Genomic DNA, 57,671 nt, shown 5'->3' on the forward strand with positions numbered 1-57,671 from the left:
AAAAAATCTGGTAATTAGCGAGATATCCAAAATACATTCCCGCATTCTTCCTTACTTCATCCCCTATTACCGGTAGTATCAATAGAATCAAAAGATAAACATAGTAGGCAGGAAAAATCCTTATGGTACGCCGCAAGAGAAAAACAATCATCACTTTGTACTTTGCAACACCTGCTTCAACGCTTTTTTCCTTAGCAGAGAACAATATCCTGGTGATCAGATAACTGCTCAACACAAAGAAAAAATTGATAAATCCACCTAAGAAATCACTGTACTCGAAATGCTCAATAGCCGGAACCCAGTGGTATGTTACCACAAATAATACGGCAAAGAAACGAAGTCCATCTAGCTGAGGATTATATTTTAAAATCTGACTTGAATCTCGATGAGTCGCAGTTACCATAGATTGAGCCAAATTAGAACTTTTGGTTCTACTTAGCAAGTTTCCGGCAGTTTAAAATTAACTACGTATACTATTCCTGCATATCGATGTATGTCAACAAGGAGTCTGAAAGGGCTTTACTAGGACTCTGCTAGGATCAGGTGTCCTAACAGAGTCCTAGCAAACTCCTAGCGGAGTCCTAGCAGAGTCCTAGCAGAGTCCTAGCAGTCCTTAACCGTATACGAACAGTAGTTGGATCCTGATCCGATTGTTACTTGTTTTCGGCCCTGAAAGTATTGGACACCAATTTTCTTGGACGCTTGCTTTTAAACTGCTCAGAACCGCCTGTGTTCTTTTGAACTTCTTCTGTATGAAATCTGTTAGGTTTAAAGGTTCTCGGTTTTTCGGCCCTGTTTTCATCCGCCGGTTTAACCCTAATCTTTCTTCCTCTTAATACCATACCGTTTACAGCAGAGATAGCTCTGTCGGCGCCAGCCTGATCTACCATTTCGATAAATCCGAAACCTTTATGTCGATGGGTAACTTTATCTGTTAATAACTCTACACTATGTAACATCCCATGGATGCTGAAAATCTCAATAAGCTCAGCTTCCTGTATATCCAGTGGATAACCCACCACAAATAATTTAATCATGAATTTCTTTAAAGCCGCAAATTTAAGATTTAATAAATGATTGAAAGTATACTTTTTGCCATATAAGCCCATTCATTTCTGTTCATTTATTCTTTCTTTGTTACTTTCAGATCATCAATTATTAATGTTGATTTACCAATATTCGTAAACTTAATTTTAACAGTTTTCATATAGTTGCCGTATTCCTGACCTGTTCTAAATTCCAGTGTGTGCTGGTTAAAGGTCGGTTTTCCAACATAAATTTGTTTAAAACTGTTTTCAACTTTTCCTTCGACCGGTTTCAGATTCTCTATGCTCAGCTCCATCTTTCCTTCTCCTCTTAACCAGTATTTTAAGACATAGCGTGTAGAATTATTTAGATAAACAGACTGCTCCATACTTTGCCCCGGTTCAAGAGCAAGCCCATAATTGCCATTTCGTTTAACTGTTGCCGACAGTCCCCCTGTACCTTCCCAGGGCAGCAAAGTGGTATTTGCTTCAAAATCAGCATTCGGCAATTCGTTTCCTCCGCGTAAAGGCCACTGATATCCTCTGATATAATCCACCTCCATGTTGACCGATCCGCCTGCTCCATAGCTTCCCAAAAAGACATTCATAAAATGATTTGGTGCATATACCTGGCTTTTGTCATCATAAGATTTAATTAAGGTTCCATCTATGTAATGCTTAATGCTGTTGGGAGTCCAGAGAATTCCGTGGGTTACCCAATTGTCAACGTGTGTATAACCTTCGGCGATATGTGTTGCCAGGTTGTGCACAAATTTACCATGTTTGTCAACATGACCATGTAGTACAAATTGAGCGTCTAAATTTTCAAATACATCTATTTCAAAAACCTGTCCCTTCGGCCGTATTCCTTTGACACCGTCTAATTCAGTTCCTTCCTGCAAATAGTTTTTCAGATCAGGTCCCGGAGAGTCGAACCAAAAAGCAGTATTTACTCCTTTCGGATTGTCTGAGCTACCTCTTTTCACCCTTACTTCAAAATATCCACCACGGCTGTTGTCCAGATAATTCTCATTTGTTCTCCAGTCGTAGGTTTGTATTGAAGATATCTTGCGCCCACTTTCCGGGTAAAAGCTCTTTACCGGGAAAGCCGCGTTTGTAAACAAATCAATACTGCTACCATTGAATGTCATACCAGGTTGGGGAAGACTGTCCTGCAGCATTAATGATAAATTGTCCTTTTTCAGGTAATCAATGTTCGAATAATAATTGGTTGACCACTTGTTTCTGTTCAGTAGTTCATCGTTAAACTCGTCGTTCCAGAACAACTCCATTCCCGATGGCACGGCTTTCGAACTTTCGATACTTAAAGATTTTATTTCATCTGTGTCCAGCGACCAGCTTTTTACCGTTGTAACTGTTGCGGTTAGCGACTTACTTGTACCGTCTTCGTTAAAAGCTTCTATCCATACATGGTACGTTGTTTCAGCTTTTACATCCTGAATATAGAAACGCTGAGCATTAGCTGCAGTTGTAGCACCTGGATTTTCCGGCTTTTTATTTACGGTTGACCAGTAGATTTTAAACCCTTGTTCGTTTGGGCTTTGATCAAGCCATTGCAGTCTGATCCAACTTCTGGTCCCCATCACCTTTAAGTTGCCGGGAACTGCAGGGGGTTGAGCATAGGCCCCCGCAGTAAAAAAAAGAAATACAAATAGATATTTCATGTCTTAATTATATCCAAAGTTTTGTTTGATGATGTTATTGCTCTGGTTGACTACTGTTCTCGGTAGCGGGTACAAAACTCTATAACTATCGGCAGTGGTTGAGCCATCATTTGCCGCGCGCTGCGTATACATATTCCATCTGATCAGATCGTCCCTTCTCCAGCCTTCCGCCCAAAGCTCAAACAAACGCTCATCCTGAATCTTCTCCAGAAACTGGCTTTTATTTAAACCAGGAGCCAATTTCCCAAGACCAGCTCTTTGTCTCACTTCGTACACATAATCATAAGCTTCCTGCGTAGGCCCATTGTTCACTTCGTTGATGCTCTCAGCAAGCATTAACAAAACATCAGCGTAGCGGTATATCGGAAAATCAACACCACTATTTTGTGCGTTTGCTTTTGAAGGATCCGGGGCAAACTTCATTGGTACAGCGCCCAGATCGCCCGCCGCTCTGGCATCTTTATAAAGAACATTTCCATTTGCGTCTTTACCAATAGGATATTTACTCAACAGTCTTTTCAGCCTTTTATCTGTCTGATCAAACTTATCATAAGTTTTCCATGGCATTTTGTAACCACCCCAGGCTGTAAGACTAATATCGGATGGGTCCTTATAATCAGAAGGCAGTGAATGTGCTAACCACATATTTGTGTATTGGTCACCTCCTGTTGGTGTACAAACTATCGCTAAGATAATCTCTGTTGACGCACCGCCTTTATTGGCAACACTAAACAGGTCTTCATAATTACCCTGAATACCGTAGCCCAGTTTTTTTATTTCATTACCAGCTGCTACCGCCTTTGCCCATTCCTTTTCATGCATGTAAAGTTTCATGAGGCCCGTTAATGCGGCTGCTTTTGAAAAGCGACCGTAATCAACACCTGTAAATTTACCGGGCAATACCGCTATTGCATCCTGATAATCTTTCTCAATCTGCGCAACGGTAACACTGCTTGCTGGCCTCGGTAAAATAGGCGCATCCGGATTTGCAGCAATTTTAGCATCAGTAACAATATTCAAAGGTCCATAAGCAAAATACAACAATTGCGAATAATGTGCTCTGAGTGCTTTCAGCTCGGCAATGTATCTTTTCTTGAGATTTTCATCCATTGTTATGCCCTGTACATCATCTATCGTTATGGCAATCCTGGAGATATAAGGCAGATACCGGGTATAATTATGTGTAATCCAGTCGAAATCGGGATTATAATTCAGGTTACGTAAGTTCCCCCAATTGCCGCCCCAGGCACAAACACCTTCATCAGTCGTCATCATTGACTGTGTACGCCATGCATAAGTACCCGAAGTCCAGCCACCCTGCCAATCTCCTCCGCCCGCCAATCCACTGTAGGTGGAACTCACTGCTCCACCCGCTCCTTCAGCTGTTTTCACTACACTATTCAGATCGCCGTAACTTACCTGATCCAATCCCTTTTCACAACTACCAAGTAAAAGTGAACCGCCAAATAAGCAAGTCAAAAATAGAGACTTAGTTAATTTTGTATATCTATAATTTTTCATGATGATTTCTTTAAAGGTTAAAATGATGCGTTAATACCGAAAACATAACTCTTTACCAGCGGATAAAAATTAGCAGGATCCAACTCTGGATCCAAGCCCGGATAATTGGTAATCGTAAACGGGTTTTGGGCATCAAATGAAATTCTTACTTTAGAGAACACCCGTTGTTTAGCAAGTATTTTTTGAGGTATCTCGTATCCCAGGGTAATGTTTCTGCAACGTAAAAATGAAGCATCTACTAACCAGTAGTCAGATTCACTTTGATAACCATTATAAGTGGCGTCATACAGGGAGGTAGGGAAATTGCCATTGGTGTTCTGGAAACTCCAGCGCGTGGCCGATACCGGCATCGCATTAAATCCAAAAGAATCCATCGTTTTCTCGCCAGCTCTACCATCAGCGAGCGGCGACCATTTTTTTTGCCTGATACCTGACATAAAGATATTCAGGTCAAAATTTTTATAACTGAACCTGTTACCAATCCCGAAATTAAACTGTGGATCCTGGTTACCGATATAAGTTTTATCAGCTGCTGTGATTTTTCCGTCAGGTGCAATCAAACTATTCGAAGCATCATAACCATGGATATCTCTGATGATGATCCCGCCAGGAAGCATCCCTGGCATCTGGGCCGGTGCAGTTCCAAATTGCCCTGTAAATAAGCCATCAGACCGATAGCCGAAAAAAGGATTAAATATAGCGTCTTTACCTGTCGCGATTACGTACTTCTCCAGCACTTTTAACGCGGCATCTGACCTTTTAACCCAATAGTTCTTATAATGAGAAAAAGTCAGATTGGTAGACCAGGTGAAGCCATCTCCGGAAGCCGATACAATATTTTTCGTCTGAAGGGAAATGTCGTAACCTGTAGAGCGGGTCTTTCCTGCGTTTGTAAATACTCCATCAATTATAAAGCCAGTCGGATATTGCACATAGGAGATCAAATCTCTGATTGTTTTATTAAAATAATCGAACGAGCCTGTGATTCTATCCTGGAAAAGACCATAGTCCAGTCCGACATTTAACTCTCCGGCAGTTTCCCAGGTAAGATTTGGATTTGCTGCCCGCTCTAGTGATAACCCGGAACTTACAGTATTTGATCCGAAATAAGCCTTTAATCCTGCTCCATATCGCGCAGAAGCATTGCTTCCAAAACTACTATTACCTGTTTCACCATAGCCCGCACGAAGTTTAAGAAACGAAATGGGCTTAACAGATTTCACAAGAGCCTCGTCTGAAAGTACCCAACCCGCTGAAACGGATGGAAAATAACCCCATTTTTTATTTTCAGCAAAGCTTGACGAACCGTCTCTTCTTACAGAGGCTTGCAAAGTGATATTTCCATTGTAAGTATAAATCGCCCTTGCGAAATAAGACGCCCATGTGATCTGGCTTTTACTCGATCCCACTGTAGGTTTATCTGATTGTCCGGACTGTAAGGCATAATACTGACTGATATCTGCTATGAAGTTCTGATTCCCCGCATTAAAACCTTCCCAGTCGGTCTGCTGAAAAGTATATCCAGCTACAGCATTAAAGTTGTGTTTCGCAGCCAATTCTTTATTGTAAGACAGCGTGTACTCAAACAATTTTGATTGCGTGTCTGATTGGGCGATGCTTGCCGCTCCATTTGCCTGTGCACCATATAAAAAGGTTTTAGGGAAGTAAGATGATCTTTTTGAGTTTGACTGATCATAGCTAAAGTTCCCTTTTGCTTTTAAACCTTCTAAAATAGTCCATTCCGCATAAGCTGAAGTTAAGAAACGGTTTGTTTTCGTTTTGTCTGTAACGGTAGCGTACGACAATGGATTAGGAATAGTCGGGTAATACGGACTTAAAGGATAACCACCATCAGGACTTCTTAAGGCTACAGAAGGCGCCCAATAAATTGCGGCGGTTACAATACCTCCGTTTTCATTTTGCCCCTTTGTTATGGTATTGTCTGCGTCCGAATTGGAGGCTATAACGTTTGCTCCTATTTTAATTTTATCAGAAACTACCTGATCAATGTTAATTCTACCATTGTACCTATTGTAATCTGTACCAATGATTACCCCTTTCTGTCCGAAGTAATTCCCTGATACAAAATACGAAGTTTTACCGTTACCACCAGAAAGTGAGAGGTTATGTTGCTGGGTATATCCGGTTCTTGTGATGGCGTCCGTTGCCGTTTTATTATTGGCCAGCGGTCCGTTGATTTGGTCTGCTGTAAACACTGGTACATAAGGAGTAACAGTCCCTGCTGCTACTGTACCATAATAAGGTGCAATTTTATTATCTCTGTACCAGCGTTCCTCACGAAGCAGGTTACGTTGTGTCATGTATTCTTTTTCGCCAAATACCTCATACATCTTATCTGCGTTTTGGGTTCCGTAAGTACCGGTGTATTCCAGTTTAGCTTTACCCTCAGCACCGCGTTTTGTGGTGATCAAAACCACACCTGCACCTGCCCTTGCACCATAAATTGAGGCCGCACTCGCATCTTTCAAAAACTGAATAGATTCAATGTCATTCGGATTAATGAAGTTCAGCGGAGATTTATCCACGCCGTCTTCTGCATATCTTGAACCGCCTACACTACCACCCAGAGCAGGTTGCCCTGCGGCATCATTTACCGGCACACCGTCGATCACATACAAAACGCCGGCATCGGCAAAAGAAGGGTTACTCCTGATTTTAACCGTCACTCCTGCACCAGGCTGCCCGGTAGCCTGGATCACCTGAACACCAGCTGCCTTACCTTGTAAAGTCTGCTGAAAACTGGAAGCAACACTGGAATTCAAATCTGCGCCCTTTACCTGTGTAATCGCTCCGGTAACATTCTTTTGTTTTACGCTTCCATAACCGATCACAACCACTTCGCCAAGTTCATTATTTAATTCTTTCAGTGTAATGTTTAACTCCGGTTGATTATTGTAAACAATCTCTTGTGTTTCAAATCCTATATAACTTAAAACCAGGATATCGCCTTTGGCCAGGTTCAATTGGAATCGCCCCTCCGCATCAGTCGTTGTACCCCTTGAAGCATTTTTGACCTTGATACTTGCACCAATGATCGGAATTCCTTTTTCATCTACTATGCGACCGCGTACATCAACACTGGTAAAGACAGAGATTAAACGATCCAGTATATTTTTCTCTTTTACTTTAATGACAACTACTCTGTTTTTTAACTCATAAGCTAAAGGTTGTCCGGCAAAAACAGCTGCCAGTGTTTCTTCCATCGTAGCATTTTTAAGCTCGATATCAACCGGACGGGCATTTTTAAGATTGTCTTTAATGTAAAAAAAGTCATAACCACTTTGCTGTCTGATTTTAAAAATCACCTTTCGCAGTGTGGTGTTCTTTTCGGACAGGGTGATTCTCTGCGCACGGCTTGCAGCGTTTACCTGCATGAGTATCACAAATAATAAAAATGTTGTAATTCGCATAACGAATAGAATTTTCGAAAGCAGGCCAGGCACAGGCACTACAATCTTGTGAAAAGCATTTAAATTCATACTTTTGTTCTGTTTGGGTTAATACTAGATTCTGTTAGTTTTTTGTCCGGATGCAAATCCAGATAAGGGTGACCCATACATTTAGCGTGGAAGTGGTAAGAACACTTTCACGTTTGTTTTTTCAGATCGCCCTTTGTAAAATTAATGTAGTCGCTGTCGTAGACTTCTTTTCATATTCATTTTGTTTAAGGTTAATATATTTGGTTATTAATTGAAGTACCGAACGATTCCGTTTACGCTTTACTGATGTATATTTTCTTCCCTTCAATTTTAAAAGACAGTATTCCTGTTCTTTCGAGGACATCGAGTATCCGGGATACATTTTGGAACCTCGACATCGTACCTTCCATTTTAGTTAAAGGTATTTGATCCTCATAGATCACTTCCACATCGTACCACCTGGCGACTTTACGCATAATTTCATATACGTTTTCGTCATTAAACTCGAAATTCCCTTTTTTCCAGGCAATCACATCTTCAACATTTACCAGCTTGATCCCGGCTTTTCCTTCCTGGTTAATCGTAAACTGTTCGCCAGGTTTTAAAATATAGTTCGTATTTACTTTTACTGCCCCTTCTAAAAGTGTTGTTTTAACCGTAGGCTCGTCTTTATAAGCGTTGATGTTAAAATGGGTCCCTAAAACTTCAACATCCTGTTGAGCTGAATGTACAATAAACGGTTTCTTTTTATCTTTATAGACCTCAAAATAGGCCTCTCCTATTAACGTCACCTTTCTTTGCGACAAACCGGCAAATGTAAGTGGAAACTTCAAGGAAGTCGCGGCATTTAACCAGACTTTAGTTCCATCCGGCAAAATAATCTGATATTGTTCTCCATTTGCTGTAGAGAGTGTATTGAAATCTGCTTTACCTGTATTTTTCAGGTCTTTAATGCTGTACATGATCTGTCCATCAGCAGTTTTAGACACACTAACACCTGCCTGTTCTGCGATTTTACCGTTAGCAGCGTTATCAAGAATGATCTTTTGTCCGTTTGCCAGGGTCAAGGTTGCATTGTTAATTCCCGGGGTCACATCATTCATCACAGATGCGTTTAAAGACTTTTCTCTGTTTATATTGTTCAAATAAAAAATCAATGATGCACCACAAACCAAAAGAACGGAAGCAGCAATAGCTATACGTGGCCATAATTTGATGGTTTCTTTTGGAACAAGCCCCAGCTCAGATTGTAATTTACGATCTGCCTTTTCAAAATCAGGCACGGCTAAATCACTATCATCCGCATTCCCGCTGGCGCTAAGGTACCAACTCTCTACAATGGCTTTTTCCTCGTCTGTACAGCTACCTTGTGAATACTTCTCTAATAATTTATCAGCACTTTTGTTTTCCATAAAACCGAACAATAATATCCTTCTTTATGTGTAAGACGAACAAGGCTACTGAAAGTGGTAGATTTAAAAAAATAAAAAGTACAAACTCCCTAATTTTATTTTTAAAATCTTAATTGCGTTAGAAATCTGCTTCTTCACAGTACCTTCCGAAATTTCAATTTCATCTGCGATCTGTTTATAAGAAAGGTTTTGTTTCCGGCTCAGTTCGAATATCTGGCGCATCTTTTTGGGAAGCCGGGCAATTTCACTTTCAATCTGATTAGACAGCTCGTGCTCACGAACGGCGTTGTCGGTAATGAACTCGCCTTTATCAATAAATGCCTGTAAAGAAACCAGATAGTTGGTTTTAAGCTTGTTTCTGTTAACCAGATCAATTATTTTATTTCTCGTGGCTGAGTAAAGGTAGGAAGAAAGAGAAACCGTAAATATAAGTTCAGCAGATTTGGACCAGAAAGTAGCAAACACCTCCTGAACAACATCTGTAGCTTCATCATCATCACGAAGCATCTTCCTTGCATGCCGGAATAATACAGGCCAGTATCTATGGTATATTTCGGTATACGCGGCATGGTCACCGGACTTCAACAAGTCAGTCAATTCGGTGTCAGACAAGCCATTATACTTAACCATAGCAATTCATCTTATATACTGTACCGCCAAAAATACATATTGTAAATAGATTTACATATATAAGATTATTCCGGTACTGATGTTAAATCGAATCAGTACCGGAATAATGCAGGTTAAAACAGGGCTAACTAATTCTTACTATATCCCGGATTCTGGTCTCCGATAGTAGGATTGGTTAAAAATTCCTGTGCCGGTATCGGCAAAATGTACTGGACTGTATTTGAAATAGTAGGTTTCAGCATTTTTACGGTTGCCAGTGGAAACCTCAATAAAGCCATCCATTCCTGACCATCTTCCCCAACCAGGTTACGGCTAAGCTCATAAAACAATTGCAGTTGCAGCGTTTCATACGAACTGATCTGATCAATAAAAGCAAGATCGGTAACCCCCGCATGCTGCATCATTAATTTAAGAATCTGCTTTGCATCGTCCATATTACCCATTGAACGGGAGATTGATTCAGCTTTAAGCAGGTAAACTTCCGACAAACGGAAGGCATAAGCAGTTTCAGAAACTACGGTGGGTTTTCCATTTACTACAATGTACTTACTAAAGAAATGTCCTCCGGCAGTATTGTTATCCGGGATCAGATCACCGGTTACCCAGTTCCGACGCGGATCTGTCGCACCAAACAAATCGTACAGTCTTTTGGTTGCATGATGGCTTACGGTAATCTGACCTGTATAATGTGAATATAAGACACTTAGGTTGTAGCTGTTATTTTCCTGGTTTGGCTGCGGCCGGATTCCCAAAATAACCTCATTGCTGCTTAGACCCTTGGTCCTGAAAATATCTTTGGGATCATTTTCTAAACGATAAGGACTATTTTGAATGACCTGATCAGCAAGTTTGATCACCTCAGCGTAATCACCACTCTGCCCTCTGCTCATCAATACCCTCATTTTTAAAGCCATCGCAGCCCATTTGGTAGCATAGTAGTTTGGATTTTGTGAAGGTGCGTTTGTTATCGCGTAATCCAGATCGGCAAGGATAAAATCGTAGCTTTCTTTTACATTACTCCGGGCTTTTGCGATGTTTCCAAGATTAGCCAGTTCTTCACGTATCAAAATGCCATAGCGACTATCGTATTTGAACCATTCTCCATAATAGCTTAGAATTTTAAAATGGCTATATGCCCTTAAAAACCTGGCTTCGCCCAGAATACCTTGTTTTCTGTTGTTGGCGAAAGATGCATCGGGTAAAACATTTAAACGATTGATGATCCCATTTGCTGCGTTAATTGTCGCATAGGACTCATTCCATACCGAACTGATCATAGCACTTTCAGCATATCTGTTTTCTTCTTCCGGGCCATCGGATGCTCCTGCAAGATAACCGGCATAGTAAGCAGGAAGCCATTGATGATTGTCCCAGCAGGTAATATTTGTACCTCGACCAGGGATATTATACAATAAATAGTAAGCACCCCGGAGTGCAACTTCAGCAGTTTTTTGATCCAGGATAGTATTCGCATCTACCTTTGCATTTTCGGGCAATGCATTCAGTGTTTTTTTACAGGCATACTGCAGCAATAAAAGCATGCTGCAAAAAGTATAAGTGAGTATTTTCTTCATTTCTGATAAATTAACATTTGATTAAACTTAAAACCCCAGACGAATACCTAAACTGTATTGCCTTACTGCCGGATAAGCTCCGGCATCCGTATATCCACCTATGATGCTGTATGGATCATCGGTTACTTCAGGATCTAAACCGGGATAGTTTGTAATGGCAAACAGATTTACTCCTGAGGCATACACAGAACATTGGTTAATCTTCAGTTTAGTCAACAATGATTTTGGCAGCTGGTAACTTAGTGTTACCGATTTAAGCTTTATATAAGAGGCGTCATATACATCTGCACTTGAAGGTGTCGAATTTACCAGCGAAACCAGGTATGCCAGCTTTGGCCTGCTAGAATCAGGTGTCTCTGGAGTCCAGCGGTCTAAGATGCGGGTACCTTTATTGGTCAGGTTGGTTACCTGTTTATTCATGGCGTCACGCAGGTATAAAATATCTCCTCCGTAAGAAAAAGTAAAAAGTGAACTCAGGTTGAAGTTTTTGTAAGAAAAGGTGTTGGTATATCCCCCATAAAACTTAGGTTCAGCGCGACCAATGATATCTCTCTTGTTAAATCCCTCTTCATCCAGTTTATACTTAGGGCTTCCAATTGACAGATAAGGATTTGCCCCCCACTGATAAAGCATATCAACAGCTTTGTACGCTTCTAATTCTTCCTTGCTTTTTATGATGTCCAGAAAAGGCACACCATATAACAAGCCTAGTGGTTCTCCAACCTTTAAGACAGCATTTCCGAAGGTATAAACCCCTGGATTGGAAAGATCTGGAGATACATTGGAAAGTTTCAGCACTTTAGACCTGTTCCTGGAAATATTAAGGCCACCTGACCACTGAAATTTTTTATTGTTGATGAACTCCGCATTCAAATCCAATTCCAATCCTCTGTTCTGGATATTAGCCACATTGGCAATCACGTCTCCAAAGCCAGAGCTTCTGCCAACAGGTGTATTGAACAGCACGCCACTGGTATTTTTCTGGTAATAGCCGAAAGTACCAGTTAGTTTTGATTTAAATATACTGAAGTCTATCCCCAGATCTTTCTGTAAAGTAGATTCCCATTTTATGGTATTGTTACCAAGCTGACTAGGGATTAAACCGTTCTCGCCACCAAAAGAAACCGGGTTGTAAAGTGTGTAAAAAAGGTTGTTACCTATATTCTGTGTACCGGTATAGCCTGCACTCGCCCTCAGCTTCAATTCATCAAGCCAGGTGATATTTTTCATAAAATCCTCCTGTGATATCCTCCATGCAGCACCTCCTGAAGGAAAATATCCTACCCTGTTTTCTTTCGGAAATTTAGAAGATGCGTCGGCACGTGCTGTAAAAGTGAGCAGGTATTTATCTTTCCAGGCATAATTTCCCCTTAAATAAAAACTCAGCAGGGCATTTTGTCCGGATGCATTAAAAGGTGGCAGCGGAATGGCGGCCGAGGATAAACCATTTAAAAATTCGTCATCAGGAAACCCTTGTCCACTTGCCGAAAATGAGTTGAAACGATTCTTTTCAAACGATGTTCCGACAAGTAAGTTTAACCTGTTGTCTTCATTAAACTGTTTGTTCCATGTAAACGTGTTTTCAAAAAAGACAACATTATTTTCTGTTTGTCCCTGCGTACCTACTCCCCCGGCTGAACTTCTTACCCCGGTTTGACTTCCCAAAGCCAATATGCTAGGCGCATAATTCAACTGGTGATAATTACTGTGGTTAACAGATACCGTACTTTTGAATTTCAGGTCCTGCAGTAATTCATATTCTAATGATAATGAACCTATCAATGAGGTATTTTTACCCCGGTTAATCGCAGTAAGCAGGGCCAATGGGCTCTGAATGCTGGATAACCTCGAATCAGGAAGAGCGTTCCCCAATTCTGTATTCGTGATGACATGAATACTCCCGTCGGCATTATAAGGTGCAATTGTTGGCGGAGCCATCAATGCCTGAGGATATACACCATTGCTGATGTTGTTTTTTGTAAATCCGTAATCTAAATTAGTGATGATCCTGAATTTCTTGCCCAGTTGATTATCTAAGTTAATTTTCCCTGAAATCCTATCGAAATCTGACCCTTTTACAACACCATTCTGCGAAGTATAAGATAAAGACGTGTAATAACTGGACGCTACTCCACCTCCTCTTACAGAAACATCCGCATTCTGAGTAATTCCATTCCTCAATACCAGATCCAGCCAATCGGTATTGTTAGTTCCGAAAAAATCAGGTTTATTCAGGATGTTGCTTGCGATCGCATTTGGGGCCCTCCCGATTTCAGCCCTGATGTCATTGAAGTTTTTCGCAGCTTCTTTCATAATCATGATATACTGATCTTTATTCAGGAGCTTTTCTTTGATCGGGGAAGCTATTCCGGTATAATAGTTTGCTTCCAGTACTGCCTTCTGATTTACCTTTCCTTTTTTAGTGGTGATGATTACCACGCCATTAGCAGCCTTAGAACCATATATGGCCGTAGCAGAAGCATCTTTCAAAATATCAATACTTTCAATGTCATTGATATTTAATCCGGCAAGACTATTTATCCCCCTGGCGAAAGAGCCTGACACACTGGTACCACTTAAGTTGGCGGCCTCATTAGCCAAGGTAGCCTCAACCGGGTTAATCACTTCCGCAGCGGTATTTAAAAACCTGTTCTGAATGGTAACCGGAACTCCATCAATGATGTAGAGCGGATCATTTCCGCCCAATAAAGACGCCCCACCCCGAATGCGTATTTTTGCTACTCCGCCCGGTGAACCATCTCCCTGTATAACCTGCACACCTGCGGCTTTACCTGCAAGCGCATTATCAAGACTTACAAAAGGTACGTTTTTCACTTCCTGCATGTTCACAGAAGAAACGGAACCTGTAAGGTCCTTACGCCTGGTGCTACCATAGCCAACTACAACCAGGTCATTAAGTCTGTTTAGTTCTGCTTCCATACGCACTACCATACCTTGTTTTACAGGTAGTTCTTTTGCGCCATATCCTACATAAGAAAACAACAAAATTGTTTTTTCGTCAGGGACGGTAATGGTAAACCGACCATCACTATCTGTAACCACAACCTTATCGGTTCCCTTTATGCGTACACTTGTACCTGGCACAGGTGCTTCATTCTCATCCACCACACGGCCATTAATGACAATAGCTGCCAGAAAACTACTCACTTTCTCCAGGAAAGAACGGTCGCGGGGCTTAATGATCACCGTTTTACTTTCAATTGTAAAAGTGAGGCGTTGCCCGTCCAGACATTTCTTCAATGTTTCTTCGAGACTTTCCTGTTTTACCTTTATAGTAACCAGATCCGCATTTTTTAAAATCCGCGCATCATAAATAAAATCAAAGCCGCTTTGCTTCCCTATTTCATCAAATACAGCCTGCAAAGTTACCTTTGTTTCATTCAATGTAATTCTCTGGGCATATGAAGCTGCACTAACCTGGATAATTCCAGCGGTCAACAGCACAACAACGAGTTTAATTCGCATAATCCATTTGCTTTTATTTACTTCCAACAGCCTAAAAACATCATTTATCGGCAATAGAAGTTTAGCTATGTACCCATGCGGGGCACATAAAATTCTGGTAAAATTTTTATACATTTGATATTCTGGTTTTAGCGTTTTGCCTGCTTTTTTTCAGATCAGTGGCAATTACGCGGGGTTGAAATTTGTGAATACATTTTTTAGCAATCAGACGGAAACACGGGGCGTTGGTAGCGCTCCTGTTTCATCTTAGCATTATTTTCTATGGTGTCAAGGTGCTCTTTCTGAAAGTTCCATGTTGGTTTGTTTTTGGTTTAATTAATTGACTCATTTGTTTTCACTGCAAATGCTACAGTATAATCCTTACTTTCTTTTCTTTGACCTCAAAATGTACCTGATCGGTCTGTTCAATGACCTTGAGCACGGTACCTAAATCTTTATGACGGGATACAAAACCACCTAAGGCTATGTGTTCATACTTTTTAACCCCGCCTTCATATATTAAATCGACATTGTACCAGCGGGATATTTTATTCATAACACTGGTCAAAGATTCTTCATTAAATCTAAAAAAGCCATTTTTCCATGCGATAACTTCCTCCGTATCTGTCTGTTTAACCTGAATAGAATGACCTTTAAAAAGGGACTGTTCACCTGGTTTCAAAATATGCGAACCAGTGGTATAACCGACAGGTTCTACACGGACGCTCCCTTCCAATAAAGTCGTTTTAACAACAGGTTCGTCAGGATAACTACTGATATTGAAATGTGTACCGAGGACTTCAACACGCTGTCCCCCTGAAAGCACGACAAAAGGAAAGGTTTTATTTTTCGCGACCTCAAAATAACCTTCGCCACTCAACTCAAGGGTTCTTGTTTTAGCCTTATGTTTTGAAGGATTTTTATAAGTTAAACGGGATGCGGCATTCAGCCAAACCCTGGTACCGTCGGGAAGTGCGATCTGATAACTTCCGCCACGTGGGGTAATTACTGTGAGATCATCTTTTAGATCCATAATAGCATCAGGCTGAACAGCAGTTCCATCATCATAAGTTAGTCCGGTTGCATTGAATGCTATACCATTTTTAGCTGTACTCAAAGGCACAGTTTTTCCATTTCCAAGAATTAAAGAAGCAACATTTCCCCCGGGTTTGATCTGGTACGCCGCGGCCATTTTCAATTGCGCTTCTTTTAAGCGGCTTTTTGATGCCTGAAACAGATACAAGCCTGTTCCGACCGCAATAATCAATACCGCAGCAGCAGCAATTCGCGTCCATAAAGTTATGCGGTGACGAGATCCGATCTGTGCTTTGTTCACAATGGATTCATAGAGCCTGGTTTCTGTCTGTTCGCGTCGCTCCCCATTGTCCACCTCCAGCACCTCATCAAAAGAAGTGTACCAGGCATTAAATTCCAGTAGTTCCTCCTCAGTAATTCTGGCTTCCTGCCACTTTTGAGCCAAAAGGTTTATCCGTTCAGTTGAAATAGGTGCTTTCATCAGGCTTGTTTAAATAGATAGTCAAATGAAATTCAAACAACCCTACCTTTTTTGATGATTTTTTTAATAAAATATCAATATCTGATCAACAGCATCAATACAGGAAGGAGATTCCCGAAACGTGTCCTTAAAGTTTTTAGTGCGCTGGTCATATGTTTTTCAACCGTTTTTTCGGAAATGTCGAGTGCTTTGGCAATTTCCTTATTGGACAACTCCTGTTCACGGCTCATTTTAAAGACTAGCTGGCATTTGCGGGGTAAAGTATCGATGGTATCGTTAAGTTGTTGTTGTAAAAGTGCTAAATCGAACTGAACAGTCACGGGCTCTGTTGTTTCTACCCTATCAACAGCAAAAGCTTTATTTCTTAAAGCTTCTCTGGAACGTTTTGCCAGCCTGTTAATGATCTGAAATTTTACAGCAACGGCAAAGTAATTGTCGAAACTGATGCGGAGCTGAAAATCCGCCCTTCTTAGCCAAAGGTTCAAAAATATATCCTGCAATACTTCTTCGGCTTCCTGCAGATCATCTAATCGTTTACCTGCAACCACAAGGAGCTTATCCCAGTATTTTTTATAGATAGCTTTGAATGCAGCAGTATCACCAGACCGCAAAAAAGCGGCAAGTTCCTGGTCTGAATACTTACTGAAATCCCTCATAATCTGCTTACCCTATAAAAAAACAAGAATTTAATACAGCCAATATTAAAAAATTAAATTGAAAATACCTTAACAATCAGTATTCCGCTATGCCAAAAAACACACTAATCGGGCTGTGAACGGAGCATTACATCTCGTATATGACCTTACAAATAAAGCTTCAAATAAGCTAAGGGCGTCTTTCCGGTATACGCTTTAAAATCTTTCAGAAAGTGGTTGTAATCGTAATAGCCGTTTGACAGGGCCGTATCCATCAAATTAACTTCCTGATTTCCTGTGAGGCCGAGATAGGCATGCATAAAGCGTTGAAGCTGGAGGTATTCCTTGGGTAGCAAACCGATATTTTTAACAAAACTCCGTTCTAACCATTTGTAGTTAACGCCGACATCATTGCTCAGCTTCCGTACGGTACCCAGCCCTTTTGTTTTATGGATGTAGTTTAACGTTTTATTTAAGGTTTCTGCTGCTTCGATCTTTGCAAGAGAATTTTGAATATATGTTTCGACGTATTCAATCTTTTGCCCGATAGTATGATAAGTAAAAAACGTTTTTATACTAAAATTATTATTTCCGGCAATCTCCTGAAACGATAAAATTGGCCGATTTCTAAAGTACTGGGATTCCAGGCCAAATAACTGATAAAATGCAGCGGGAAAGAAACGAATGATAAAAACCTGACTGGTATTGTTGTTATATTTTACATAAACGTTTTTAATCGCACCTGCACTTACCCATGCCGATTTAATTTCGAACCTGTCATTTTCAGTTGTCACAGTAATACTGTCGTCTTCATTTGGAAGAAATACAATCACTGGAAAACCATCGTTAAATATCAGGTGAGTATCATTGTCTGGATCTTTTGAGAAAACATAATACCCTTCAATTACAGTATCAACTCCATTTGCGGGGTTAATTCTGTAATCTGTCTCATTAAATCTTCCTAGTTGTATGTGCTTCAGGTAATTTATCGGCATACTGCAAATTTACATGAAATGTAAAACACTAACGAGCATTCTGATGTCTAATATTTACTATGGGCTTAATTACAAGACCTATAACTTTGCATAAAACGGATCATGATTATAAAGACAGAAGAAGAGCTGGAAGGCATCAAAAAAGTAAGTAACGCTGTTGCGCTTACTTTGAGAAAAATGCGTGCATATACGAAAACAGGCATGTCCACGAAAGAGATTGATGAATATGGCAGACAAATACTGGAAGATCTGGGTGCAAAATCAGCTCCATTTTTAACCTATGCTTTTCCCGGTTATACCTGTATTAGCGTAAATAAAGAATTTGCCCATGGTGTTCCGTCCGAAAATGTTATCCTTAAAAACGGGGACATCATCAATATTGATGTATCGGCAGAATTGGGTGGTTTCTGGTCGGATAACGGATGCTCTTTTTTGATTGGAGAAGATATTCAGGATGTTCAGCATTTGATTGATACTTCCAGAAAAATACTGCTTGATGCAATTTCACAAATCAGTGGCGGGGTTAAACTATCCGATCTCGGGAAGTTCATAGAAACGAATGCAAAGAAAAACGAATTTACAGTTATCCGAAATTTAGGAGGACATGGTGTTGGACGTAGCTTACACGAAGAACCGGATGGCGTAATGAATTACTACGACAAATACGATAATTCAAGACGGTTCAGGAAAGACGGTGTGGTTGCCATCGAAACCTTTATCGCCACCAAATCGACCATTGCAGATACCGCAGCAGATGGCTGGGCTTTTGTCGGCAATAAAGGTGGTTTTGTAGCTCAACATGAACACACCATATTGGTTACCTCCGGCAAACCAATAATTTTGACAGCAGAAAACGGCATTTAACATAGTACGCAAACAACCAAAAGCCCCGTCAATTAGTATTACTAACAGACGGGGCCCGTATGATAAACAGCTATCCTTTATTTGCCTGTTTTAAAAACTGCAATAACAGGGCGATGATCTGAGGCATACGGTTCATCAATTACCTTGTGTTCCAACACCGGCCATTTCAAATTTTTACCAGCAATAAAATCTATGGTATGAGTTGGGGTCACTTCAGGTATTGTAAATCCACAATTTTCTGTACAGGTACGTTTAAATTGTCCATCCAGCAAGTTAATAACTTCTGTACCGGCAACAGCGTTTAAGTCACCACACAGGATTACAGGCAAAGCCGTATTTTCAAATTCTTTTAAGATACGCTCCATTTGAACAACACGATTCTCATCTGTTCTCCTTGCATCCAAATGTGTATTTGCCAATATGATATCTTGCTTACCAACTTTTATAGTTGCGTAGCCCAGTACACGCTTCTCATCAGTAACCTGCTGAGGAAGTGGGACCAATTTAATATCACTCAATTTGTAACGACTTAATACAGCAATCCCATATTCTCCGCCATCGAAATCTATAGCCTTGAAAAACTGATAATGAAGACCTGTCTTTTCTCCAAGTAATTTCGCCTGATCTGTCTTTCCGGTACGGTTCGCTCCATTTTCCACTTCCTGTAATGCCACTACATCTGCTTTGGAGTCTATAATCACCCGAGCAATGGCATCTAAATCAATCAATCCTGGCTTTGAAGGAGGGTTAGCGTGATGAATATTGTACGTTAGTACGCGTAATGTTTGATTTGCTTTCTTATCAACAGGTTTACGCTGTCCCTGCACCTCCTTCTGAGTGCATATCATTAGAAAAAGTGCAACGACGAAAAATACGGTTCTGGTCATATCATATTAGAATTTAAATTTCCGGTTAATTTACAACTTTAGTTGGAACTAAGCCAGTTGGTTTACAATTGATGAATTTCACATCTTCATCAGAAGAAGCTACTACATTTAAAGTAGCTCCAGGCACCAGAAATTGTACATTTTCAAAAATCAGTTTCCCTGCACCCAATAGATTGATTTTTGAGTCCCTGGCTTCAACCTTAGCATTTCTTACCGTAAAATTGTTTATATCGGCAGCTGCAAATAGTTTATCTGATTTGATGTCGGCATGTTCTATTCGCACATTACTTAATGGGCTTTCAGGAATACCGTTAACCTTTACAAACTGGCTTGCACTTTCGACCACAATGTTTTGGGCAACAATATTTTTGAAACTGGGCGTAAGCGGGTTGATTTCCCTTGCTGGTAATCTGTTTGCCAAGTCACCCACATGTTGCGCACTGCCCAACATATCCCAGTTAAACGCTGTACCACTAATAGCCATTCTAATTCTATCGTAGTATATATTCTCGGCACCACCACCGCGAGGTCTGCGGGTTTTAAAGCGAATGCCGCTTCCGGTTTCATCAAAAACACAATCGTGTACATACAAGTTTCTGATCATTCCCGCCGTTTCACTGCCAACAGTAATAGCGCCATGTCCTTCTCTTGCCAAACAATAGCGAATTACAATATTCTCTGAAGCTTTGTTTACACGAATCCCATCTTCACCACGTCCTGCTTTAATCGTAAAGCAGTCATCACCACTACTTAGGGTACTGTATTCTATCAGCACATTTTTTGAAGATTCGATATCGATACCATCACCACGTGGAATCCCTACAGAATTGACTGTTACCCCACGAATAATCACCCCATCACAATAAACAGGAACGATGTTCCAGAATGCAGTGTTCTCTAATGACACTCCTTCAATCAGTACATTTTTACAATTAGTAGGTGAAATGAACATTGGTGGAAGAACCGGGCTACCATTGTGACCTTCATAAATGCGCTGTGATACCGGTTTACTAAGATCTACAAACTCTTCAATGACCTGGGTAGTCATCGTCTGTGTACGAACTGAGCCTCCTTTTTCCGGGCCTACCAGGCGTCCTTTTCCTGTCAGTGCAATATTCTCCTGTCCGTTGGCATAAATACAGGCACCGAGCGACATGACCTCAATCCCTTCATTTCTGGTAAATACTGCAGGTAGGTAGTCTGCTATATCTCCACTAAAATGTAGTTCTGCCCCATCTTCCAGATGCAGGTTCACATTACTCTTTAAAGTTATACGACCAGTAAACCATCTCCCTTTAGGAATAATGGCGGTACCGCCCCCCTTAGCGTTTAAATCATCTATAGTTTGCTGAATTATCTTTGTCGCCTTTGTTCCGGTTTTAGCTCCGTTTGCAACAATACTTTCACTTAGTGCAGGGAATAAAGGTCGCTTTAATTGCGGCATTTGAAAAGGGGCATGAATTGCTGCGATGTGATCAGGAAGATTTAGCGCACCTACCTGATTTTTGAACGGAACCAGGTTCAACTGATTTGGAGATATCTTTTCTTTTCTAAAGGAGCAGGAAATAAAAAAGACCGAAAGGAACATAAGTCCTAAATAGCTTTTCAAATTTCTGCAAGCGGGATTATTCATTCTAAATTTATGTAAATGTGTTAACAAGAAAAATACTTAGAGATACTATCGCAAAATACGTCTTCCCTCTTTAAGTTTCCTAGTTGTAACCACACATTTACTAATAAATTAAAAATTCATATTATTCTTCTTCAGGAATGGCATTATTAAACTCAGCTATTAAACTGGTCGCAAATTCATAATTGATACTTGAAACTTCAATTGATACTGGGTTTGCACCACCTGCGACCACCGCGAAAGGCTCCAAACTTCCCATGAGCTCATTCCTTAAAAAGGATGGGATTTCGTGCTCCTGAAGTAACTGTTGAATGAGAGAAGCATGCATATAATCACCGTTAAAGACTTCTACAAAAGTAATACGCGTTTTTTGATTCATATAGATCAATTTACTGTTATAAAATAAGGGAATGTCCAAAAACATTCCCTTAACATTACTACCGGGAAAATTTAATCTCCATGGTTTTCATTTCCTTACCATCGGTAGTACAATACATTTCCATAATTTGATTGTTGTCGTCTACCAATTTAAATACTTCACGGATATCCATATCCTTACCCGTAGCCGGATCAACACATTTACCCTTAAAGTTGATTGATTTTGTAGCTTCGTCCCAGGTGCCTTCCATCTGCATGATGCCGGTTCCCATATTGTCTACCCAGCTTGATATAAATGTTTTCTTTGCATTGTCGTACCCCAGAAGGCTCATTCCTTCAAATGGCATACCCATCATTGTTCCTTTATGAACAGATTGCTGATACCGTCCACCCAAAATCATACTGTTTTCACAAACAGCCTTGCTTTTTGATGGTTCAGCACCTGGCTCCATCCACATGGTTACCTCAGCATTCCACTTCCCATCACTTTTTGCAATCATTTTGTGTACATCTCCTGGAGTCATATAACTCGTCCACGCTTTCATCATAGCGTCACTCTGAGCTTTAACCCCGCCTGTTATGGCTAGAAATAGCAAAACCATAACAGATAATGTTAATTTTTTCATCTCATTAGAATTAGTTTTGCCCTATCCAAATTTACAAAAAAAAGATCACAATTTGTGAGATTAACAAATTGATTTAGTGACATTAACCTACAGAACGACATTAGTCTGTATAGGCATGATCAGCCGGCAAATCAACACCTTTCCAAACCTTCTTACTTGTCCAATCTTTTGCCGGACTAGTCCAAAATGAATCATTGGCGGGCAAACCTAATGGTAATAGTCCAACTGTACAGAGATACAAACTTCCAGTAGTAATGTAATATTCGGCAAGACCTGGCTGATTGCCATAGAACCCGGCATTTAACCAGCCCTTTGTATCAAATGTTCCGGGGGCTTCGGTTAGGCGATAAATTACAAGCGACAAAGCACTACGAACCTGTGCCGGCGAAATCTCTTCAGGGAGTTTGTTAAGCAATGCCACCTGGGATAATACCTGAAATGCCCCATAACGATAAACCAATGACCGGCCAACGGGTGGAAAGGTTCCCTCAGGGGAAATCAACCGCTCTTGTATCACCGCATATCTTTGGGCACGTTTCAAAACTTTATCATAGGATATAGTACTGTCCATTTGCTTATCCTTCAAAACCTTGACAATATCCAGCATCATGGGTTGAATTACAAAACTATTGTAGTAATCCCAATGGAAATCCGGACCATCTCCATAGGTAGCATCTCCTTTATACCAATCAGCATGTTTATTTAGCGCATAAACTATGGGTTCAATATTTCCGCCATTTCCTGACTTTATCAGAAATGCTTCTATTGTGGCACTAAATAAAAGCCAGTTGTTTTGCCCTGGTTTTATACTTCGTGAACTTTTTAAGGCATTTACAACATTATCCTTGGTTTGTTGATCAAGAGGCTCCCACAACTGGGTATAGCCCCGTAATAGTCCCTGAGCGAGAAATGCAGCATCAACTAACGGTTGCTGACCATTCTTTGAACTAAAATTCAGAAAATCAGGTGACGAAGGGTCAACGGAAACGCTCAGCGCTTTGCGTGTCATACTTATATACTCCGCCCGTAACTTTCCCTCTTTTGTCTGATCGGCCCCAAGTTCCAACCAGGGAGCAATACCAGCAAGCGTACGTCCAAAAGCTTCCAGATGTGCCACATTTTTGCGATTGGGTTCTTTACATACAACCGGCATGTTTGTCCTTAACTGCGCTTTGCTTAAATTACGCAAAACAGGATCCGAAATTTTTATAAGTACTGAAACCCAATACTCACGGGAATTAGATTTTTCCAGCTTACTACCGGGTTGCTCAAAAGCAAATGAAGCTCCCGACAATGATAAAGCAAATAAAGAAAATAGTAAACAGGTCAATGACGTACTTTTTTTCATCAGTATATAATTTGTTTTCGTTGTTTATTATTGAAAATCTGCATTTCTAAATTAAAACTTTTCCACCTATATCGACCGAGATGATAATCCGCTTTAATAAGAAAAACAATTCTTAAGGCGAATTAACAGAAATAGATTGACTATTATGCCATAATAACCATGAAGTTCTGGTAAAACTTGCAGGTATCGAGCGTATAATTTTATTTTAAAATTTGTTTATAAGAGGTATAAGATTTATTCCGGTAAGTGCTTTGTAAGAGATAGGGTTGAACGATAAATTTGCTTTTTAATAGCAGTGTTTTAACCAGGTGTAAACCGGGTTACTGACCCTGTTTACACCCTGTTTAGACCTAGCTTAGACCCTGTTTACATATAGTTTGACCCCTTACCTGATTTAACTCAGACTTAAATCAAGATGTATACAATTTAGCTTTGTTCGATTTCTTTTAAGCTATCCATTTTTTTGTAAGCAAGGAACCCTTTGATATCCTCAAAATGCTCACGGACACGCTTGTTACCAAACTCGAATACTTTTTCTGCCAACCCATCCAGGAAATCCCTGTCATGGGATACCAGAATCAAAGTACCATCGAAATCCTTAAGGGCATCTTTGATAATGTCTTTGGTTTTCATGTCCAAATGGTTGGTTGGCTCATCCAGTATTAGCACATTTACGGGTTCCAGCAACAACTTGATCATTGCCAGACGGGTTTTTTCACCTCCGGAAAGTACTTTAACTTTTTTCGTGGTATCATCCCCACTGAACATAAAGGCGCCTAAAAGGTCTTTTATTTTTACAGCACCATTGCTTAATGGGATCTGGTCAATAGTTTCAAATACCGTAAGGTTCTCATCAAGCAATGCTGCCTGGTTTTGAGCAAAGTATCCGATTTTGGCATTGTGACCTACTTTTAAGTCTCCTTCAAAGTCGATCTCGTTCATGATGGCTTTGATCATGGTAGACTTACCTTCACCATTTTTACCGACAAAAGCCACTTTTTCTCCCCGCTCGATCACCATCGACGCTTTTTCAAACACAACGTGATCGCCATAAGCTTTTGTTAACTCTTCTACAATTACCGGATATTGACCAGAGCGTGGCGATGGCGGGAATTTCAATCGTAATGCCGAAGTATCTACTTCATCGATCTCAATAACTTCGAGTTTTTCAAGCATCTTAACACGCGATTGAACCTGCAAGGTTTTGGAGTAAGTTCCTCTAAACCGATCGATAAATTCCTGGTTATCTGCAATAAAACGTTGTTGCTCCTCATAAGCTTTCAATTGGTGTACGCGACGGTCGGCACGCAACTGGAGATAATGACTATACTTGGCTTTGTAATCGTATATTCTGCCCATCGTAACCTCAATGGTACGATTGGTGATATTATCTACAAAGGCACGATCGTGCGAGATCACAACGACAGCCTTTGCTGAGTTGATCAAGAAATCCTCCAACCATTGTATACTTTCAATATCCATGTGATTGGTAGGTTCATCCAGTAAGATGAGATCAGGTTTTTTTAACAGAATTTTAGCCAACTCAATCCGCATGCGCCATCCACCCGAAAACTCAGAAGTTTGACGGGTAAAATCTTTGCGCTCGAAACCTAAGCCTTTTAGCACCTTTTCTACCTCTGCATCATAATTGACTTCTTCTATCGAATAAAATTTCTCGCTCAGTTCCGAAACACGTTCGATCAGCTTCATGTAGTCATCACTTTCGTAGTCAGTACGAATAGTAAGCTGCTCATTCAGCTCATCAAGCTCTTTTTGCATCTGGTTTACCTCTTCAAAAGCTTTCATCGTTTCTTCAAAAACGGTAACCTTATCCTCGGTCAGCAAATGCTGTGGCAAATACGCTATTACTGCGTCCTTTGGACCTGTCACGCTACCAGAAGTAGGTTTAGTCACATCGGCAATAATTTTTAGAATGGTCGACTTGCCTGCACCATTTTTACCCATCAGAGCGATCTTATCGTTCTCATTTATTGGAAAGGTTACGTCGCTAAATAGAGTGGTTCCGCCAAATGAAACGGAGATGTTATTTACATTAATCACAGTATGGAAATATTGAATTGTTGGCAAAGATAAGAGAAAGACATCGGATTATTGCGTTATCAAATATGCCGACACATAATACTTACTATCTGTTTTTTCAAATTCGGCCTCGGGAATTGATATTTTTAAAGTATGATTTCCTTTTGCCAAAGGGCCGAGATTAATTATACGTGTAGGTACCGGGCCTCCAGGACACCATGAACGACGTTCTTTACTAATATCTCCAAAATAAATACCGTTTGGCTGAGTATTATACATCTCATAAGGTGCACAGTTTTGGCTCATTTCCAATCGGGTATATTCTTTACCGTCCAGATCCACTACATGTTCCCTCCAATTATATTCTTCCCCACCTTCGGCTGCTCCATGTCCTGATGAAATAAGATAAAGAACTGTTGTTTTAGTATTACCAGGTAGCTCGAAGTTTACTTGTTTACTGTTTTTCCCAGCAGTTTTATCTTTGCCATCTAAACTATAATAACTTAGTAATGAAATTCCTTTTTGTATAGACAAATCTTTCACTTTATCACTGATTAAATCTACAGATACATTAAAAGTTAGCAATGAACCATCGCAACCAATTACCTCTCGTTGCCCAGCCCCGGTTGTACCAAATACCTCTGTCAATAAATAAATATCCTTTCCAGCTTGTTTTATCGTACTAACCATCTGGTCTATCTGCGCTTCGTAAGGAATGTGGTCTGGCTGACGGGTACGATACATAAACGGCGTCATGATCCTTAAAAGTTCAAATTGTTCCCCTTTTTCTAAATTAAATTTTTCCCCTTTTGGCATAACAACCAAAGTCACATGCCCAATTCTATCATAGTTATCACATCCCGATTTAATGGTCACTTTTACTTTTAATGTTTTGCCAATCTTATCTATTTCGGCTGGACTAAGCTGACACAGGTACTCAGCATTACTGATACGTGTTACACCTTTAGCCACGGGGTGAGTTACCTTTTCTGCATAGCCATCATAAAAATCAACATTTTTTAAAACATTAATGCTTACCATTTTCTCTGTTAACTTAGATAAGGCAGTTTTGATCTCCCTACCCGACGTGGTATTTTTTTGTTTAGCCGGCAGTTGATCGAAAAATTGTTGCGCTTTATTTAAATTGAAAGCAGAAGCATCAGTGCTTACATACATCTGCAGTGCTTCGGTAGCATAAGGTTTGGTGATATTTTTAGATAAAAATTCTGACAATTGAGTGAGCTTCAAACTTTTCACACTATCTATCTCTGCGTCAACCATTTTCCCTCTTACAATATCTTCTGCTTTTACTCTTCTTTTTTTCCAACCTAATAAGCGCAATGAAGTATCTAACTTTAAGTATGGTTTTTTAAAAGCCATATATTCACTATTTACTATCGATCCACTGATTACCGATTTACGCAAATAGCCTTTTGCACTAACATTTACCAATCCTTTAGAGAGATACAGACTTAATGAATTAGGGTCAGCTGCTGCATTTGGTGAAGTATTGGGCTTAGTAAATTGTAATGAGGCTTTAATATCTACATCAGCAGTGCTTCTAAAACTGAATTTGTTCTCTTTAATTATTGCACTATCTAAAACCTCTTTTCCATTTTTTTTGATAGGTAAAATAGATTGCCCGTTTGCCCGAGTCGTAACTAGGTAAATTGACTGTCCCCTGTAATTGGAAAGGAACATCAGTATTTTTTTGGGCCATTAAACCTGTCGATGAAATGCCAGTTAATAAAAGCAATAGATATTTTTTCATATTCGAAATTTCAATTTAAAATGTTTTATTTATCCTTTTGTAAACTAAGCCAATCCAGCCAAATTAGTTCTTCCATGGATTCGATAAATATCATCAAAAATTTTTACCGTTGAAACTGGTAATGGTATTTCCATTATAACGATACACGCCATCGAAAGTGCCAAACCAAATATTTCCTTTATCATCTTCTAAAATCCCGAAAATCATTGGTTTATTTGTTATTTCAGTTACAGTTGGCTTTTTACCAGACAAAGACTTTTCATCATAACGGGAAAGGGCCCAGGTTTTGGTATTAACACTACCACTAGAAAGTGCTCTACTTTGGCCATTAGAAGTTTCTGAACTAGTCCAGATATTGCCTTTTTTGTCTTCATAGATATAACCAACAAACTTTTGTGTGAAATTGGTAAATGTACTGCCGTCATAGCGCCAAAGGCCATCATCTCCCCCCAGCCAAATATTACCTTTTTTATCTTTGATTATCGAACGAACATTCGCAAAAGGTTTGCCGTCTTTATTGGTTATAGTGGTAAATGTCTTTCCATCATAAACGGAGGCATACCCCCTTGTACCAAACCAAAGTTTTCCTGTTTTGTCTTCAATAATAGAATTAATATCGTTATGCATCCAATGAACTTCCGGAAGCTGATACTGGTAAACAGAAGTATGGATAGAATCAGTCTGAGTAATGGCAGCGCCTTCTTTCATTTTAAAATTCCGAAAGGATTTCCCATCGTAACGGCTCGCTCCGCCTTCAGTGCCAAACCAAATATTACCGGCTTTATCTTCATAAATATTAGTAACCCGATCATTAGCAAGTCCATCCCTGGTTGTAAAGTTTTGAAAGGATTTCCCATCGTAATAATAAACACCTGAGCCAATAGAAGCGAACCAAAAATTTCCTTTTCTATCTTCTAAAACAGAAAAAAAACGGGCCGGACTAACTTTACTGGTAATATTGGTAAAAGATTTTCCATCATATTTAAAAACACCCTCCCATGAAGCAATCCAAATGTTACCTTTTCGATCTTGTTTGATTGTACGAACGATGCTGTTGGGTCCCTGAGAAGGGATGACGTCTTTGGTTTGAACGACATTTTGAGCGTCACTTTTTTGCTGAGCCTGTACGGGAAAATAAATTGCTCCTGCCATTGTGATTAGCAGGCTGTAAAAAACGTTTCTTTTATTTTTCATATCTATTAAAATTGATTCACCGAAATTACTTTGATATCTTTCCGTCTGAAGAATCAGGATTGTAAATAAAAATGTAACCTTTGTAAATAAAATCTTGACATTATGCGTGATAGCCAAAATCTCCTCTCCGGGAAAGGCAAGTACCTCTGTGGATTGATACTACTTTTGTTTATCTCTGTAATCTGCGCAGCATTCGGCATGGCTGACAGTGACGATTTTGATATCGCCAGAAGGGAAATTTTACTCCGCAGGATCGGACATGAACTGCTCTTACAGTCGGGCGACAGTACATCAAGGGTTCTTCCCGTAAAAAAAATCGCTGAAAATGAGTACCAGATCAGGTTTGAGAATGAGCTAACTTTTCAACCCGACTCACTGGTGAACACGACTCAGCGTTTGCTAGCCAAAGCCCCACTCGCAGGTGATTATGTTGTTAACGTACTAAACTGTGACAATGCCAGTGTAGCTTATGGATATGCTATATCAAAGAATAAGAAAGATGACATTGTAGCCTGCAAAGGAAGAAGGCAACCGATAGCATGTTACATGATTAACATTAAGTTTAAACCAACGGGAATAAATACAGTAGGGAATAAATATCTTTTGGGTAGCCTGCCATTTTTAGCATTTGTTGGTTTTATATTTCTGAGATCTGTTAAGCCACGAAAAGCATTACCTGACGGTCGGCATACTGACATGCTAACTTTAGGTGCAGTGTTGTTCGATGTGAAGAACCGGAAGCTGATAATAGACGAAAAAACAATAGACCTGACCGGAACTGAATCACGTTTATTGCTCATTTTCGCACTGTCTCCCAATGAGACCATAGAAAGAAGCCGGCTACAAAAAGAGCTATGGGAAGATGAAGGTGTTATTGTCGGGCGCAGTCTGGACATGTTTATATCAAAACTTAGAAAAAAATTGGAATTTGATAAAAATATCAGAATTGTTGTAATACGCGGAAAAGGATATAAGCTTGAAATTAGCTCTTAAGAAGAGTCTTCCCGGCTAAACGTTTATCCAGGACCTTACCTGCTCTGCGTAACTTTCGCCAATGGGTAATACAGCCTCAGCTAACTGGATTTTTTTATGTTGTATAGATTTTACAGCTCCAACAGACACAATATAACTCCGGTGAATTCTCTTAAACTGCTCAGCCGGAAGTAATCCTAACATCTTTTTTAAGGTCATTAGTGTAAGTACGGTTTTTCCCGCTGTAAGGTGTATTTTGACATAGTCTTCCATACTCTCAATGTATTCAACCTCTTTGAGCATGATTTTGATCATCTGATAGGCGGAATGGACATAAATACAAGCTTCATTCTGTTCTGATGAGGGGCTCATTTTATATTTTTTGACTTCGATTGCCTTGTCCAGTGCTCTGGAGAATCTATCGTAGCTCATTGGCTTTAATAAGAAATCCACAGCTTCCAGCTCGAAACCATCAAATGCGAACTGCTTATAAGCAGTAGTAAAAATGAGCATAGGCTTACTTTTAAGCGCATTCGCCAGGTCAATTCCAGAAATATCTGGCATGTTGATATCCAGAAATATTAAATCTACCTGAGCTGAAGACAAATACTCAGCACCAGAAATGGCATCTTCAAACGTACGGATGAGTTGGACATCAGGTCGCCGTCCAATATAGGTATGGATCAGTTCCAGTGCCAGAGGCTCATCATCAATAGCAATACATTTTAAAAGCATGCATTTAATTTATGGTATTAAACTTACATAAAAAGTGGCGATTTATAATCGCGTTCAATATGAAAGATAAAGTTCTGTAAAGGAACATAATAAATAAACAGAGAGACCAGCAGGAAGTTTTGTCGATACAAAAGTCCTGTTTAACGGGACATCTCCTTATAGACTCTATAGTTTTAACACTTTTGACTGAGCATCCCCTTAAAAACAATTCATATGGACAGAAAATGTGTAACAGTTTTTTTAAATGTTGCTTAACTATCAATTATGTTAATCATAGGGGCTAAAGGATTTGCAAAAGATATTCTGGAAATCCTTCAACAAAACAATGAGCTAAATCAGCTGGTTTTTTATGATGATTTAAATTCAGACATTGAAGATGAATTATTTGGAGAGTTTCCAATTATAAAATCCACTGAGGAGGCTGAAGAATATTTTTCAAACGTTGATACCAGGTTTTCAATTGGAATTGGGAACCCTGATTTAAGAGGTAAAATGTATCACAAGTTTACATCATTAGGTGGCGTATTACATTCTACAATCAGTCAAAAAACAGACATTGGGCACTATAATGTAAAAATGGGACAAGGCTGCAATATCTTGTCCGGTGTGAAGATTTCTAATAACGTTGAAATAGGAATGGGAACTATGATTTACTATAATTCCATCATTAATCATGACGTGGTGATTGGGAAGTTTGTTGAAATCTCCCCCGGTGCTATAGTTTTGGGAAAGTGTAAAATAGGCAATTTCACCCATATAGGATCAGGAGCTATAATATTACCCGAGGTAATTGTTGGCAATCATGTAAAAATCGCGGCGGGAGCCGTTGTAACTCATAATATGCCAGACCATGTTATGACTGCAGGGGTTCCGGCAATTATCAAGAAAGAGTGTTTTTATCTTAAATAAATCGAACTAGGACACCAGCAGGAGGCTGACGGTGAAACGGTTGTTTTTATCGTCTATTTTTAATTTGTGCCTGCCCGGATATAGATGTTCAAGTCGCTGCCTGGTATTAGAGATCCCGAGACCTTTACGCTCATTAAGATTCCTGCTTTCGAATATAGTGTTTTGGGCATAGAAGCTGATCAGTTTCGCCTCAATCCGGATTCTAATTATAATAGTGGTCTCGATATGATTGCTTAAGCCATATTTAAAGACATTCTCAATGAAGGTCATCAAAATTAATGGAGAGATCTGGTGTCCCTGAGCATTTCCCTCTACCTTATATTCTAAACTCACTTTTTTCCCGAGACGGATCTTTTGCAGGGCTATAAAGTCATCAATACAGTCTAGTTCTCCCTGCAGGGAAACAAAGTCTGCTTCAGCTTCATCGGTTACATAGCGCATGATACGAGATAACCTCAGTATACTTTCAGCTGCTTTTTCATTTCCTGTAATGCATAAGGTATAGATATTGTTGAGCGTATTGTATAAGAAGTGAGGATTGATCTGGGCCTTTAAAAAAGAAAGCACTGCATTCGCCTTTTCTGCTTCAGCAAGAATTGCCCGTTTTTCAGTAAGTTGCCACTCTTTTATGGTTCTCAATGCAATTCCTATAAATATCACCATCAAAAAAATAAGCAGACTGTTGATGTCAAAAAAATAGCCTTTATACCGGTGTTTTGTCGCGGGTAATTGTGTTTTTTTTACCTCATCCTGTAACTGAGATTTAAACCTGGGAGCTGGATCGCGTGTTTTACGATTAAATCTTATCAGTTGATCAAAAGGTTTGATCGTGAAAACAAGGATGAGTAAGATGACAATGGAAAGTCCATACAACAGGTACTTCTTCTTGAAATATAGTTTCGGAAAGAGGTAATACGCATTGAGATAAAAAATGACCACATAAAACAGACAGAACTCAACATAAGCCCAGGTATACTTCGCGGAAAAAGAATTCGTAAAATTATGCCGCTGACTAATGAAAATGATCGGAAAACTTATAAAAAGCAGCCAGGCGGCGACATGAATAATAATAGTAAATGTTCTTGCCCTGATCATATACAAATCAACCTATTTTATTTGAAATTTTAATAGTCTGTCGGCCAATACCATAAATGTATAGATAAATGAAACAAAAATACTGTGGTGGAGAGAAATTAACCAACTGATGATGCTCATCCAAGATTTTGCATTAGCTGATCTCTATATAATTTAGACAATGGAATCTTCTTTCCCGCCACAATTACCTGGTGTTTCTCAATCCGTTCAATTTTCTGTCTGGAAATTATAAACGATTTATGAACACGTAAAAACTGATCTGCAGGGAGTTTTGTCTGCAATTCTGTCAATGTAATACGTGTAAGGGTGTGTTTATCTGTTTCATGCAAATCCACATAATTGTCTTCCGCCTTTGCGTAAACCAGGTTACTAAATTTTATTTGTACCCAGTCGTGCCCATCCTTTACAAATAAAGCATCTTCCTCTTGTCTTTTTTTTACTTCGTGCGCTTGGAACCTCCTTTCAGCGAGCTGACATGCTTTTAAAAAGCGTGTAAAATTGATAGGCTTTAATAAATAGTCTGTTGCAGCCAACTCAAAACCTTTTAAAGCATATTCCGGATAGGCGGTAGTAAAAACGACTTGATTTTCAAGATTTAGCATAGAGGCAAATTCGATACCCGAAAGATCAGGCATAGCAATGTCAAGGAACACCAAATCTACACGGTTATTTTTAATATATAACAATGCATCTGTAGCACTCAAAAAAGTAGCATCAAGCGAAATAAAAGGTATCTTTTCCGCATGAGCTCTAATAATATCATGTGCTACCGGCTCGTCATCAACCGTAATTACTTTAATCATTTTACCGGTAATACTTGTTTAAGTTTCTCCATTAACTCTTTTGTTTCCAGATCTCTTGCTATAATCACACCTTCAGGATCAATCAGAAAACTCTGTGGAATTTTCCTGATGCTATAAAGCTTTGCCACATCATTTTCCCAGTGCTTTAAATCTGAAACCTGGGTCCAGCTTAACCTATCATCCTTTATTGCTTTTAACCACGCAGCTTTTCCATCTGCACCATCGAGGGAAATTCCCAAGATAGTGAAATTCCTCTCTTTAAATTCATTATAGATATTAACAAGTTCAGGGTGAACTTCCCTGCAAGGCCCACACCAGGATGCCCAGAAATCAATCAATACATATCTCCCTTTAAATGAGGCTAAATTAACAGGATTGCCAGCCGTATCATTCTGAACAAAAACAGGAGCTATAGCACCAGGATTAAGACCTTTCTGATCCGAAAGGAATTTCCGAAATTCTTTACCGGGTTGCATATTCTGCACTCTTACAGAAAGCCTGTTAAACATAGGCTCAATAACCGCTATATCTGGTGAGATGCCAGCATATTCCTGTAATACACCTAATGCAATAAAACTATCTGGATTTTCAATAATGAATTTCCGTTGAATAGCCTTTTTAACCGAACTAACACTATCCAATTTCTTATTCAATAGTACAATATTTGCCTTATCGGTAGTTTCCATCAACTTTCTGATCTTATTCGTCTCTACGGTGACAGTTTTAAGCATTTGTTCTAGCTTAAAGTAATCTGAATTGATGCCTTTCCCGACAAATCTGGCATCAGCAATTGATCGGCTGGAGGTTTTCAGCATTACTTGTCCCGGATAGATATACATTCGCAATGCATCTGGTTTACCGTATTGCTTTTTTAGCATTCCTGAAAAACCAACGTTTGTTGTATCACAAACAAGAGTAGTATATAATGGTCGTTCTATTTTACCCTTCAAAACAAACACCCCCTTATCCTGCATTGCTGAATCAACTATTCTTTTACCCTCCCGTTGGTACAAAAGGTAAATCTTAGCCATTGAAGGCATTCTTTGCGCATTTATTTTAACCGTAAACAAAGAATCTTTGTCCTGAGATACAGACATAAAGGGCATCATTGCACCGCTAAGCAGTAACATTAATTTTTTAATCATGATTACAAAAATTTAAGGTGTATTTAAAATCTGAGTTTCAGCCAGAATGAAACGTTATAATCTAAACCAGTGTTTTTCTGATCTAACCGGTAACTATCCGGATAAAGAAGATCCAGACGCTTAATCGTATTTTTTATTCCTGTATTATTACCCTTAACTTCTGCACGGTTCTGAACAATTGTGTTAAACACTTCCATATGCAGCTCATTATCCACTACAATAATCTTTACCTGCACTTCACATTGATTATCCATACTGATACCATACTTAAAAGCATTTTCAATAAACGGGAGGAGCAATAGGGGTGCGATCTTCTGTTGATGACCATGATCATCTGAAACAATTTGAGTGCTAATTTTTATACTATCCTTTTCGGGCAAACGTACTCGCTGAAGTTGAAGATAATTTTCCAAAAACCTCAATTCATCTTCAAGTGGCACAAAATTCTCATGCATTCCATGAATGGTATAACGCATCATATCAGACATCATATCAATCCCCTGAGCAGTGTCTGGTGCCTTTTCTTTTAAGGCCGTACCGTAAAGATAATTCAGGGCATTGAATAGAAAATGTGGGTTCAACTGGGCCTTTAAAGCATGTAATTCATTCTCCGACTGCTCAATCCTATGCAGCCTTCTATTTCTATATTGAAGATAATAATCCCTCACTATTGAATAAACAAAAGCATAGACTGTTATGTATAAAATAGGTTCAATAGCAGAAAGTTTACCTTGTTGCTGGAAAGCATGCGGGCGTAGATAAATAATTCCTGCACATGAAATCACTCCGGTCAATAAACATCCGATTATAAAAACTATGAAATGATATTTTTTAAATAAAAATTGTCTTACCACTTCAGTCAAAAAGATAAAAAGTGCAACAACGAATAAATCTTTATTTAAATTGGAGGCATATTGCAAACCTGATACAGGTGTGCCATCGGTGTTGTAGATGTAATTGCCCCAAATATGTACATGATACAGGTAAGGAATCACCGTAAATACAATAATTACAATCCACATAATTAAAAAATGGGCAATCCAGTTTGTCAATAGTTTTTTCAGCGTCTTTATCATATATTTCTTTTGATACAGATCAAAGGAACCAAACTAAAAGAATAATGTATAATTAATGTGGCAAGTACTATCAAATATGTGGTGAAATTATTATGCTTGCAGTCGCTGAATCAGATTGCAAAATTGTTTGACCAGAAAAAACCGACAATCTCCGGACATTGATCCTCTGTAACCGTTGCGGTTTAAGTATTCAATCCCTAATTACATCACAATTTTAAATTCAGTCCACTGACCACTACTTTGTAAAGAAAATTTAAAATCGTGATTATATAGTATTTCCCTTGTTAGCATCAACCCAATTCCCTGTCCATTCTTTGTAGTGCTGAAGAAGGGCGTAAAGAGCATTTGACTAACCTCATCTGAAATTCCCGGCCCGGTATTGGCAATGGAGATTGTTTTAGCAGAGGCCAGGATTTGAATACGTATTGTTCCTGATAAATTCACTGCTTCTATTGCATTTTTCAGAATATTGATAAATACCTGTTCCAATTGCTGGTAATCTGCAAATGCTTCAAATGTAGGATCATCTACCTCCCATAGCCAGTTCAACTCTTTTTTCCCGGCTTCGGGATCCATTAAACGTATTACCGAACGCAACAGCGAAGCCAATTCCACCTGATGTTTAATGGGTTCCGGAACCCGGATTACTCGTGCGAAATTTGACATCAGATTACTTAAGTTGTTGTTACGGCTTATTGAAATATTTAAAGCACGCTCATAATCTTCCCGGTCATCCAACTTCAACTGGCCTTTATAATTCAAACAACTATTTAAAATCGAATTGATGGCACCTATTGAATTGTTCACTTCGTGCGACATCATCTTAATCACCTTTTCGTAAGCATTCTTCTCTCTAATGTAGATTTCACGGGTTAACTCTTCAATGGTCACAAAAGTACGGGCATACCCCAGATCGCTAAACGTGGCTTTATGACATTTATAAGATTTCAGCCCGTTTAAGTTAATCACCTTAGGGTTATTAATTTCCAATGTACCTAGCTCTTCTGCCAGTCTGCCCGGAATTTCATTCATTGCTTTCCCCAACAAACCGTCTTGCAATAAGCCAAGCATTTCCTGGGCCGCCGGATTTGCTGTCGCGATGTATCCGTTAAAATCAAAAATGATAATCCCAGAAGGAGAAGCTTCGATCAATTTTTCAAGAAAAGAATTTTTCTCAACTTTTAGCAGCCTTTCCTGCCTTAACTGGTCGATCATCAAATTGTATACATAAATCAGTTCATCCGTTTCGGGGTGACCGATCTTATTTAACTTCGCGCTGAAATCCTTATCCTTTAAAGTTTCGATGCCAGAAGATATCGTATCAAAAGTGCGACTTATCGAATTATACAACCAGTATGAAAAAATCAATGAGATGAAAAGCAAAGTTTCAGCTATCAGAAACGCCGTTCTGTTTACAGCATAGAGTTCAGTAAGCAGATAAATAAATATCCCGTGAATGACAACTACCGAAAGCAGAACTTTAGTTTTGAGTTTCATAAGGAATATTATATTTCTGAAGTTTGCGGTACAAAGTAGCCCTACTCATCCCCAATGCTTTAGCTACCCTACTGATGTTGTTCCGATGGAAATTCATAGCATTTCTGATCATAGAAAGTTCCATTTCATCAATCGAAAGTGCACCTACCGCCGGAAGTGTCAATGAAGTATTAGCCAATCGTTGTTCTTCAAGATGTCGTTCAAAATCCTTTATTTCCAAATTGTCTGATTCGCTAAGTAAAACGGCGCGTTCAATCAGGTTTTTAAGCTCGCGGATATTCCCTGGCAGTGGTAGCGATTTTAACCAGTTGTAAGTTTTTTTATCAATTTGTAATTTGGGCCTGTTGTAAATTTCCTTCAGATTCTTTAGAAAGTAATTTGCCAGAATTGGAATGTCATCCGACCGCTCACGAAGTGGCGGAAGACGGATAATAATCAGATTGATGCGATAAAACAGATCCTCCCGAAACTTATTGGCAACTATCATTTCCCGCAAATCACGATTGGTAGCACAAACTACCCGAAGATCAACCGCCCGTGTCCGGCTGTCACCCAACACCTCGTATTTACGATCCTGTAATACCCGCAACAGTTTCACCTGACTATTTAAGTCTAAATCTCCTATCTCGTCCAGAAAAATAGTCCCCTTATCTGCCAATTCAAACCGTCCCACCCTATCACTACGCGCATCAGTAAAAGCCCCACGTTTATGTCCGAACATCTCACTTTCAAATAAACTGGAAGAAATCCCTCCAAGATTTACTTTTACAAATGCTTTATGTTTGCGCAGACTATTTTCATGAATTGCTTCAGCGACAAGCTCTTTCCCCGTACCACTTTCGCCAATAATCAATACTGACGCATCGGTATGGCTAACTCTTGCAATGGTTTGGAGCACATCTAAAAGTTGAGGATCTTCTCCTACAATATTTTCAAACCCATATTTTTCATTCAACTTTTTCCGGGTAACCCCAGTCGGCGTATCCTGTTCATCAGATAAATCCAGGGCAGTTCTTAGGGAGCGCATCAAATGCTCATTGTCCCAGGGTTTATTAATAAAATCTGTTGCACCAAGCTTCATTCCTTCAACAGCTAATTTGATCGAACCCCAACCCGTCATTAAAATGATGGGCAACATAGGGTTTGACTTTTTTATTTGCTGAAGCAACTCCAGGCCATCTTCTCCTGTAGTTTCCATAAAGAAGTTCATATCGAGCAAAACTGCATCTACCTGTTTTTCTTTAAGCTGCAATTTTGCTTCTTCAGGACCATGTGCCACTATGGATTTGAAACCTTCCTGTTTTAACAGGAGGCTCAATGAGGCACATACAGCTATATCGTCATCAATAATTAGAATCATCATAAGGTTATTCTTCGTGTAAAGCTTCAGCCGGACTAAGCCTGGCGGCCTTTAAACTTGGGTAAAAGGCACAGCTTAACATCAAAAGATATAAAAACAATGCCGATAATACAATACTTAAGATTCCATAATATCCATTCATAAAAGGGTCTAAATATTGCATAATCAATAATTGAACAGCGATCAGCACGCCCGGTAAAATACCTAAGGTAGTAAGAACCATGGATTCCCCAAGAAGTTGCTTCAATATATCAAAAGGACTAGCCCCCATTATTACCCGCAAACCGACTTCAGCCTTCCGTTTAGATAGCTTGTAGCTAAATACGCCGGAAATCCCAAGAAATACATTTACAATCAAAAATCCAAATACCAGTAAAGCAATGCATAGTTGAATATAATCCATTTTATGCGCAAATTTTTTGATCAGGGTTAAGGATATATTTTGCTTAATCTGAATTTCTGAAGCGTTAACTGATGTGATAGCCTTCCTGATCTTATCTTCTAATAAAAGCAGATTATCTGTGCTTTTTGATTTAAGAAGATAAGTATTCGCAGTACTTTTAAGCGGCATGAAGAATCCTGGGCTAGGGTTAGCTGAAGTGTTTTCCCTAAGTGTTTCCGAAATTCCGATGATGATAGCAGGTTTGCCGGCTATCATAATGGTTTTTCCTATAGGGTCCTCATTTTTGAAATCTCTTTCGGCCAAATCCTTCGTGATGACTATCGGAATGCTGTTCAAAGCATAATCCTTCCCAGAAAACCACCGCCCGTCAAGTAGTTTAATATTGAGCACCTCCTGGTAATGCCCGTCCACTTCAAAAGCCAGGGCAGTACTGACTTGTTTATTGTAAGTTATCTTTTCTTCCCTGCCCCAATCCATAAAGGGAACTACCTGTGTAGCACTTATCTCTTCTATTTCTTTAATAGATTGTAGTTTTTCTTTAATCACCCTGCTATATTCCAGTTTCTTTTCCTCCGGAAGACTTTGAAAATCAAGCTTTACGAGCCAGGCATCTTCATAGCTATAACCTAAAGGCTTGAAGTAGTTACTAAACTTCTTCAAATTCAATCCAATAAAAAGAAACAAAGCGATGAAGCTGACAAACAACTGTAACAACAAGAAAAAATTCTCTTTTTTCCTGTTCATGATCATTTTAAACAGATGCAAAATCATAGGTTATTCCCTCCTTTCAAGGCATAAATTACATTCATACGTGACATTTTCCATGCAGGATAAACCCCTGAGATTATCCCTAATAACAGGCAGCTAAAAAGACAGAACCCAAATACCTGCCAGCTGATGATAAAGCTATCTGTCGGCATTTTAAACAGGGGGTCGAAGGTATTGATTAAATGAACCAGTAATTGAGCTGCGTAGACAGACAATCCCAAACCGATCAATCCACCTATCAAGGTGATGATGACATTTTCAATAACTAACTGTGTAACCAGGGTTCCTGAAGTTGCCCCAAACGATTTACGTACACCAATTTCTTCTGCCCGCTCGCCTATCCGGGTAATATTAATATTAACCAGGCTAATTGCGGGAATAAGCAAAAATAATGTCAGTACAACAAGGGTCACAATTACAGTCTTCCCATACTCTGGCTCATCGTTATTCCCCGAGCTACTTTTAGCGAATTGCTCCCTGGCAGTAAAGGCCTGCACGTGCACCGAATCAGCACCTGAAACCGTATTTATTCTTTTCAGTTTAGCTTTCAGTTCAGCCCGCACTTTTCTCAGATCATTCGTTTTTGCCAATAACAAAGCGCTATAGGTTCCTTCAACCTCTTTATTTGTAAGTTGAACATTGGTATCGGTGGTATACGGTACATAAACATCGGCATAAATCCTGCTGAAAGGTGTAGCAGATTCCACCACTCCTATTACTTTAAACGATGAGCCATATATGGTGATTGTTTTACCTATCGCTTCGCTTTCATTAAAGAAATAGGTTTTAGTTTTTTCGTTAATCACAGCAACCCTTGCACCTTTTTTTACAGCATTAATATCGAAAGCTTTTCCTTCCATGAATTTAAAATCAGTTATTTTCCAGAAGTTTTCATCAATAAATTTCAAAGCATGGCCAACCGCTTTTCCATTAATAAAGGAAACAAACTCTGTGGTGGAGAAATAAGAAATTGTCCCGGCGCTTTCCATGTCCTTTACGTTTTTCTGCAGGAAAGTTAAGCTCGGCACTGCATCTGTCTGTTTTCCATTTTTATAAACAGATACCTTATCCAATATCAAAGTCCGGTCACGGTTAACTTCTGTTGAATTTGCGCTAATAATCTGATCAATAAAAGAAGCAAATATGGTGACAATCATGATGGTAAGGCTTATACCTAGCAGCGTGAGTGCCGTATAATACTTCTTGCGAAGCATTACTTTAAAAGTGAGTTTTATATAATTTTTCAGCATGATTTCTAAGTTTTGACCGGTTAGCTGACTTGTTGTCCATCAAAAAAGTGAATGATACGTTGCGTTTTTTTAGCCATCTGCTCATCGTGTGTTACCATAACTATTGTACTGCCATCTGTTTTATTCAGATGTAGCATTAAGCTCATCACCTCTTCTCCCATCGCACTGTCCAGGTTTCCTGTAGGCTCATCGGCAAGCAAGATTTCCGGATTTCCTATAATGGCGCGGGCAATGGCCACGCGCTGGCGTTGTCCCCCGGATAGTTGGTTGGGATAATGTTTGGTACGGGCACTTAAACCTACCTTCTCCAAAGCCTCTAATCCTCTCTTTCGCCTTTCAGCACCCGAAATACCGCTTCGGTACAACAATGGAAGCTCCACGTTATCAATTACCGAAAGATCATTGATCAGGTGATAACTCTGGAAAATAAACCCAAGCTTAAGGTTTCTGAATACCGCCAGTTTCTTACGACTGAAGGATGTGACGGACTGATTGTCGATAATGATGGAACCTCCTGTCGGCGCGTCCAGCAACCCCATAATATTTAACAGGGTACTTTTACCGCAGCCTGAAGGCCCCATAACGGACACAAATTCACCCTTATTAATGTTAATATTGATGTTATTAAGGGCTGTGGTTTCGATCGTATTGGTACGGTAAACTTTTTCTATATTCAATAATTGTATCATCTCAATTTAGTTTAAGGGAGGTGTAAAAGTTAGTATTAAAAGATTTAAGTTTTTCATATTTATAGTTATTCTATTTAACTGAATAATGGTGAATCAGATATTTTTATTTGTGGAAAAATCATAGAGCGTTAGTATACGCAGGTTGAAATAAGCATTCCAAAAGCTTTTTAAGGATAAAATATAATCACGGCGTGCCTGATCTTTTTCTTGCAAAGCGATATTAAGATCAGTGATGCTCAAATCATTAAGAAAGTACCTTTTTTTTGCAATTTCAAACCGTTCATTTGCCGTTATATCTGCCTCTGCATTAGTTTTCATTTGCTCTTTTATCATGGCAAGCTGCCTCAGCGTAGTATAAATTTCCTGCTCAAAATTTATTTGCGCCTGTTTAACAGTGGCTGCTACCAGTTTCTGGTTTGCCTGCGCCGTTTTAATTCTTGAAGCTGAACGTCCCCAGTCCAGGATTGGGATTTGAAAACCCAAACTTATTTCCTGCTGGTCTTTCGCATTCCTATAAATTCCCGGAAGTTGGTTCGCTACATTGGTCAATCCAAAAGTTCCAAAGAGGTTAACTTTTAAACCATTTTCGCCCTTTGCTTTTGCAACATCTTTATCGGCCTCCAGCAATGCCCGCTTAAATTCTATAGCTTTTTGTCTATTATTTTTCGCTTGCTGAACCGCAACGGTTTTATCCACCTCAAAACTGAGCAGATTTTCGGGGAGAATAAGCTGAACCTGGTTTGCAGTTGAAAAGCCAATAAAAGATTTCAACTGAAGGTCTGAAGTTTCGGCATCAACATTTGCCTGTACCACTGCTTTCCTTGCATTTAGCACACCAAGCTTCAACCGTAACAGCTCATCTTTCGACAACTTTCCTAAAACAGCCTTGCGTTCACCTATCTTATAAATTATTTCATTATTTGCCAGGTTTTTAGCGGCAATATCTTTGTTGATCTGGGCGATAAGCAGGCTAAAGAATAGTTCCGATGCATCCCGGCCTACCACTTCCATATCTTCTTTGTATTTTTTAACTGATTCTTCGTAACGCAATGGTTCAATTTTCTTATCCCATGCCAATGAATTGAATGCAAACAATGGCTGGTTTAACCCAATAATTAAAGGATTTCCATTGTAACGGGTTTGCTTACGGTCGAAATCTGAAAACCGCAATACATTAGAACCCAGAAACAGTTGTCCACCTGTTAACCCAATATTTTGTTTCACACCTAAGTTTATTGCTGAATTATCATTGATCACAGGCTTAAATTCCACTGTTCCATCAGGCTGTATTACCGGTATATTGGTTTTACTAAATTGGGGTAATGTCCCATCCAGCGTTAATTGCGGACTATAATTCGATTTAAAGGTTTTATATTGCCAGTACTGATTTTCGCGAATGGTAGCCGCTTGTACAGCTGCAGTTGAATGTTCTTTCGCAATCTCGATAACCTCCTGTAGATTTAGTTGTACAGTGTCGCTAAGGCTTTGGCTTTTTACAAGTACAGGCATAAGTATTCCGGCAAGTAATATGAACTTGAACATGGCTGTGTTTTATTTATATGGATTATTTGATCTTAACTTTGTTGAGGTGGATAAAGTCCTCCATCTCTGAGGTAATGACGCTTTCTCCTGCTTTAACACCCGATAAGATCTCTACGTAGTCTGAATTACTTTCGCCAATTTTTACTTTACGGGATACCGCATTTTCACCTTCCAACACAAAGACTTTTTGCTCCTCAGATCCGTTAAAAGCAGCTCCATTCTTTACCCTTATTGTATTTTCTTTATAAGAAGTAATTACAAAAACATCAACCTTTAAATTAGATCGGAGTAATTTTGAATTTTTGTCGTTTAAGGTAACAGAAAATTTTATGTTACCATTTTCAACTGCCGGTTGTACATTACTGATGTTCCCCCTCAGGTCGGTTTTATTGACCCGAACTAAAGCCATTCTGCCCGATTTTACCTCATCGGCATAGGTATCAGAAATAGTCGCTTCTACTTTAAAACTGCTTAAATCCGCAATACGTACCAACTCCTCACCTTCATTAATTTCTGCCCCGATCTTATTGTTAACCCAGGTAATCACCCCATCACGCGGTGACGAAATAGCCGCATTTTTTAGTTTATCACTAACTCCTTTAATATCCTTTTCACGAATGTTGATTTCATAGCCCAAACTTTTCAGATCAGCCTGCATCATAGCCTTCTGGTTGTCGATCTGATTCTTAATTTGTGTTAGTTCCAACTTTGCCACGTTTAAGGTTAAACGGGCTTGTTTCACATTTTCATCTGTACTTCCACCAATAGCTAAAAGCGATTGTTCATGATCCAAAGCAGTTTCCAGACTACTAATCTTCATCTGTTTTATGGAATACTGGGTTTTTAATTCATCGAGACTTTTCTGAAGCTCAAGAGACAATTGGTTTATTTTATTGCGATTTACGTGCTGTTCCTCATTTAGTTTCTCAAAGGCCAGCAAGGAAGCTTCTTTGTTAAGACGCAAAATAGACTGACCAGCAAGTACTTTTTCACCCGCGTTAAACAGCACCTGTTCAATTTTGGCATTTACAGGAGAGCTTATCGTAACTTCATATTCAGGTGTCACCACTCCTGATGCCGGTACTGTTGCTTCGATCAGGCCAGCTTCAGCAATTGATACGTTAAAGCTGCCCCGCTTAACAGATGGTTCAACCATGCTTCTAAATTGAATAAACCCAAAAGCGACAACTACTATAGCTGCAATTACAAAGAGGTATATTTTGGTTCTTCGCCTGGCTTGCTGTTTGAGTGAAATTTCCCGATCCATAATTATCATATATTTGAGCCCTGTAATCCAACACAAATGCCAAACACAAATAACTAACAATAAGCAAGTTACAATAAAACAACAAAAACAAACTGTATCATAATGAACAGTTTGTTTTAAAGTGAACAGGAAAGGAGATACTCAAAATCGTCAGAAAACAAAAAAGCCTTAGATTTCTCTAAGGCTTTTGTCCGTACCCAGCGCCGGAGTCGAACCGGCACGGTTTCCCACAGGTGTTTGAGACCAGCGCGTCTACCAATTCCGCCAGCTGGGCATTTGCTTATTCAGCGGGTTGCAAATGTATAAATTGATTTTATAATTACCAACTTTTATTTTAATTTTCTTCTTTCAATCTTTTATCTACCAAAAAAGGAGCAAAAGGCAGCAAAGAAGCCACTCCGATGATTGCCGATTTTTTAAAGCTCCACTTGTATTCTGTCCAGGCCATGATTAATAAAGCAATATAAAGAACAAACAACAAGCCATGTGCCCATCCTGTATACTTAACTGCCAGAGGCATGTCTGCCCAGTATTTTAAAGGCATGGCAATAAATATCAAAAGCACATAGGAAATTCCTTCGGCAACGGCTACTTTTCTAAAAATTGATAATGTATTCATACAATGAATTGATTTTGAGCCGAAAATAGCTCAAATAAACAGTGTAAAAAAGCTTGTAAACGCTTTTTTACACTGTTTCAACAAGAACTATACAGCAGCTAATGCTTTATTTATACTTTCGTTGATACGCAACAGGTATTTATTGCGATAATATAAATCTTTAACAGCAACCAGAGATTGTTGCTGAGTTACTAAATCCTGGGTATCAAAAGCGCTGGTTATTTCTGATAGCTCATCCATAATTTCCCTTTCAATTAAAGCCACTTCCTCTTTCAGAGCAGCTAAACGAACCGGATCAGGGTCAAACTGTAGATCCATCAATGCTTCATTCACCTCCATCATCTCCATTAAGAAGTTTTGTGGAAGCATATAGTTCTCTCCTTCTACAAGAAGCCCTTTTAGTGATAAAATATAATGCAATCGCTTTTGAGGATCACTAAGCACCTGGTATGCTTTATTGTTAAGGGTACTTAACTCCAATACCTCAGCCTGCTTTACATCACTTTCATTGATGTAAAAATCAGGGTGATACTGTTTACTAAATTTATAAAACTGTCGTTTTACGATTGCCTGATCAAGATTAAAACTAACCGGCAGGCCATAAAACTCAAAGTAATCAACCATGTGCTTTAATGCTTAAAGAAAGCCTTAAAAATATCATTCCCCAATACAAAGACCATCAACGATAGCAACATTACAAAGCCAACAATCTGTGCACGTTCCATAAATTTATCGCCAAGTGGTTTTCCTTTAACCATTTCAATCAACAAGAATACTACGTGTCCGCCATCCAATGCCGGGATAGGCAACAAATTCATAAATGCCAATGCGATTGAGATAAAACCTGTAGAAGCCCAGAACCTTGCCCAAACCCACTCGCCACCATAAACTTTACGGGCAATCTCTACAGGACCCGAGAATGCTTTATTTGCATCTATTTTTCCTGTTAAAACCTTCCAGATTCCCTTAGCATTATCACTGAATGTTCTCCATGCTTGATTTGCTCCTACCGGCAAAGCAGCCATAAAGCCATACATAATTGTCTCTTCTTTAATCTCATTGAAATTAAAGTTGATACCTATTGTACCCGCTGTATCAATTGGCACAGCATAACTTAAATGTTCTGTACCCCTTGTTACATCAAAATTTACGGTTTTACCTTTAAATTTAGGAATGATCGCTCTAACGTCTGCATCATACTTAACAGGAATCGAATTTATAGCTGTAATCCTATCGCCTTTTTTAAGGCCTGCATTATAAGCTGGTTTACCTGGAACCAGTGTATCTAATGTAGATGTTAAAAGCGGTGCTCTGCTGATGAATGATTCCATCCCTAAATCAGAAACTTTATTCAGGATATTATCGGGAACTTTAATGTCCATAGTTTTGTCGCCACGAACAATAGTTAAACTGGTATTACCCAACAGTACTTTTGAACTTGTTAGTTCTTCAAAACGGATTACTTTATTGCCATTAATGGCAATAACTTTATCTCCAACTTTCAGACCAAGTTCCTTACCAACAACACCAGGATTAATTCCGTTCATTACAGAACTGTTAGGAATATAAGATTCTCCGTATTTAAAGGTCATCATCCAAAAAATGAAGATACCCACAACGATATTTACGAAAACACCACCAAGCATAACAATCAAACGCTGCCAGGCTGGCTTCGATCTAAATTCCCATTCCTGTGCAGGCTGTTTCATTTGCTCGGTATCCATAGATTCATCTATCATACCTGAAATTTTCACATAGCCACCCAACGGTAACCAGCCAATTCCATATTCACAATCACCTTTTTTAAAGCTAAACAGTTTAACCCCCCAGGCATCAAAAAACAGATAAAACTTTTCTACCTTAATTCCGAAGGCACGTGCCGCCAAAAAATGTCCTAACTCATGTAAAATTACCAGTATCGACAATCCCAGAATTAACTGGGCAGCCATAATCAATCCACTCATATTTTTATTTTAATGTTCTATTTTGATATTAAAAGTTCTAATTTGTTACCAGTTGACCTGCAAATATACGTGTATGCATGTCTGTTTCTAAATAATTATTCAGGCTTGGCTTCTCAATAAACTCCATTCCATCCATGCAGGACGCAATAACGTCGCTCATTTGTAAAAAACCAATCCTATCTTGTAAAAAAGCCTCGACCACAACTTCATTTGCAGCATTAATGATACAAGGCATATTCCCTCCCTTGCGTAATGCCGTATATGCCAAGTCTAAATTCCTAAAGGTTTCCTGGTCTGCCTGATAAAAATTCAGTTCCGGATAATCCATAAAATTGAAACGCTTAAAGTCACTGCTTATTCTATCTGGATAAGCTAAAGCATAATGAATTGGTAAATTCATATCCGGAAGCCCCATTTGCGCTTTCATAGATCCATCATTAAATTGTACCAGTGAATGTACGATAGATTGAGGGTGCACGATCACATCAATCTGATCAACCTCCAGATTAAAAAGCCATTTGGCTTCAATAACTTCCAGTCCCTTGTTCATTAATGAAGCCGAATCAATGGTGATCTTAGCCCCCATCACCCAATTAGGATGCTTAAGCGCCTGCGCTTTCGTAACATTTTCAAGAAAAGAACGATCTTTTCCTCTAAAAGGTCCTCCGGAAGCCGTAAGGTATATTTTTTCAATAGCAGCAGTAGATTCTCCAACCAGGCACTGAAAAATTGCCGAGTGCTCGGAATCAACCGGAATAATATTAACGTTATGCTCCCTGGCAAGGGTAGTGATCAGGTCGCCGGCAACAACAAGAGTTTCTTTATTGGCCAGAGCAATATCTTTTCCGGCTTTAATTGCAGCAATAGTAGGGCTCAAACCTACTGAACCCACAATTGCAGTAAGTACCAAATCCACACCATCCAAGGCCGCAGCCTCACATAATGCTGCCTCTCCCGCCAAAACCTTAATGTTTGTTCCTGATAATGCTGCCTTTACAGTTTGATATTTACTTTCATCTGTAATCACGACCATCAATGGCTTAAACTTCAAAGCCTGCTCAATTAATAAATTAGCATTAGCATGCCCAGTAAGCGCCAATACCCTGTACAATTCAGGGTTCGCTTCAATCACATTTAATGCCTGGGTACCTACAGAGCCTGTAGCACCTAAAATAGATATATTTTTCAATTAAATTCTCCTCTGTTCTTCGTCATCAGGACGAGTTATAAAACCACCCAAATCATCCGCAATCTTCCTGTCGTTCGACAAACGCGGCACCTTATTTTGTCCGCCAAGCTTACCTTGTGTTCTCATATAGCTCACAAACGCATCTTTTTGTAAAGAACGAATGATTAAGGGTTGTAGTATTTTACCTTCAATGAGGTCAAAATAGTAAATATTCTTCTTTTGTAAAGCTTCGTCTACCTTTTTACTAAAAGATATCATATCCACAGGTGGTACTGAAAACTCAATAAACCACTCGTGATAAGGCAATTCTCCATTTGGTGTACTCACCTGGGGAGCCACAGTAAACTCTGTAATTCCCACACCTTCAGCGTTCGCAACAGAAAGTAAGGCATGCTCAACTTCCTCTCCGATCACGTGTTCTCCAAAAGCAGATATAAAATGTTTAATTCTTCCTGTTACCATAATCTTGTAAGGATCCTTGGAAACAAATTTAACGGTATCGCCAATCACATATCCCCAAAGACCTGCATTGGTATTTAAAACGAGTGCATAATTGGTATCCAGTTCCACTTCGCCTAAGCTTAAACGTGTAGGATGATCGTTATAAAACTCATCAACAGGAATAAACTCATAAAACATTCCTGCGTTAGCTAAAAGCAATAAGCCCTTGTCCTGCTGACTGTCCTGGTAAGCAATAAAACCCTCTGAAGCAGGATAGGTTTCAATAGAGTCTATCTTTTTGCCAATACTAGCTTCAATTTTAGTACGATATGGTTCATAGTTTACACCACCATATACAAACAATTCAAAATCAGGAAAGATATCTTTAATCTTTTTACCACCTGATTTATCTGTCAACCGGTCAAAATACATCTGGACCCATGGTGGAATGCCGGAGATCAAGGTCATATTCTGTTTTATGGTTTCGTCGACAATGGCATCAACCTTCTCTTCCCAATCTTCAATACAATTTGTTTCGTAGGAAGGTAAGCGGTTCTTTTGCAAATAGGCAGGAACAAGATTGGCTACAATGCCCGACAAGCGACCAACGTGAATTCCGTTCTTTTTACTCATTACGGGACTACCCTGCAAAAAGATCATCTTTCCGTCAATGAACTTTACATTCCCTGTTTCATGTACATAAGTTAATAAAGCATTACGTGCAGCTTTAATATGTTCCGGCATTGAAGCCGCAGAAATGGGTATATATTTAACTCCTGAAGTCGTACCCGATGTTTTAGCAAAATACTTCGGTTTACCCGTCCACATCACATCCTTTTCTCCTGCAACTACCCTATCTATGTACGGCCTTAATTCCTCGTAATCTTTAATTGGAACGTGCTTTTTAAAGTCTTCGTAGTTTTTTATAGCTGCGAATTTATGATCCTTACCAAAAGAGGTATGCTTTGCGGCACTAACCAACTTTTTCAGGGTATCGTGCTGTGCTTTTACTGCATTTCCTTTCCACTTATTTATACCCCTTACAACAAAGGCAGCAAATGGCTTGCTTAATGCCGCTTTTAATCCCATAAATATATATTAAACTATATTATGAATAATGTCAGGCTCACCTTCTCCTTTATACTCACTTATCATTTTTCTATAAGCGATGGTTAAAGCAACACTAGATAAAGGGACAATAATAAAGGAGCTCAGTACATTGATAAAAAAGGCAACAACCGGCCATTTCAAATAACTGAAAAACAAATACAACAGATGAAAACCACCCAATACCAGTAACAACAAGAGGATCTTGGTGAAATTACCTTTTGTAGTAGCCAAACTAAATTTGATAGACAAAAATGGCGGAAGATTTTTATCGATGATAAAAAATGGGAAGAAGGATATTCTTATCCAGGTGATAAATATGGCTATTATACCTACAGATATAGCGATATTGGTAATGATATCCAATTTAATGCCTGTGTATATAAAAGGAAATGCAACCAGGATCACCACTGAATACACACCAATGATACACAGCATAAAATATAGCATAGCGACCAGAAAACGAATAATCTGTTTTCGCGTTGGTATGGTATCAACTATACTTACATTCAACTCATCATCCAAAAGATGGAAAATATATTTGAAAAGTGAGAGGTTAATTGTAAAGTAAAACATAACAAAAAAGAATGCCATGAGTATACTGAGAAACATGTTTACATCCTTAAGAAAAAATGCCATCAAACCAGATGCATTGGAAGTAATAAACATTAAAAAGCAAAGCGTAGCAATGGAAAAATAGTTCCTTTTGGTTACCGCCCAGGCTTTGCCAATCACCTCATTTACAGTAAATGTACTTTCCTTTAAAAATTCTATCATTGTTGTTTTAATACTATTCTTTTAAAAAAATCCTGCATAAAACCTAAGCCATAGGCTGTTAGTTGAATAAACGCAGCAATAATACTCAAAAATGCAACCTTTAACGACTTATTAACCTGCCATGAGTGAAAAAATATCAACATTAGGTATAACAACAGCATAAAGTTACACAAATACGCTAAAGGCCAATAAAATATATTCATAAGCACTGTAAATATAACTCCGCAGGTAAAAACTGCCGGAAAGAAATGTACGAGCTTTAATTCAGCTGGAAAATGTTTATAAATATTTATCCGTGCCCTGCCAAAAAAATGCAGTTGTTTATAAAACTGGGGAAAACTTGTACGTCTTTTATGATAAACTTTAGCCCCGGGAATTAACCCGATCTTAAACCCGCTTTCATGTATACGGATACTATACTCAATATCCTCTCCTAGTCTTGTAAGAATAAATCCACCGACCTTTTCCCAAACTTCACGTGAAATACCCATATTAAAACTACGGGGATGGAATTGTCCGATGTGCTTTTTATTGCCCCTGATCCCCCCTGTCGTAAACGGAGAAGTCATAGCATAACTAATGGCTTTTTGTATTGGCGTAAAACTTTGATGGGCCGCATCCGGACCACCATAAGCATCCAGTTTATGTTCAAAAAGATAGTTCTTTACCGTTTCGAGATAATCTTCAGGAATAAGGCAATCTGAGTCAAATACAACAAAAAAGTCACCTTTTGCTCTTTCAAAGCCATAGTTCCTGGCAAAGCCTTGTCCTTCGTTGGGTTTATAAAAATACTTTACGTCCAGTTTGTTGACATACTTTTCAACAATAGCTTTGGCATCTTTTACGGAGCCATCCTCTATAACCAATACCTCAAACTGTAAATAAGTCTGCCTGGTAAGTGTAGTTAACAATTCGTCTATTTCCTGCGGACGGTTATAAAGAGGAATAATGATGGAAAAAAACATGGATTATAAGATCTCTTTTTCAATCAGATAATGGTTCCGTTCTGTCGCATTCCTGGTTACAAGTTCGGCCACAAAACCTGTCAGGAACAATTGCGACCCTACTATTATAGCGACCAACGCTATATAAAACAAAGGTTGATCGGTTACATCTCTTTTATAAGGAATATTCAAAGCGATATGGTAAAGTTTTACGCCTATTAACCATATAGCCATAAATGTCCCCAGTAAAAAACTCAAAACACCTAGCGATCCAAAAAAGTGCATCGGCCGTTTACCAAATTTACCCACAAAAAATATAGACAATAAATCAAGGAAACCATTGATAAACCTGCTAAGACCAAATTTGGTTACCCCATATTTGCGGGCACGATGTTCTACGACCTGCTCTCCTATCTTTTTAAAACCTGCCCATTTTGCAATTACAGGTATATAACGATGCATTTCACCATAAACCTCAATAGTTTTCACCACATCTTTCCTGTAAGCCTTCAGGCCACAATTAAAGTCGTTTAATTTTATGCCTGACATGCGTCTGGTAGCTGCATTAAACAATTTGGTTGGTATAGTTTTAGAAATGGGATCGTAACGTTTTTTCTTCCAGCCTGAAATGATGTCGAGTTTCTCCTCGTTGATCCTACGATACAATTCTGGTATTTCATCAGGACTATCCTGCAAATCGGCATCCATAGTAATAATAACATTACCCTCTGCAGCAGCAAAAGCTACGTTTAAAGCGGCAGACTTACCATAATTTCTCCTGAATTTTATGGCTTTTACCGCATCAAACTCTTTTTTCAGTTCTTCGATAACTGCCCAGGATGAATCTGTACTTCCATCATCAACAAAAAGAATTTCGTAGGAAAAGTTATTTTCCCGCATTACCTTAGCTATCCAGGTCGTTAATTCGGGAAGAGACTCGTCTTCATTATATAATGGGATTACAACAGAAATATCCATGTGTGTTTATAAACGCTAAAAAACAAATGCAAACTTAGAGAAATAAAATGTCCTTCCATTAAATCCGGCAAAAATTTTATCTGATAAAAACAAATGCCGGCCCTCAATTGAAAGCCGGCATCTATTTCTAACCTTAATTATATTTATTACTTTTTTAACAACGCATCAAATTGCTTCCGCAACTCAGGATCTGAAGGTCTCTTCGCATCGCCTGAAACAATTTTACCTGCCGGATCGATCAGAATAAATCGTGGAATAGAATTAATGTTGAACTTTTTAATAAACTCAGAACTGAAATCTTTATCAGCCATCAGTTGTATTCCTTGTAACTTATTTTCTTTAACATAGCTTACCCACTTTGCTTTATCAACCATACGATCAACAGACAAGCTTACAAAGTGAATGTCTTTGCCATGATAGTCGTTTTCTACTTTAGTAAGAAAAGGAATCTCTGCTTTGCAGGGTGCACACCAGGTAGCCCAAACATCAATATATACATATTTACCACGAAGGTCTTTTAACGACACCTGCTTACCATCAACGTCTAAATAGGTAAAACCTGGAGCAGGTGCATTACTTGCCATCATTTTAAAATTATTATATATACCACTGATCTCTTCTTTATAAGCCGGATTAGTTACTTTAGCCATGAAAGCCTGATAAGCTTCTTCTTTTGCAGCTACATTTTTTACTGATTTTAAAATGGTACCTACTGTTTCATAGTTGAGGTACTCTTTAATAAATGGGTTACTAACTTCAATATTGATCACTTTAAGCTTTACCACATTGTTTCCCTCATATCCTAATGTCGTATCGGCTTTGTATTTACTAGTTCTAAGCTTCATTATGTAGGCATCTACCCATTTTCTATAAGCCGCCGAGCGCTTAAAAAGCGCTTCATTATTCAGGTCTGGCTTATCATTTACAATATCTATCAGCATTGCTCGTTCTTCTGTCGTTAATTTTTTCACAAAAGCCTTTTTATGCGCAGAATCTATAAGTTTACTATAATTTGGATCGCCTTTTTTTTCCATCAGTACTTTAGAAAAGCCCAACATACCAAGAGAATCCATGCCATACAAGCCAGTGTACCAGCTGATCGCATTACGAGAGAAATAATCTGCATCCTGGATTTTAAGCGACTTTACTCTTTCATCTTTTTCTGCATCGATATTTGTTTTTAGAGCCATTTTAAAAGCAGTCATTTGCTGTATTACCTCGTTTGGCGGCAATACGTATAATTCATGTAAATATTGTCCATCGGCCATCGGAATGTATTTAGCCAGGACAGACTGCTTATCTTTCAATAAATCGTCTTTAAGACCTGCCTTGCCAGATTGCGCAAAACTGCTTAAACCAGCCAATACCAGAGCGGTAGTTATTAATATCAATTTCATATCTTTTATATTTATAGTTTTTATTTATGATTTAGCTCCATATCAGGATTGAACATGCTCACGCGAACTGGTATTTCGAAAGTATATTTAGGACTACGTGGCGGTAACGAAGCGTCGACTGCCTGTGTTGTTGGATTAATTCTTTTTACTTCTAACATGCGGCCTTCCTGATCAAAGCGTTTCATGTCGAACCACCTCGTACCACTATAAGCTAATTCCCGTCTACGTTCTGCAAACACTTTAATCAATGCTTCTTCGGGGTTAGCTGCAGACTGGTCGACATAGTCAGCGGTTTTGATCCGGTTTCTTCTAATTGTATTTACAATATCCATTGCCTCGTTATATTTACCTTCTCTTGCCAGCAGTTCTGCTTTAGTAAGGTACAGCTCAGGAAAGGTAATCCCAAAATTGTAAGTGCCAGGCAATCCAGACCTACCCAGACCATTATTATTGGTTACCGTTAAAAATTGATACCGGATATCTGAGCTGTTGAAATAACTCTTCAAATCATCAGAATAGAGCATAAAAACAGGACTTCCAATAACGGCTGATCGTTGCCAAAGCACTTCAGGGTTTAGGTCGTAAACCGGTAATTTGTTCTTATCCGTATAAGAATTGTAATTCAATAGTGTATGTGGCGCCTGTAATGCCATATCCGTGTATTTTTTAGCGTTCGGAAAATCTGCCATATATAAATAAACCCTGGCCAGTAAACCGTAGGCACTGTACTTAGTAACCCTATAACGATTAACATTACTTAAGGGAAGGCCATTGACAGCAGTAGTAACATCATTAATGATGGCATCAAGCGTAGCTTTTAAAGTAGACCTACCCGGTACCTTATCGGTTACATTAATGCTGGTTACCCATGGCAAACCAGGATCTGTGGCAGCAGTAGCGGAATTGTAAGATTTGGCAAATACGGTAAGCATGGTCATGTAGCAGCTGGCTCTGATCACCAAAGCCTCAGCTACTACACTTTCCTTCTGGGCTTCGGTACCTCCACTTGCTTTTGGAACCCCGTTGATAATCACATTGGTATTGTAAATTGCACGGTATAATGGCCCCCATACTTCAGGACTAGCTTTCTCATTAATTGTTAAAATTGGCCTCCAATAATAGCCATTTGCAGTAGGCGACTGATCCAATGCAGTAGGTTTATTAAAATTATCATCTGCAAAATCGAGCAGGTTTATGGGAAATGTTTTAGTCAGCGTTGGCGAGTTCAGTATCGCCTCGTAATCTGTTACCTTTTCTGGAATGATAATACCTTTAGGCTTTACATCAAGAAATTTATTGCAGGCAGAGAAGATACCTATTGCCATAAATAACAGTGCTATATATCTATTTTTCATGATCGTGTTCAATTAAAAGTTAGTAGAAAAAGTAAGGCTATAGAAAGGCTGTGTTTCTAACTTTCTAACTCCGGAGATGCGGTCTATTGCTTCAGGATCTATGTCGTTGCCGCTAAAAGTATAACGGAAAACATTCTGTGCCTGAAAACGTAAGGAAGTATTCATCAACCCTATTTTTTCCAAAAAAGGAGCTTTTGCATTATAGGTAATTACTACATCCCTTAACCTGATGTAATCTGCTTTGCGTACAAACTGCGAAGCATAGTTATAACCGTACAAAGCATAACTCTGGTAATAACCCGGTGCTAAACTACTACCACCGGTATATCCCGGAATGTTTGTAAAAGATTCGTCCCCTGCTTTTCTCCAGAAATTACTTGAACCTTTAAGTGGATTATTTGCATAGAAGCCGATATTATTAGGATCAGGTTGCTCAACCCGCATTACGTGTCCGCCGTAATACATAAACAAGAATGAAAGATCAAACGACCCCAGGCTAAACTGGTTATTTAATCCAAGAACATATTTAGGTGTGGTAGTACCATTGTAAATCAGGTCGTCTTTGGTAACATCAACCTGGGCTGTCCCATAAAAGGCCAATACTTTTTGATTACCATTCTTATCCAGTACATAAGGTTGCCCCATCGCATTTAGGCCTCCGTAATTATAACTATATAAAGCACCAATTGGCATTCCCTTTACAATATTTGTTCCACTAGTGATCAGCTGTGAGTTAGCATACTCAGTTGCTTTTACGGCCAGTACTTTATTATTGTTTAAGGATGCTGTTAATTGAGTACCCCACTTAAATTTACCATGTTGAGCATTAAGGCTATTAATTAAAAGCTCTATCCCCCTATTTTGAATAGTGGCTGTATTGGCTTTGTACTGATTAAAACCAGAAGTCGGATCTGCATCAAACTGACCAAATACATCGGTAGTTTTCTTCATATACCAATCTAATGAACCGGAAACACGTCCTTTTAGCAAACTATAATCCAAGCCAAGGTTATAATTCTTGGTAGTTTCCCAGCGTAACGACTGATTTTCTGGTGTAAGTACATCATTATAAGTAAGCGGCGTAGTTAACACGGTATTTAATGCTGTTGATAATATTAAGAAAGCCCCATTGTTACTTGTGGGTACGTTTCCATTAAAACCTGTTGCTGCCCTAAGCTGTAAATTATCTACCCAATCCAACTGCTTAACAAAATCTTCTTTCCCTAATCTCCAGTTTAAACCGGCAGACCATAGCGGCTTATTCTTATACTTCGGATCTACCCCAAACAAGTTAGACTGATCTATGCGGAAACTTCCGGTAGCTACATATTTACCTTTAAAAATGTAAGTACCCTGTCCATAATAAGACATAAACCTGCGTTCCATCTCCGATTCGGAATAATAGTCTGTACTGCGGAATCGGCTCCCCAAACCTACATCCGTAAATACTGGTCTGGAGGTGCCATTCAATGCACTCATATTGATCGGATTTGTAATCAGTGTCTGCCCATCATACCCAAAAAAAGAGGTGACATAAGTAGGGTTTACTGTTTTCTTTTGTTCTACCCCCATAATACCAGAAAAATCATGGTTATCACCATCAAATTTATGCGCAAGGTTTAACTGGCCTCTTACGGTATAGTTGGTTACTTTCTGATTTGTTCTTTTTAACACATTACCTTGTGGCATATTTGTAAACAAGGCCTTTCCGGTTGCTGGATCTCTTAGTGCCATGGTGTTGATCAGTGTACGAACGGCATATGCGCCGTCCGTCTGAAGGCGGTCTAATGTTAAATTCTGATTTTCAAAATTACCGCCCAGATCCAGGTTAAGCCAATCCGTCACTTTTGCATTTAATCTCCCTTGAAATTTTACAGATGATCCCTTAGAGGTATTGGTATTACTACTCAATTCATTATAGGGATAATACAACATATCGTACAAACCAGCAGCCATCAAGGTCTCATTTTTTTCTTTTGTCATAACCCTCCCTAAAAAATTACGATTTGGATCTAATGACATAGCAAGGGCATTACCATTTTCATCGGTTAACCTTTCGTAAGGAAAAAAGTCTGAATAACCTGGTGTGTTGCCACTCACATCTTTATTGTTAAAATAAGTACCCTTAAAATCGAAGCTAAACCTTTCAGAAAACTTAAAAGTGTTAGCCATATTAAGTGTAAACTGCTTATTTTCGGACCTACGGTTTACTGGAAGTTCATTAATATAGTTTACTCCGAGCATATAAGTACTTCTCTCATTACCTCCACTCAGGTCAAAATTTATATTCTTCGCCTGCCTCTTCTGATAAAACAAACGCTCATATTCTTTCAGGTTATCATAAGAACCCAATTCCATCAGCTTTTGGTCTGCCTGAGCCTGGGTAAGTAACGGATTCGAAACTGAGAGTTCGGTTTGGCCAAAAAGAATCTCTTCAACCGGGTTCATTTTATAGTACCCATATTCAAACAAGAAAAAATCTGTTCCCGAGATCTTAAAATTCTCTGTTTGCAATTTCACAAACTCACTTGCCGGAGCATAATTAAGGTAACCAAAATCGGGGGCATTCTGAATCGCATAACTGGTACGCAGATTAAACACTGGTTTGCCAGATTTACCTCTGCGTGTTTCAACAATAATTACTCCGTTAGATGCCCTTACCCCATAAATAGAAGCCGCAGCGGCATCACGCAATACATTTATAGAGACTATATCATTTGGATTAATGGTCCTGAGGTCGATTTCTGTAGGAA

Annotated in this window: 46 protein-coding genes and 1 tRNA gene (2 of these 47 cut by a window edge); 3 read left to right on the forward strand and 44 right to left on the reverse strand. The window is 39.1% G+C overall.

The genetic code is table 11. The features are described 5' to 3' along the window. The 12 genes from R2Q84_RS14190 to R2Q84_RS14245 all read right to left on the reverse strand — a co-directional run. A protein-coding gene (locus tag R2Q84_RS14190; RefSeq protein WP_316817224.1) for an acyltransferase crosses the window boundary here: on the reverse strand, positions 1 to 442 show its 5' portion. 788 nt of this gene lie to the left of the window's left edge; the window shows 442 of its 1,230 coding nt (coding positions 1-442); its start codon is at positions 440 to 442; the stop codon falls past the left edge of the window. 211 nt (positions 443 to 653) lie between these two features. Further along, on the reverse strand, positions 654 to 1,037 hold the full coding sequence (locus R2Q84_RS14195; protein WP_316817225.1) for a hypothetical protein: 384 nt from the start codon (positions 1,035 to 1,037) through the stop codon (positions 654 to 656). An 86-nt stretch (positions 1,038 to 1,123) separates the two neighbouring features. Beyond that, entirely contained in the window at positions 1,124 to 2,710 is a 1,587-nt protein-coding gene (locus R2Q84_RS14200; RefSeq protein ID WP_316817226.1) for a family 16 glycosylhydrolase, read from the reverse strand. Between the two features lie 3 nt (positions 2,711 to 2,713). Further along, positions 2,714 to 4,231, reverse strand: coding sequence for a RagB/SusD family nutrient uptake outer membrane protein (locus R2Q84_RS14205; RefSeq protein WP_316817227.1), 1,518 nt, complete (start codon positions 4,229 to 4,231; stop codon positions 2,714 to 2,716). Positions 4,232 to 4,248: 17 nt separating this feature from the next. After that, positions 4,249 to 7,731, reverse strand: a complete 3,483-nt coding sequence (locus tag R2Q84_RS14210; RefSeq protein ID WP_316817228.1) for a TonB-dependent receptor — start codon at positions 7,729 to 7,731, stop codon at positions 4,249 to 4,251. Between the two features lie 233 nt (positions 7,732 to 7,964). Next, positions 7,965 to 9,083, reverse strand: a complete 1,119-nt coding sequence (locus R2Q84_RS14215; protein ID WP_316817229.1) for a FecR family protein — start codon at positions 9,081 to 9,083, stop codon at positions 7,965 to 7,967. A gap of 63 nt (positions 9,084 to 9,146) precedes the next feature. Beyond that, entirely contained in the window at positions 9,147 to 9,713 is a 567-nt protein-coding gene (locus R2Q84_RS14220) for an RNA polymerase sigma-70 factor (protein WP_316817230.1), read from the reverse strand. A 128-nt stretch (positions 9,714 to 9,841) separates the two neighbouring features. Continuing rightward, the gene (locus R2Q84_RS14225) at positions 9,842 to 11,287 is read right to left on the reverse strand and encodes a RagB/SusD family nutrient uptake outer membrane protein (RefSeq protein ID WP_316817231.1); all 1,446 of its coding nucleotides are present in this window, start codon (positions 11,285 to 11,287) and stop codon (positions 9,842 to 9,844) included. Positions 11,288 to 11,314: 27 nt separating this feature from the next. Further along, the gene (locus R2Q84_RS14230) at positions 11,315 to 14,773 is read right to left on the reverse strand and encodes a TonB-dependent receptor (RefSeq protein WP_316817232.1); all 3,459 of its coding nucleotides are present in this window, start codon (positions 14,771 to 14,773) and stop codon (positions 11,315 to 11,317) included. A gap of 346 nt (positions 14,774 to 15,119) precedes the next feature. Then, the gene (locus R2Q84_RS14235; protein WP_316817233.1) at positions 15,120 to 16,268 is read right to left on the reverse strand and encodes a FecR family protein; all 1,149 of its coding nucleotides are present in this window, start codon (positions 16,266 to 16,268) and stop codon (positions 15,120 to 15,122) included. 74 nt (positions 16,269 to 16,342) lie between these two features. Then, positions 16,343 to 16,924, reverse strand: a complete 582-nt coding sequence (locus R2Q84_RS14240; RefSeq protein WP_316817234.1) for an RNA polymerase sigma-70 factor — start codon at positions 16,922 to 16,924, stop codon at positions 16,343 to 16,345. A gap of 146 nt (positions 16,925 to 17,070) precedes the next feature. Continuing rightward, positions 17,071 to 17,898 carry a helix-turn-helix domain-containing protein gene (locus tag R2Q84_RS14245; RefSeq protein WP_316817235.1) on the reverse strand — a complete coding sequence of 276 codons (828 nt, stop codon included), beginning with the start codon at positions 17,896 to 17,898 and terminating at the stop codon, positions 17,071 to 17,073. Between the two features lie 102 nt (positions 17,899 to 18,000). Here R2Q84_RS14245 and map point away from each other — a divergent pair, with 102 nt between their 5' ends. After that, positions 18,001 to 18,762, forward strand: a complete 762-nt coding sequence (map, locus tag R2Q84_RS14250; protein WP_316817236.1) for a type I methionyl aminopeptidase — start codon at positions 18,001 to 18,003, stop codon at positions 18,760 to 18,762. Positions 18,763 to 18,839: 77 nt separating this feature from the next. On the opposite strand, the gene R2Q84_RS14255 is transcribed toward map, so the two are convergent. From R2Q84_RS14255 to R2Q84_RS14290, 8 genes are all read right to left on the reverse strand, one after another. Further along, on the reverse strand, positions 18,840 to 19,649 hold the full coding sequence (locus tag R2Q84_RS14255) for an endonuclease/exonuclease/phosphatase family protein (RefSeq protein WP_316817237.1): 810 nt from the start codon (positions 19,647 to 19,649) through the stop codon (positions 18,840 to 18,842). 25 nt (positions 19,650 to 19,674) lie between these two features. After that, positions 19,675 to 21,282 (reverse strand): glycoside hydrolase family 28 protein, encoded by a 1,608-nt coding sequence (locus R2Q84_RS14260; protein WP_316817238.1) that lies wholly within the window; start codon positions 21,280 to 21,282, stop codon positions 19,675 to 19,677. Between the two features lie 121 nt (positions 21,283 to 21,403). Beyond that, on the reverse strand, positions 21,404 to 21,658 hold the full coding sequence (locus R2Q84_RS14265; RefSeq protein ID WP_316817239.1) for a putative signal transducing protein: 255 nt from the start codon (positions 21,656 to 21,658) through the stop codon (positions 21,404 to 21,406). A gap of 58 nt (positions 21,659 to 21,716) precedes the next feature. Then, entirely contained in the window at positions 21,717 to 22,283 is a 567-nt protein-coding gene (locus tag R2Q84_RS14270) for a DUF1579 domain-containing protein (protein ID WP_316817240.1), read from the reverse strand. Positions 22,284 to 22,383: 100 nt separating this feature from the next. Beyond that, complete coding sequence (locus R2Q84_RS14275; protein WP_316817241.1) at positions 22,384 to 23,631, reverse strand: DUF2264 domain-containing protein; 1,248 nt, start codon at positions 23,629 to 23,631, stop codon at positions 22,384 to 22,386. Between the two features lie 426 nt (positions 23,632 to 24,057). After that, the gene (locus R2Q84_RS14280) at positions 24,058 to 25,692 is read right to left on the reverse strand and encodes an ABC-F family ATP-binding cassette domain-containing protein (protein ID WP_316817242.1); all 1,635 of its coding nucleotides are present in this window, start codon (positions 25,690 to 25,692) and stop codon (positions 24,058 to 24,060) included. 48 nt (positions 25,693 to 25,740) lie between these two features. Then, positions 25,741 to 27,372: a peptide-N-glycosidase F-related protein gene (locus tag R2Q84_RS14285; RefSeq protein WP_316817243.1), complete on the reverse strand. Its 1,632-nt coding sequence runs from the start codon at positions 27,370 to 27,372 to the stop codon at positions 25,741 to 25,743. Positions 27,373 to 27,535: 163 nt separating this feature from the next. Beyond that, complete coding sequence (locus R2Q84_RS14290) at positions 27,536 to 28,636, reverse strand: two-component regulator propeller domain-containing protein (protein WP_316817244.1); 1,101 nt, start codon at positions 28,634 to 28,636, stop codon at positions 27,536 to 27,538. Positions 28,637 to 28,738: 102 nt separating this feature from the next. Between R2Q84_RS14290 and R2Q84_RS14295 the strand changes: the two genes are divergently transcribed. Next, complete coding sequence (locus tag R2Q84_RS14295; protein ID WP_316817245.1) at positions 28,739 to 29,629, forward strand: winged helix-turn-helix domain-containing protein; 891 nt, start codon at positions 28,739 to 28,741, stop codon at positions 29,627 to 29,629. 15 nt (positions 29,630 to 29,644) lie between these two features. Here R2Q84_RS14295 and R2Q84_RS14300 read toward each other — a convergent pair whose 3' ends face one another. Next, on the reverse strand, positions 29,645 to 30,343 hold the full coding sequence (locus R2Q84_RS14300) for a LytTR family DNA-binding domain-containing protein (protein ID WP_316817246.1): 699 nt from the start codon (positions 30,341 to 30,343) through the stop codon (positions 29,645 to 29,647). 264 nt (positions 30,344 to 30,607) lie between these two features. Here R2Q84_RS14300 and R2Q84_RS14305 point away from each other — a divergent pair, with 264 nt between their 5' ends. After that, positions 30,608 to 31,252, forward strand: coding sequence for a NeuD/PglB/VioB family sugar acetyltransferase (locus tag R2Q84_RS14305; protein WP_316817247.1), 645 nt, complete (start codon positions 30,608 to 30,610; stop codon positions 31,250 to 31,252). Between the two features lie 6 nt (positions 31,253 to 31,258). Here R2Q84_RS14305 and R2Q84_RS14310 read toward each other — a convergent pair whose 3' ends face one another. The 23 genes from R2Q84_RS14310 to R2Q84_RS14420 all read right to left on the reverse strand — a co-directional run. Continuing rightward, positions 31,259 to 32,347, reverse strand: coding sequence for a histidine kinase (locus tag R2Q84_RS14310; RefSeq protein ID WP_316817248.1), 1,089 nt, complete (start codon positions 32,345 to 32,347; stop codon positions 31,259 to 31,261). 116 nt (positions 32,348 to 32,463) lie between these two features. Then, positions 32,464 to 33,150, reverse strand: a complete 687-nt coding sequence (locus tag R2Q84_RS14315) for a LytTR family DNA-binding domain-containing protein (RefSeq protein WP_316817249.1) — start codon at positions 33,148 to 33,150, stop codon at positions 32,464 to 32,466. Beyond that, positions 33,147 to 34,295, reverse strand: coding sequence for a TlpA disulfide reductase family protein (locus R2Q84_RS14320; protein WP_316817250.1), 1,149 nt, complete (start codon positions 34,293 to 34,295; stop codon positions 33,147 to 33,149). Before R2Q84_RS14320 ends, R2Q84_RS14315 begins: the two co-directional genes overlap by 4 nt. Before the next feature lie 23 nt (positions 34,296 to 34,318). Continuing rightward, on the reverse strand, positions 34,319 to 35,371 hold the full coding sequence (locus tag R2Q84_RS14325; RefSeq protein ID WP_316817251.1) for a sensor histidine kinase: 1,053 nt from the start codon (positions 35,369 to 35,371) through the stop codon (positions 34,319 to 34,321). Between the two features lie 201 nt (positions 35,372 to 35,572). Next, positions 35,573 to 36,868, reverse strand: a complete 1,296-nt coding sequence (locus tag R2Q84_RS14330) for a sensor histidine kinase (protein WP_316817252.1) — start codon at positions 36,866 to 36,868, stop codon at positions 35,573 to 35,575. After that, positions 36,852 to 38,231, reverse strand: a complete 1,380-nt coding sequence (locus R2Q84_RS14335) for a sigma-54 dependent transcriptional regulator (RefSeq protein ID WP_316817253.1) — start codon at positions 38,229 to 38,231, stop codon at positions 36,852 to 36,854. Before R2Q84_RS14335 ends, R2Q84_RS14330 begins: the two co-directional genes overlap by 17 nt. 4 nt (positions 38,232 to 38,235) lie before the next feature. Beyond that, positions 38,236 to 39,375 (reverse strand): ABC transporter permease, encoded by a 1,140-nt coding sequence (locus R2Q84_RS14340; protein ID WP_316817254.1) that lies wholly within the window; start codon positions 39,373 to 39,375, stop codon positions 38,236 to 38,238. Between the two features lie 23 nt (positions 39,376 to 39,398). Beyond that, positions 39,399 to 40,649 carry an ABC transporter permease gene (locus tag R2Q84_RS14345; protein WP_316817255.1) on the reverse strand — a complete coding sequence of 417 codons (1,251 nt, stop codon included), beginning with the start codon at positions 40,647 to 40,649 and terminating at the stop codon, positions 39,399 to 39,401. A gap of 20 nt (positions 40,650 to 40,669) precedes the next feature. Beyond that, a complete protein-coding gene (locus R2Q84_RS14350) occupies positions 40,670 to 41,338 on the reverse strand; it encodes an ABC transporter ATP-binding protein (protein WP_316817256.1) in 669 nt (222 codons plus the stop codon). Positions 41,339 to 41,431: 93 nt separating this feature from the next. After that, entirely contained in the window at positions 41,432 to 42,880 is a 1,449-nt protein-coding gene (locus R2Q84_RS14355) for a TolC family protein (RefSeq protein ID WP_316817257.1), read from the reverse strand. 22 nt (positions 42,881 to 42,902) lie between these two features. Then, entirely contained in the window at positions 42,903 to 44,147 is a 1,245-nt protein-coding gene (locus R2Q84_RS14360) for an efflux RND transporter periplasmic adaptor subunit (RefSeq protein ID WP_316817258.1), read from the reverse strand. Between the two features lie 194 nt (positions 44,148 to 44,341). Beyond that, a tRNA-Leu gene (locus R2Q84_RS14365) sits at positions 44,342 to 44,421 on the reverse strand. Positions 44,422 to 44,481: 60 nt separating this feature from the next. Next, positions 44,482 to 44,766, reverse strand: coding sequence for a DUF3817 domain-containing protein (locus R2Q84_RS14370; protein WP_316817259.1), 285 nt, complete (start codon positions 44,764 to 44,766; stop codon positions 44,482 to 44,484). A gap of 87 nt (positions 44,767 to 44,853) precedes the next feature. Beyond that, positions 44,854 to 45,390: a Fe-S protein assembly co-chaperone HscB gene (hscB, locus tag R2Q84_RS14375; RefSeq protein WP_316817260.1), complete on the reverse strand. Its 537-nt coding sequence runs from the start codon at positions 45,388 to 45,390 to the stop codon at positions 44,854 to 44,856. A 5-nt stretch (positions 45,391 to 45,395) separates the two neighbouring features. Beyond that, positions 45,396 to 46,730 carry an RIP metalloprotease RseP gene (rseP, locus tag R2Q84_RS14380; protein WP_316817261.1) on the reverse strand — a complete coding sequence of 445 codons (1,335 nt, stop codon included), beginning with the start codon at positions 46,728 to 46,730 and terminating at the stop codon, positions 45,396 to 45,398. A gap of 37 nt (positions 46,731 to 46,767) precedes the next feature. Beyond that, entirely contained in the window at positions 46,768 to 47,919 is a 1,152-nt protein-coding gene (locus R2Q84_RS14385) for a 1-deoxy-D-xylulose-5-phosphate reductoisomerase (RefSeq protein WP_316817262.1), read from the reverse strand. Next, positions 47,920 to 49,449, reverse strand: a complete 1,530-nt coding sequence (locus R2Q84_RS14390) for a GH3 auxin-responsive promoter family protein (RefSeq protein WP_316817263.1) — start codon at positions 49,447 to 49,449, stop codon at positions 47,920 to 47,922. Positions 49,450 to 49,458: 9 nt separating this feature from the next. After that, the gene (locus R2Q84_RS14395) at positions 49,459 to 50,244 is read right to left on the reverse strand and encodes a hypothetical protein (protein ID WP_316817264.1); all 786 of its coding nucleotides are present in this window, start codon (positions 50,242 to 50,244) and stop codon (positions 49,459 to 49,461) included. Beyond that, on the reverse strand, positions 50,241 to 51,209 hold the full coding sequence (locus tag R2Q84_RS14400) for a glycosyltransferase (RefSeq protein WP_316817265.1): 969 nt from the start codon (positions 51,207 to 51,209) through the stop codon (positions 50,241 to 50,243). The genes R2Q84_RS14395 and R2Q84_RS14400 overlap by 4 nt, the downstream gene beginning before the upstream one ends. Before the next feature lie 3 nt (positions 51,210 to 51,212). Continuing rightward, entirely contained in the window at positions 51,213 to 52,166 is a 954-nt protein-coding gene (locus R2Q84_RS14405) for a glycosyltransferase family 2 protein (RefSeq protein ID WP_316817266.1), read from the reverse strand. 146 nt (positions 52,167 to 52,312) lie between these two features. Further along, positions 52,313 to 53,563: a TlpA disulfide reductase family protein gene (locus R2Q84_RS14410; protein WP_316817267.1), complete on the reverse strand. Its 1,251-nt coding sequence runs from the start codon at positions 53,561 to 53,563 to the stop codon at positions 52,313 to 52,315. 20 nt (positions 53,564 to 53,583) lie between these two features. After that, a complete protein-coding gene (locus R2Q84_RS14415; RefSeq protein WP_316817268.1) occupies positions 53,584 to 54,918 on the reverse strand; it encodes a RagB/SusD family nutrient uptake outer membrane protein in 1,335 nt (444 codons plus the stop codon). A gap of 12 nt (positions 54,919 to 54,930) precedes the next feature. Continuing rightward, positions 54,931 to 57,671 carry the 3' portion of a SusC/RagA family TonB-linked outer membrane protein gene (locus tag R2Q84_RS14420; RefSeq protein WP_316817269.1) on the reverse strand. It continues 784 nt past the right edge of the window, so only the last 2,741 of its 3,525 coding nucleotides appear in the window; the start codon falls outside the window, past its right edge; the stop codon is at positions 54,931 to 54,933.

This window comes from Pedobacter nyackensis (assembly GCF_032678475.1).
Classification (GTDB): domain Bacteria; phylum Bacteroidota; class Bacteroidia; order Sphingobacteriales; family Sphingobacteriaceae; genus Pedobacter; species Pedobacter nyackensis_A.

Coding starts and splice junctions, on each gene's coding strand:
- R2Q84_RS14195 (WP_316817225.1), bottom strand. CDS start 1,037: ATGATTAAATTATTTGTGGTGGGTTATCCACTGGATATACAGGAAGCT.
- R2Q84_RS14200 (WP_316817226.1), bottom strand. CDS start 2,710: ATGAAATATCTATTTGTATTTCTTTTTTTTACTGCGGGGGCCTATGCT.
- R2Q84_RS14205 (WP_316817227.1), bottom strand. CDS start 4,231: ATGAAAAATTATAGATATACAAAATTAACTAAGTCTCTATTTTTGACT.
- R2Q84_RS14210 (WP_316817228.1), bottom strand. CDS start 7,731: ATGAATTTAAATGCTTTTCACAAGATTGTAGTGCCTGTGCCTGGCCTG.
- R2Q84_RS14215 (WP_316817229.1), bottom strand. CDS start 9,083: ATGGAAAACAAAAGTGCTGATAAATTATTAGAGAAGTATTCACAAGGT.
- R2Q84_RS14220 (WP_316817230.1), bottom strand. CDS start 9,713: ATGGTTAAGTATAATGGCTTGTCTGACACCGAATTGACTGACTTGTTG.
- R2Q84_RS14225 (WP_316817231.1), bottom strand. CDS start 11,287: ATGAAGAAAATACTCACTTATACTTTTTGCAGCATGCTTTTATTGCTG.
- R2Q84_RS14230 (WP_316817232.1), bottom strand. CDS start 14,773: ATGCGAATTAAACTCGTTGTTGTGCTGTTGACCGCTGGAATTATCCAG.
- R2Q84_RS14235 (WP_316817233.1), bottom strand. CDS start 16,268: ATGAAAGCACCTATTTCAACTGAACGGATAAACCTTTTGGCTCAAAAG.
- R2Q84_RS14240 (WP_316817234.1), bottom strand. CDS start 16,924: ATGAGGGATTTCAGTAAGTATTCAGACCAGGAACTTGCCGCTTTTTTG.
- R2Q84_RS14245 (WP_316817235.1), bottom strand. CDS start 17,898: ATGCCGATAAATTACCTGAAGCACATACAACTAGGAAGATTTAATGAG.
- map (WP_316817236.1), top strand. CDS start 18,001: ATGATTATAAAGACAGAAGAAGAGCTGGAAGGCATCAAAAAAGTAAGT.
- R2Q84_RS14255 (WP_316817237.1), bottom strand. CDS start 19,649: ATGACCAGAACCGTATTTTTCGTCGTTGCACTTTTTCTAATGATATGC.
- R2Q84_RS14260 (WP_316817238.1), bottom strand. CDS start 21,282: ATGAATAATCCCGCTTGCAGAAATTTGAAAAGCTATTTAGGACTTATG.
- R2Q84_RS14265 (WP_316817239.1), bottom strand. CDS start 21,658: ATGAATCAAAAAACGCGTATTACTTTTGTAGAAGTCTTTAACGGTGAT.
- R2Q84_RS14270 (WP_316817240.1), bottom strand. CDS start 22,283: ATGAAAAAATTAACATTATCTGTTATGGTTTTGCTATTTCTAGCCATA.
- R2Q84_RS14275 (WP_316817241.1), bottom strand. CDS start 23,631: ATGAAAAAAAGTACGTCATTGACCTGTTTACTATTTTCTTTATTTGCT.
- R2Q84_RS14285 (WP_316817243.1), bottom strand. CDS start 27,372: ATGTTCCTTTCCAATTACAGGGGACAGTCAATTTACCTAGTTACGACT.
- R2Q84_RS14290 (WP_316817244.1), bottom strand. CDS start 28,636: ATGAAAAATAAAAGAAACGTTTTTTACAGCCTGCTAATCACAATGGCA.
- R2Q84_RS14295 (WP_316817245.1), top strand. CDS start 28,739: ATGCGTGATAGCCAAAATCTCCTCTCCGGGAAAGGCAAGTACCTCTGT.
- R2Q84_RS14300 (WP_316817246.1), bottom strand. CDS start 30,343: ATGCTTTTAAAATGTATTGCTATTGATGATGAGCCTCTGGCACTGGAA.
- R2Q84_RS14305 (WP_316817247.1), top strand. CDS start 30,608: ATGTTAATCATAGGGGCTAAAGGATTTGCAAAAGATATTCTGGAAATC.
- R2Q84_RS14310 (WP_316817248.1), bottom strand. CDS start 32,347: ATGATCAGGGCAAGAACATTTACTATTATTATTCATGTCGCCGCCTGG.
- R2Q84_RS14315 (WP_316817249.1), bottom strand. CDS start 33,150: ATGATTAAAGTAATTACGGTTGATGACGAGCCGGTAGCACATGATATT.
- R2Q84_RS14320 (WP_316817250.1), bottom strand. CDS start 34,295: ATGATTAAAAAATTAATGTTACTGCTTAGCGGTGCAATGATGCCCTTT.
- R2Q84_RS14325 (WP_316817251.1), bottom strand. CDS start 35,371: ATGATAAAGACGCTGAAAAAACTATTGACAAACTGGATTGCCCATTTT.
- R2Q84_RS14330 (WP_316817252.1), bottom strand. CDS start 36,868: ATGAAACTCAAAACTAAAGTTCTGCTTTCGGTAGTTGTCATTCACGGG.
- R2Q84_RS14335 (WP_316817253.1), bottom strand. CDS start 38,231: ATGATGATTCTAATTATTGATGACGATATAGCTGTATGTGCCTCATTG.
- R2Q84_RS14340 (WP_316817254.1), bottom strand. CDS start 39,375: ATGAACAGGAAAAAAGAGAATTTTTTCTTGTTGTTACAGTTGTTTGTC.
- R2Q84_RS14345 (WP_316817255.1), bottom strand. CDS start 40,649: ATGCTGAAAAATTATATAAAACTCACTTTTAAAGTAATGCTTCGCAAG.
- R2Q84_RS14350 (WP_316817256.1), bottom strand. CDS start 41,338: ATGATACAATTATTGAATATAGAAAAAGTTTACCGTACCAATACGATC.
- R2Q84_RS14355 (WP_316817257.1), bottom strand. CDS start 42,880: ATGTTCAAGTTCATATTACTTGCCGGAATACTTATGCCTGTACTTGTA.
- R2Q84_RS14360 (WP_316817258.1), bottom strand. CDS start 44,147: ATGGATCGGGAAATTTCACTCAAACAGCAAGCCAGGCGAAGAACCAAA.
- R2Q84_RS14370 (WP_316817259.1), bottom strand. CDS start 44,766: ATGAATACATTATCAATTTTTAGAAAAGTAGCCGTTGCCGAAGGAATT.
- hscB (WP_316817260.1), bottom strand. CDS start 45,390: ATGGTTGATTACTTTGAGTTTTATGGCCTGCCGGTTAGTTTTAATCTT.
- rseP (WP_316817261.1), bottom strand. CDS start 46,730: ATGAGTGGATTGATTATGGCTGCCCAGTTAATTCTGGGATTGTCGATA.
- R2Q84_RS14390 (WP_316817263.1), bottom strand. CDS start 49,449: ATGGGATTAAAAGCGGCATTAAGCAAGCCATTTGCTGCCTTTGTTGTA.
- R2Q84_RS14395 (WP_316817264.1), bottom strand. CDS start 50,244: ATGATAGAATTTTTAAAGGAAAGTACATTTACTGTAAATGAGGTGATT.
- R2Q84_RS14400 (WP_316817265.1), bottom strand. CDS start 51,209: ATGTTTTTTTCCATCATTATTCCTCTTTATAACCGTCCGCAGGAAATA.
- R2Q84_RS14405 (WP_316817266.1), bottom strand. CDS start 52,166: ATGGATATTTCTGTTGTAATCCCATTATATAATGAAGACGAGTCTCTT.
- R2Q84_RS14410 (WP_316817267.1), bottom strand. CDS start 53,563: ATGAAATTGATATTAATAACTACCGCTCTGGTATTGGCTGGTTTAAGC.
- R2Q84_RS14415 (WP_316817268.1), bottom strand. CDS start 54,918: ATGAAAAATAGATATATAGCACTGTTATTTATGGCAATAGGTATCTTC.